Raw genomic sequence first — 57,671 nt, forward strand, 5'->3', positions numbered from 1 at the left:
ATCTACTCTTCAGATTACAGTTCTCTCGATCCGCAGGAATACGAAGATGACGCCGTATTCCGTAGCTATATCGACGACGAATATATGGGCCACAAATGGCAATGCGTTGAGTTTGCTCGCCGTTTTCTCTTTCTGAACTACGGTGTGGTCTTCACTGACGTGGGCATGGCGTGGGAGATTTTCTCGCTGCGCTTCTTGCGTGAAGTGGTTAATGACAACATTCTGCCATTGCAGGCATTTCCTAACGGTTCGCCGCGTGCGCCGGTCGCGGGCGCGCTTCTTATCTGGGATAAAGGCGGTGAATTTAAAGACACCGGCCATGTCGCCATTATTACGCAATTACATGGCAACAAAGTCCGTATTGCCGAACAGAACGTGATTCATTCCCCGTTGCCGCAAGGGCAACAGTGGACGCGCGAGCTGGAGATGGTGGTAGAAAACGGCTGCTATACCCTCAAAGACACCTTCGATGACACCACTATTCTGGGCTGGATGATCCAGACGGAAGATACTGAATACAGCTTACCGCAGCCGGAAATTGCAGGCGAGCTGCTGAAAATCAGCGGAGCGCGCCTGGAAAACAAAGGCCAGTTTGACGGTAAATGGCTGGATGAAAAAGATCCGCTGCAAAACGCCTATGTGCAGGCCAACGGTCAGGTGATTAATCAGGATCCGTATCATTACTACACCATTACGGAGAGCGCCGAACAGGAACTGGTTAAAGCCACCAACGAGCTGCATCTGATGTATCTTCACGCCACCGATAAAGTGCTGAAAGATGACAACCTGCTGGCGTTGTTCGACATTCCGAAAATCCTCTGGCCGCGTTTGCGCCTCTCCTGGCAGCGTCGTCGCCACCATATGATCACCGGTCGTATGGATTTCTGTATGGATGAACGTGGCCTGAAGGTCTATGAATACAACGCCGATTCAGCCTCTTGTCATACTGAAGCGGGCTTGATCCTCGAACGCTGGGCGGAGCAGGGCTATAAAGGCAATGGCTTCAATCCGGCGGAAGGGCTAATTAACGAACTGGCTGGCGCGTGGAAACACAGTCGCGCGCGTCCGTTTGTCCATATCATGCAGGACAAAGATATCGAGGAAAACTATCACGCGCAGTTTATGGAGCAGGCGCTGCAACAGGCGGGCTTTGAAACGCGTATCTTGCGCGGGCTAGATGAACTGGGCTGGGATGCTGCCGGACAACTGATTGATGGGGAAGGGCGACTGGTTAACTGCGTGTGGAAGACCTGGGCGTGGGAAACGGCGTTTGATCAGATTCGTGAAGTCAGTGACCGTGAATTTGCTGCGGTGCCGATTCGCACTGGTCATCCGCAAAATGAAGTGCGCCTGATCGACGTTCTGCTACGCCCGGAAGTGCTGGTCTTTGAACCGCTTTGGACGGTGATCCCTGGCAACAAAGCGATTCTGCCAATTCTTTGGTCGCTGTTCCCGCATCATCGTTATCTGCTGGATACCGATTTCACTGTTAATGATGAACTGGTGAAAACCGGTTACGCCGTGAAACCGATTGCTGGTCGCTGTGGTAGCAATATCGACCTGGTCAGCCATCATGAAGAGGTGCTCGACCAAACCAGCGGTGAATTTGCCGAGCAGAAAAACATCTACCAGCAACTGTGGTGCCTGCCAAAAGTGGACGGTAAATACATTCAGGTTTGTACCTTCACCGTGGGCGGCAACTACGGCGGGACGTGTTTGCGCGGCGATGAATCTCTGGTCATCAAAAAAGAGAGTGATATTGAACCGTTAATTGTGCTGAAAGAGTAATAGACTTTTTCGCAAACCCGTGCTGATTATCAAAAATAATCAGCACGGAGAATCGTTCATGGAATGCTCAAAATATTGAACATTGGAATACATTAAGTCAACAAATTCACTATATGAATGTATTAATGATTGAAATGATTCGCCATTAATTATTTCTTAAAACTTTGAATGGCAACTTATTATCTGATACTAAAGAAATAACACTCTTTTTATCGTTAAAAAATGATATTTCACTTTGCCCACGCCGTTAAAGTCACTGATAATGCGTCCGTTCGTAAATTCAAAATGGCGTAATCTAATATATGCTAAATTTATTTGTTGGCCTTGATATATACACAGGGCTTTTGTTATTACTTGCTCTGGCATTTGTGTTGTTCTACGAAGCAATCAATGGTTTTCATGACACGGCGAATGCGGTGGCAACCGTTATTTATACTCGTGCCATGCAGCCACAGCTTGCCGTGGTGATGGCGGCATTTTTTAACTTTTTTGGCGTGTTATTGGGCGGACTTAGTGTCGCTTATGCCATCGTCCATATGTTGCCAACCGATTTGCTATTGAATATGGGGTCAACCCACGGTCTGGCGATGGTCTTTTCCATGCTGCTGGCGGCGATTATCTGGAACCTGGGAACGTGGTTCTTTGGTTTACCGGCCTCCAGTTCGCACACCTTGATTGGTGCGATTATCGGCATCGGTTTAACCAACGCGCTGTTAACCGGCTCATCGGTGATGGATGCGTTAAACCTGCGTGAAGTGACCAAGATTTTCTCCTCGTTAATTGTCTCCCCCATCGTCGGCCTGGTCATTGCGGGTGGTCTGATTTTCCTGCTGCGCCGTTTCTGGAGCGGGACGAAAAAGCGTGACCGTATTCACCGAATTCCTGAAGATCGCAAAAAGAAAAAAGGCAAACGTAAGCCGCCATTCTGGACACGTATTGCCCTCATTGTTTCCGCTGCGGGCGTGGCGTTTTCGCACGGTGCGAACGACGGGCAGAAAGGGATCGGCCTGGTGATGCTGGTGCTGGTGGGGATAGCGCCCGCTGGTTTTGTCGTCAATATGAATGCGTCTGGTTATGAAATTACCCGTACCCGCGATGCAGTGACTAACTTCGAACACTATCTGCAACAGCATCCTGAACTGCCGCAGAAGTTAATTGCGATGGAACCTCCATTGCCTGCGGCATCGACTGATGGCACGCAAGCGACGGAGTTTCACTGTCATCCGGCAAATACCTTTGATGCGATTGCGCGCGTTAAAACGATGCTGCCGGGCAATATGGAAAGCTACGAGCCGTTAAACGTAAGTCAACGCAGTCAGCTGCGCCGTATTATGCTTTGTATCTCTGATACCTCTGCGAAGCTGGCGAAACTGCCAGGCGTTAGCAAAGAAGACCAGAGCCTGCTGAAAAAACTGCGCAGCGATATGTTAAGCACCATTGAATATGCTCCAGTGTGGATAATCATGGCGGTGGCTTTAGCACTCGGTATTGGCACCATGATTGGCTGGCGCCGTGTAGCGATGACCATCGGTGAGAAAATTGGTAAGCGCGGCATGACGTATGCGCAAGGGATGGCGGCGCAGATGACGGCGGCGGTATCTATCGGTCTTGCCAGTTATATTGGGATGCCCGTTTCCACAACTCACGTACTCTCTTCTGCGGTGGCGGGGACGATGGTGGTAGATGGCGGTGGGTTACAGCGTAAAACGGTAACCAGTATCCTGATGGCGTGGGTGTTTACCTTACCGGCGGCAATTTTTCTGTCTGGTAGTCTGTACTGGATTGCATTGCAGCTTATCTAACCTTCCTGTTAATGCCCGGTCCTGCGATCGGGCATTATCACTTCTGACTAGCGATAACCTCGCGCTGTCATAAAATCCATTATCGCTTTTTCCGCATCAACCAGCACTTGTTCCAGCGGTTGATTGGCATCGATATCAACCAGTTGCGCGCCTCCAAAGGTTAACTTTGGCGTTATGGCAATTTTCTTCGCCAGAGATTCTCGTTTGTGGTCAGGCTTACGCGCGCAGGCCACGTCCAGGGAGACATTGAGTTTGATGACCAGATCAGGCTTATGGCTCGCCATCCAGTGAAATGCTTTACGTTCCTGACTTGCCAGCCATGACACAAAACGACCACCTTCAACGTTAGGCGGGAACACCGTACCATCGTAAGCGCCAGGAATCTGGTCCTGTGGATAACGGTCGGTTAAAACAATTAACCCGCGACGACGACAGGCAAGCATATGACGAAAGCGCAGTAAGCGGCGGGCGACAAACGCTGTAATTACCAGCGCCGGAACTGGCCCAGGCAATTTTTTCGCTGTTTTCACTTTATTGCGTTCAATTGATTTATTAAGCGATTTTCCCATTAAGGGCAGTTTTACCACTGCACGACCGACATTTCCGGCTTGCTTTCCTAAATGAACTCTTTCTGCGGCACCATATTTTTCGACAACGGTAATGAGATGTTCACAAACCGTTGACTTGCCTGAACCATCACTACCAATAACGGCTATTAATGGAGGTGTTATAGACTGCATGAATATATCCTTAAATTTAAATATCCATCCCAAATATTTATCTGGTTAATATGTTTTAATGAAAGCGTAATTCAGGTCAATGTCACAATTAACCATTGTCACAATAAGGTTGAACGGATATTCTGAGCACGGACCACGTAATATTCAATACATTATTTGCTGCCGGGTTTTTCGTGAATCAACGTAATATGTCAATAATTAATTCCATGCCAGTGCGTGTTATTGCCATTGTGGGATGTGATGGTTCAGGTAAATCGACCCTCACGGCAAGCCTGGTGAATGAACTGGCAGCAATAATGCCAACAGAACACATTTATCTCGGGCAGTCTTCCGGACGAATTGGCGAATGGATTTCACAGTTCCCTATAATTGGCGCCCCTTTTGGGCGTTATCTGCGGGGTAAGGCAGCTCATGTACATGAAAAGCCCTCAACACCGCCTGGCAATATTACCGCGCTGGTTATCTATTTGCTTTCCTGCTGGCGCGCGTACAAGTTTCGAAAAATGTTGAGAAAAAGCCAGCATGGCTTTTTGTTGATTACCGACCGCTACCCGCAGGTTGAAGTCCCTGGCTTTCGTTTTGATGGTCCACAACTGGCTAAAACTAAAGGCGGTAATGGCTGGGTAAAAATGTTAAGGCAGCGCGAGCTGAAGCTGTACCAATGGATGGCGTCTTATTTGCCCGTATTGTTGATTCGTCTTGGCATTGATGAACAAACCGCGTTTTCGCGTAAACCTGACCATCAACTGGCAGCGTTACAGGAAAAAATCGCCGTTACGCCGCAACTGACTTTCAACGGCGCCAGGATCCTTGAACTGGATGGTCGGCAACCAGCCGATGAAATCCTGCAAGCGTCACTACGTGCAATTCACGCCGCACTTTCCTGATCACCAAAATGGATAGGGGATGATTTAAAGAATGGATGCACTACAAACGCAAGCTGTTAACAGCACTACCGCGCCGCAGCCCAGCTACATTCCGGGGCTAATTGCGGTGGTCGGGTGCGATGGCACCGGTAAATCTACTCTGACCACCGATCTGGTGAAATCATTGCAACAGCACTGGCAAACCGAGCGGCGCTATCTGGGGCTGCTCTCGGGCGAAGACGGTGACAAAATCAAACGATTACCGTTGGTTGGTGTCTGGCTGGAGCGGCGACTGGCGGCAAAATCCTCGAAAACCCAAAGCATGAAAACTCGCTCTCCGGCGCTCTGGGCGGCGGTGATTATGTACTGCTTCTCGCTGCGAAGAATGGCGAACCTTCGTAAGGTTCAGCGACTGGCGCAAAGCGGCGTACTGGTGGTCAGCGATCGCTTTCCGCAGGCGGAAATTTCCGGTTTTTATTATGACGGGCCGGGGATTGGCGTCGAGCGCGCGACCGGGAAAATCAACCAATTTCTGGCGCAGCGCGAGCGACAGTTATACCAACAAATGGCGCAGTACCGTCCTGAATTAATCATTCGTTTGGGGATTGATATTGATACTGCCATTTCCCGCAAGCCTGACCATGACTATGCCGAGTTGCAGGACAAAATCGGCGTCATGTCAAAGATTGGCTATAACGGCACAAAAATTTTAGAGATTGATTCCAGAGCGCCCTACAGCGAAGTGCTGGAACAGGCACAGAAAGCGGTTTCTCTGGTTGCCATCGTTTCTGACCGCCGAAGCTTGACTTAAGGCAGACGGGATATTTTTCATTTTTCAACGATAAGGTCAGGCTGAATTGGCAGGTTTTAACATCAAACATTGGTTTGCAGATGGAGCCTTTCGCACCATTATTCGTAACAGCGCCTGGTTAGGCTCCAGCAATGTCGTGAGTGCCTTGCTGGGCTTACTGGCGCTTTCGTGCGCCGGTAAAGGAATGACGCCAGCGATGTTTGGTGTACTTGTCGTCATACAGTCCTATGCCAAGTCGATTAGTGATTTTATTAAGTTTCAGACATGGCAGTTGGTGGTGCAGTACGGAACGCCAGCATTAACCAACAATAATCCCCAGCAATTCCGTAATGTCGTCTCATTTTCCTTCTCGCTGGATATCGTCAGTGGTGCGGTGGCGATTGTCGGCGGCATTGCCTTACTGCCATTCCTTTCCCATTCATTAGGTCTGGATGACCAAAGTTTTTGGCTGGCGGCGCTCTATTGCACGCTCATTCCTTCAATGGCTTCCTCCACGCCGACCGGCATTTTGCGTGCGGTTGATCGCTTCGACTTAATTGCTGTACAGCAGGCGACGAAACCTTTTCTGCGCGCAGCGGGCAGCGTAATAGCCTGGTATTTTAACTTTGGCTTTGCCGGATTTGTTATCGCCTGGTACGCATCGAATCTGGTTGGCGGCACTATGTACTGGTGGTTTGCCGCGCGCGAATTACGCCGCAGAAATATCCATAACGCGTTCAAATTGAATCTGTTTGAGTCTGCCCGACACATCAAAGGCGCATGGAGTTTTGTCTGGTCAACCAACATTGCCCATTCCATTTGGTCGGCGCGTAATTCATGTAGCACGGTGCTGGTGGGGATCGTATTAGGGCCAGCTGCTGCCGGGTTATTTAAAATCGCCATGACATTCTTCGATGCCGCCGGGACGCCCGCCAGTTTGTTGGGTAAGAGTTTTTACCCTGAAGTCATGCGCTTAGATCCACGAACTACCAGACCGTGGCTCCTGGGCGTGAAGTCTGGATTGCTGGCAGGTGGGATTGGCATTCTGGTGGCGCTGGCCGTGTTAATCGTTGGCAAGCCACTTATTTCACTGGTGTTTGGTGTTAAGTATCTCGAAGCGTATGACCTGATCCAGGTGATGCTCGGAGCCATTGTTATTTCGATGCTGGGCTTCCCACAGGAGTCATTATTGCTAATGGCAGGGAAACAGCGTGCTTTTCTCGTGGCGCAAACCATCGCCTCAATCGGCTACATCGTATTGCTGTTCATGTTCTGCCATCTGTTTGGCGTGCTGGGGGCAGCATTTGCTTACTTCGGTGGGCAATGTCTTGATGTGGTGCTCTCGTTAATTCCGACATTAAAGGCGTTCTTTCAACGCCATTTATTGGCCTATAACGCAGTGGGAGAAAAATCCCAATGATGAAAAAATATTTTCCACTTGAGGTCAGTGAGCGTTTATTTATCGCGGTCGAAGAAGATGATGTTGTTGACGCTCAAGTTAGCTTACCACCAACGATCGCACTACGTTGTTCATCGGAAATTATTCATGATAATTATGCATTATGCCTGAGATTCTGGTTGGACGGCGTCAATCGCAAGGCGTTACTCCACCTGACCCTGAAGCAGGCTAAAGGTGACCCTCTTACCGACGAAGAACGCAAACAGTATAAATACATGCGAGCGCGCTACAAGCATCTGCGTTTTGCGCAACGGCTGTATTTAAAGAAGCATCAGGCTGGTTTTTTATTTGGCAAAACGACCGTTTTTCTGGGGCGTTTTCAGGATGGTTTTCGTAACGGTAAGAAAAATATTGTGTCGTATTACGGCAACCTGTTACGTATTTATTTAAGCTCTCCTGTCTGGTGGCTGGTGAACTATTCATTACGCCATAGCCAGCTAGAAAGCGTTAATGGTTTTATCGCTTATCGGCAGAAGCAAATGCGCATCCTGAAAGAAATTATTGCCAGGCCGCAGCTAACCGGCAGGGAATTTCATGATGTGCGAAAAATCATCAGTCAGCAGGTTTCTTATTACGACACTCTAAGATCGCTTGATCCCGAAAATACAGAGGCGTTGCAGATTTCCCGCTTCCTGGCAGCCATTAATGGCCTGATGGGGGATAAGCACGACGACATGGTGGCGGATGATTTGGACAATCGCCAATCGTATGATGCGCCAGTGGCACTCGACAGCGATATTCGTCAGCGCTTAGAACTGCTGATTTCGCGTTTTCCGCTATAACCGGAGTAATGATGCCCTCTCGTCTGATTACTGCGCTGATATTTTCACTCTTCTCGTTCTGCGCTACTGCGCACAATTTCGTCATCGGAAAACCGGTCACACCTGTTTATATTCAGGACGGTGGCGAATTACTGCTCAAAAATGACGAAATTTACTATCAAAAGTGGAACAGCACGCAACTGAAAGGAAAAGTCCGCATTATTCAGTATATCGCTGGGCGAAAGTCAGCGAAGAAGAAGAACTCTCTGTTAATCAAAGCAGTAGAAACAGCAAACTTTCCTCAGGATCGTTTTCAGCCCACCACCATTGTGAACACCGATGATGCCATCTTTGGCACCGGCTATTTTGTGACAGGTAAAATTGAAAAAAATAAACGTCGTTATCCGTGGGCGCAATTCGTAATCGACGGCAGCGGTCTGGGGCGCGTTGCCTGGCAACTGCCGGAACAGAGTTCAACCATTCTGGTGCTGAATAAATACGGGCAAATTCAGTGGGCGAAGGACGGCAGCCTGACGCCAGAAGAAGTTGATCAGGTCATTGCGTTGGCGCAGAAGCTGATCGATGAATAAAAAACTCAAAGGATTGAGGGCGTTAGTGAGATGAAGCTGGTTGAACACTACATCATGCGTGGTACACGCCGTCTGGTGCTGATTATCGTTGGTTTTTTGATCTTTATCTTCGCCAGTTACTCTGCACAGCGTTACCTGACCGAAGCAGCCAATGGGACTTTAGCGCTTGATGTAGTACTTAATGTTGTTTTCTACAAAGTGCTGATAGCGCTTGAAATGTTACTTCCAGTGGGCCTGTATGTGTCGGTTGGTGTGACACTTGGGCAGATGTATACCGACTCGGAAATTACCGCTATCTCTGCGGCGGGCGCCAGTCCCACACGTTTGTATAAAGCCGTTCTGTATCTGGCAATTCCATTAAGCATTTTTGTCACGCTGTTGTCGATGTATGGTCGGCCCTGGGCTTATGCGCAGATTTATCAACTGGAACAACAGTCGCAGTCGGAGCTGGATGTTCGCCAGTTGCGGGCAAAGAAATTTAACACTAACGATAACGGACGAATGATCCTTTCGCAGACGGTTGATCAAGACAATAATCGCCTGACTGACGCGCTGATTTACACCTCTACCGCCAACCGAACCCGCATTTTCCGCGCCCGTTCGCTTGATGTTGTTGACCCCTCTCCTGAGAAGCCAACCGTTATGTTGCATACCGGCACGGCTTATATACTCGATCATCAGGGCAGTGACGATAACGAACAGATCTACCGTAATCTGCAATTACATCTCAATCCACTGGATCAAAGTGCCAACGTCAAACGTAAAGCGAAATCGGTCGCGGAATTGGCGCGCTCTGTATTTCCTGCCGATCATGCCGAACTGCAATGGCGACAAAGCCGTGGCCTGATCGCATTGTTGATGGCGCTGCTGGCCATTTCATTAAGTCGGGTAAAACCGCGGCAAGGGCGATTTTCAACGTTACTGCCACTGACGTTGCTGTTTGTTGCCATTTTTTATGGCGGCGACGTCTGCCGTACGCTGGTGGCTAACGGCGCTATTCCCCTCATTCCTGGTTTGTGGTTAGTGCCCGGACTCATGCTAATGGGCCTGTTGATGCTGGTCGCACGCGACTTCTCCTTGCTGCAGAAATTTTCCCGATGAATGTTTTCAGTCGCTATTTAATCCGTCACCTCTTTCTCGGTTTTGCCGCCGCCGCAGGGCTATTGCTGCCGCTTTTTACCACCTTCAACCTGATTAACGAACTGGATGATGTCAGTCCGGGCGGTTATCGCTGGACTCAGGCAGTGCTGGTAGTGCTAATGACCTTACCGCGCACACTGGTCGAACTTTCGCCGTTTATCGCGTTATTGGGTGGGATTGTTGGTCTCGGGCAGTTATCGAAAAACAGTGAGCTTACCGCCATTCGCAGCACGGGGTTTTCTATCTTCCGTATTGCACTGGTGGCGCTGGTCGCCGGGATATTGTGGACTGTTTCGTTAGGCGCGATAGATGAGTGGGTGGCGTCGCCATTGCAGCAACAGGCGTTGCAAATCAAATCGACCGCCACCGCGTTGGGGGAGGACAATGACATTACTGGCAATATGCTGTGGGCCAGGCGCGGTAATGAATTTGTGACGGTGAAATCGCTAAACGAGCAGGGCCAGCCGGTGGGCGTGGAGATATTTCATTACCGCGACAATCTCTCGCTCGAATCCTACATTTATGCACGCAGCGCCACCATTGAAGACGACAAAACGTGGATCTTGCATGGTGTGAATCATAAAAAATGGCTGAATGGCAAAGAAACGCTGGAAACATTAGATAATCTTGCCTGGCAATCGGCCTTCACCAGTATGAATCTTGAAGAGTTATCGATGCCGGGGAATACTTTTTCTGTCCGTCAGCTTAATCATTACATCCATTATTTGCAGGAAACCGGGCAACCCAGCAGCGAATACCGCCTTGCACTGTGGGAAAAAATGGGGCAACCGATCTTAACCCTGGCGATGATTTTGCTGGCTGTACCGTTTACCTTTAGCGCCCCGCGCTCGCCAGGGATGGGTAGCCGTCTCGCTGTAGGCGTCATCGTTGGCTTACTCACCTGGATCAGCTACCAAATCATGGTCAATCTGGGATTGCTATTTGCGTTGAGCGCACCCGTTACCGCGCTCGGTTTACCGATAGCGTTTGTACTGGTGGCGTTGAGCCTGGTGTATTGGTATGACAGTCAACATTAAACCCGCCGTGGCGCAACACCACGGCGGGCTCACGTTACTGCTTCAGAGTAGCGAACGCCTGAATGATGGCATCAATTTGCTCGCGACTGTGGGCAGCATTAACGCTACAGCGCAGCAGCGTCATGCCCGCCGGCGCGGCAGGTGGCAGGATAAGATTCACATACACGCCCAGCGAAATAAGCTCACGCCAGATGCGTAAACCTTCCTCTTTCGAACTGATTATTACCGGCACTACCGGGCTAATATGTGAGCTTAACTCGTAACCCAATTTTTGCAGCCCGTCATACAGATGGTTGGCGTTATCCATCAGCTTTTGCCGCAGCTCTGGTTGTGTGGCAATGGTTCTTAACGACGAGCGCACGGTCGCAATGCAGGACGGAGAAGGGGAGGCGGTAAAAATATACGGACGGCTGCCGTAGCGCAGCACTTCCATCGCTTCTGAACCGACAGCAAAACCGCCAATCGAGGCCAGACTTTTACTGAAGGTGCCAACGATAATATCCACATCATCTTCAACGCCAACGGCTTCAACCAATCCGCGCCCCGTTGCGCCTAACACGCCGAACGAGTGAGCTTCATCGACAATTAAATATCCGCCGAGACGACGTTTGATATCAACAATTTCCGCCAGCGGCGCAACGTCACCGAGCATACTGTAGATACCTTCAACGATGATAATCGCCTCTTTTGCCCGTTCACCGAGGCGAACCATGCGACGTTCCAGATCGTTGGCGTCATTATGGCGGAAACGAATAATCTCCGCGCCGCCGAGAGAACAGGCGTCATAAATACTGGCGTGGCTGTCGGCATCCAACAACACCACGGCGTTATGGTCGGCGAGTGCGCTGATGACGCCCAAATTAGCGGTATAACCGGTTGAAAAAACGATAGCGGTAGGACGATTGAAAAACTCGGCAATCTCTTTCTCTAACGCCAGATGCGGCGCATAACTGCCATTAGCCATACGTGAACCGGTGGTGCCGGTGCCTTGCGTCGCTAACGCTGCCTGGCCATCGGCGATGGCATCATGATTAAAAGTTAAACCGAGATAATTATTGGTCCCGGCCAGAATCACTTTTTTATTGCCGATACGCCCTTCGGTGGCGGAATACACTTCATCAATACAGGTGCCAAACGGCGTTAACCCGTTATCGCTAAATTGCAGTCGCTCGCCCGCAAGACGCGCATATTTATCGTATAGCCCCATTATTTATTCTCCAGCCATGGAAGTAGTGTTTCCATTAATTGCACAGGGGTTTTGACATCCAGCAGAATATTAATAGGAATGGAAATATCAAATCTGTCTTCAAGCATCATTAAGAGATCCATCACTTTAATCGACTCCAGGCCGAGATCGTTGACAAGATCGCTGTCAGGCTTAATTTCCACACCGTTTTCGACCAAATCCTGTAAACAGGAAAGGATGTAATCCATTACTATTTCACGATTTACCATAGAAACGTTAACACACCTTTAAACAAGACAATCAAAATAGCCCGTTGCGTAATGCGTGTTCCAGGCTAATCCCGGGAAACCAATTAATATCTTCAGAAATACGGTTATTACTTGCCGACCAGTCAACATGAGTTAATTCACCCAATTTTGAGCGGGTCAGCATAGGTTCTTTACCTGCCAGGCGACTCAACGCGGTACTGACATCTGCAAGGCAGGTGAGCAACGGCAGAGGAATGCCGACCATCCGTACAGCTCCTTGACGGGCGGCGGCGGCCAGTTGTTGCACGCGCTGCCAGTCATAGCCACCGGCGACACCATCACATAATTCATACGTTTGCGTCTGTACGGAATCGGTGCTTAACCACTGACCTACGGCTTGCGCGAAATCGGTGACGTGCAGGAAAGAGAGTTGTGTATCTGGTGCGCCCAGCCGTGGCAGCAGGCCACGCAGCATCCAGTCAAACAGTGGTTTTAACTCTTTATCGCCGGGGCCATAGACTGCTGTTGGGCGAAAAATGCTCAGCGTAATTTCGTCCGCCATTGCTGCCAGTCGTTGTTCGGCGACGTGTTTGGATTTCGCGTACCAGGAGAGTTCGGGATGGCGCGCCGCCAGCGAAGAGATAAAAAGAAAACGTTGGCAAAAGCCGCTCTCTTTTGCCGCCTGCATCAGGCGCAGGCTGCCGTCAACGTTACAGCGAGTAAAGACATCCTCTTTGTGTCCGCGTACTTGCCCGGCGCAATGGACCACAGCACCGGCACCAGCAACCAACTCGCTAAGTGAATGCGTATCTTCCAGCGAACCGCGCACCCAGGTAACGTTATCGTTATGGTGAGCACGGGAAGTACGCGTCAATGCGCGGACGTGAAAGCCGCGGGCGAGCAGATTATCGATAATATATTTACCGATAAACCCGGTAGCGCCCGTCACCGCGACCGTTTGATTCATTGCGCAAAACCTGCGAGGGATTCCTGCACATGAAGATTGGCGGCATAGGCTTTCTGATAACGTTTTTTCGCTTCTGCGCGGGCAGGTTTACCGGAAGATGTGCGCGGAATACTGTGTGGTGGTAACAAGTCGATAGCCGCCGAAACGCCAAATTCGCTTTGTATCCGCGCCGCCAGAGAGTGGATTAGCTGGGCGCGACGATTTTCGTCGCTGATCCGGCACTGGATCTGCAAAATGATTTTTTCCTGGGCGGTAACAAAAGCAATGGCATCGCCAGAATGAATTTCTGGTTCCTGTTCTGCAATGTATTCAATATCTTGTGGCCAGATATTGCGGCCACGAATAATAATCAGATCTTTAATACGCCCAGTGACATAAAGGTAACCGTCCAGCAGATAACCGAGGTCGCCGGTATCTAACCAACCCGTCGCCGCGATATCGTCCTGCGAAGTCTGGTCGCCAAAATAGCCGCTCATCAGGCTGGGACCAGAAATACAAATATGGCCCACTACGCGTTCGGCTACTGGCAGACCCGCTTCATTACGAATTTCAATGCCATGTTCCGGCAACGTTTTACCGCAGTTGACGAAAGTCGATACGGCGCGTGTCTCAGCACCCGGTGCGACGGCTTTACCCTGATATTCAAGGATGTCGCGATCCACTTCGTTAACCACAACCCCGGAGGCTTCATCGGAGAAGCTGACGGCCAGCGCGTTCTCTGCCAGTCCGTAGCAGGGCATAAAGGTTTTATCGTCAAAGTTAACCTGACGGAAACATTCAGCGAACTGATGGAGCTGTTCTGCTGAGATGGGTTCTGCGCCAATACCCGCAACGCGCCAGCAGGAAAGATCCAGTTCAGCGAGATCTTTTTCATTCACGCGGCGCTGGCACAATTCATAGCCAAACGGCGGCGCAACGGAAACCGTGCCATGATTTTTACTGATCAATTTAAGCCATTGGAGCGGGCGCATGGCGAAATCCTGGGTACGTAAATAATCCACCGAAAGCTGCGTGGCGACAGGTGTCAGGAGAAAACCGACCAGCCCCATATCATGGTAGAAAGGCAGCCAGGAGACGCAGCGGTCGCCAGGGCGTAATTTAATGCCATCGTGGCTTATGGCGCGTAGATTAGCCATCACTTCGCGGTGAGTGATGATAACGCCACGGGGAAAACGGGTGCTGCCGGAGGTGTACTGGAGGTAGGCGATATCGTCTGGAACTGGACGCTGGAGTGCAACATCGGCTTCTGGTAATGCCTTAAACCAGGCGTGGCTTAAAACATGTAATTTGGGGGTGTCATGCGTTGCGGCATTGACCAGCGGCAACCATTCATCGCCAGTGATTATCGCGGCTGGTTGGCAGCGTGCCAGTAAACCTTGCAGTTTGGTGCTCCAGGAATCACGCTGACCGACGCCCATTGGAATCGCCAATGGTACGGCAACTAATCCAGCATACTGGCAGGCAAAAAATGCCTCGACAAACCCGCTACTGGTTTCGGCAATCAGCGCCACGCGATCGCCTTTTTTCAGGTTCAGCGATAGCAGCCGCTTTGCTCCTGTTTCGGCGCGCACGTTTAGTGTCTGATATTCCAATTTTTCTTCAAGTTGGCAACGCCTGTCATAAAAACTCATTCCGGCGCTTCCCAGCGCGGCATAGTCCAAAGCATCAACAAGCGTTGGAAAATCGGCATAGCGCATAGGCAGGGAATGCGTAAAAATTTTATTGGACATATACACCACGAAAAAATTGGATATCAAAAATAAAGTGACAATAATGCGGTGGATTATATATGCATAAAAGATAAATGAGATAGTATTTTCATTGGTGTGATATTGAACATTGATTTAAATAATGCTTTAAATCTTAACTCTGTTTATTGTGAATAATATTTAATTTATGAATATATTAAGATAATGCTCTGGCGGGTCGCATTAAGTCCACAATAGTCATGTTGATCGGCTAACGGTAGCTCTGGTTTATCGTAATTATTCATAAATATTATTTTATTTTTCCTTGCATTCACCGAATGGATTTTTAAGGTGCCGTCCGTTGCTGTTTATTTTCAGCATTAATTATTTGTTATCCACTAAGATATGGAATGCGATCTGCTGATGATTAAAATTGAAAAAGTAATAAATAAAAACGACTTAAAAGCATTTATCGCTTTTCCGTCGTCACTTTATCCCGATGATTCGAACTGGATCCCTCCTTTATTCATTGAACGCAGCGAGCATCTGTCAGCGAAAAATCCGGGGACGGACCATATCATCTGGCAGGCATGGGTGGCGAAAAAAGAAGGGCAGGTAGTAGGGCGCATTACCGCGCAAATCGATACCTTACACCGCAAGCGTTACGGCGAAGATACCGGTCATTTCGGCATGATTGACGCCATTGATGACTCGCAGGTTTTTGCCGCGTTGTTTGGCGCAGCGGAAGCGTGGTTGAAGTCACAAGGTGCAAGCAAGATCAGCGGACCTTTTAGCCTGAATATCAATCAGGAAAGTGGATTACTGATTGAAGGTTTCGATACACCGCCCTGTGCGATGATGCCGCACGGTAAACCGTGGTATGCCGCGCATATTGAACAACTGGGTTATCACAAAGGTATTGATTTACTGGCGTGGTGGATGCAGCGAACCGATCTCACTTTCTCTCCGGCGCTAAAGAAACTGATGGGTCAGGTACGCAACAAGGTGACCATTCGCTGCATCAATCGTCAGCGGTTTGCCGAAGAGATGCAGATCCTGCGTGAGATTTTCAACTCCGGCTGGCAGCACAACTGGGGATTTGTGCCGTTTACCGAACATGAATTCGCGACCATGGGCGATCAACTTAAGTATCTGGTGCCGGACGATATGATCTACATCGCCGAGATTGATTCTGCACCCTGCGCGTTTATTGTCGGCTTACCGAACATCAACGAGGCGATTGCCGATCTGAACGGATCGCTCTTTCCCTTCGGCTGGGCAAAATTGCTGTGGCGCTTGAAAGTCAGCGGTGTGCGGACCGCGCGAGTGCCGCTAATGGGGGTTCGCGACGAGTATCAGTTCAGCCGCATCGGCCCGGTGATTGCTCTGTTATTGATTGAAGCCTTACATGATCCGTTTGCCCGCCGGAAGATCGATGCGCTGGAAATGTCATGGATCCTCGAAACCAATACAGGCATGAATAACATGCTGGAACGCATTGGGGCGGAGCCGTACAAGCGTTATCGCTTGTATGAAAAGCAGATTTAACACCAGATCCCATTAAGCGCACAGACAGCCCCCTCGCCTCGGGGATAGGGGGAAAACGCTGCTCACATCCCCCCTTTGTTCATCTCCTGCGGCACCGCCGAACGAATCAAGTGGTGGCCTTCCAGCTCAATATCGTGGAGATTCTTTTTCACGGTCCACACATGATCGCGGGCGGCGCGCTGGGCGACATGCGGGAGTCGCTGCAACACCGCGTTATAGATCCGCGCATGCTGGCGATCGATCTGCTTTTTTTGCTGTGGTCGATGGTAGAGATTATTCACGCTGGCAAACACCGAATTAAACATCAGATCGGTCAATGATTGCAGCGTAAACACCAGCACCTGATTGTGGGAAGCCTGACAAATGGCGAGATGGAAAGCGTGATCCAGCTGTGCATGTTCGATCAGCGAAAGCTCTTTGTTGTGCTCACTGGCGGCGAGCATTTTTTCATAACAGCGGGTTATCAAAACAAAATCAGCCTGGGTTCCCAGCGTAGCCGCCAACCTTGCCGATTCGCCTTCCAGTAATGCGCGAACATCAAGCAGATCGTACAGCGTTCGCGGCTGCGTACTGAACAGATGGATCAGCGGGCTGGTGTCCTGCACCCGATTAAGCCGTGCGACACGAGAATCGCGACCCTGCGCTGTTTCAATAATCCCGCGCCCGCGCAGCACGGTCAGCCCTTCACGCAGTGCGGAGCGTGAGAAGCCGAGCTTTTCACACAGTCGACGTTCTGAAGGAAGCGGCTGCCCGACCTTCAGCACGCCGTCGATAATTAACCGTTCGATACTTTCAGCAACTACTTCGCAAATAGGGCGACGTTCATCTTTCATTCCCGGACCTCGTGCACAGGTAGGACCAATTTTTCTGTTCTTAACTCGCAAAACACGCACATCACGTAAGTGATTATGTTACATCAATTTAACATTAAGTTAACCAATGCGAAGTCACAGAGCTGGAAAAAAAATGGTCTGACCGGTAGCTAAAGAGATAGACGAAAACGAAAAGCCCGCTTAATAACTGTTCACAGAAGCAGCGCGCAAAAATCAGCTGCCACACAACACAACAAAGCGAACCCTACTCATGAGCATCTTGTACGAAGAGCGTCTTGATGGCGCTTTACCCGATGTCGACCGCACATCGGTACTGATGGCACTGCGTGAGCATGTCCCTGGACTGGAGATCCTGCATACCGATGAGGAGATCACTCCTTACGAGTGTGACGGGTTGAGCGCGTATCGCACGCGTCCATTACTGGTTGTTCTGCCTAAGCAGATGGAACAGGTGACGGCGATTCTGGCTGTTTGCCACCGCCTGCGTGTGCCGGTGGTGACCCGTGGCGCAGGCACCGGGCTTTCTGGCGGCGCGCTGCCGCTGGAAAAAGGTGTGTTGTTGGTGATGGCGCGCTTTAAAGAGATCCTCGACATTAACCCCGTTGGTCGCCGCGCGCGCGTGCAGCCGGGCGTGCGTAACCTGGCGATCTCCCAGGCCGTTGCGCCGCATAATCTCTATTACGCGCCAGATCCTTCCTCACAAATCGCCTGTTCCATTGGCGGCAATGTGGCGGAAAATGCTGGTGGCGTCCACTGCCTGAAATATGGTCTGACCGTACATAACCTGCTGAAAATTGAAGTACAAACGCTGGACGGCGAGGTGCTGACGCTGGGATCGGACGCGCTGGATTCGCCTGGTTTTGACCTGTTGGCGCTGTTCACCGGATCGGAAGGTATGCTCGGCGTGACCACCGAAGTGACGGTAAAACTGCTGCCGAAGCCGCCCGTGGCGCGTGTGTTGTTAGCCAGCTTTGACTCGGTAGAAAAAGCCGGACTTGCGGTTGGTGACATCATCGCTAATGGCATTATCCCCGGCGGGCTGGAGATGATGGATAACCTGTCGATCCGCGCGGCGGAAGATTTTATTCATGCCGGTTATCCCGTCGACGCCGAAGCGATTTTGTTATGCGAGCTGGACGGCGTGGAGTCTGACGTACAGGAAGACTGCGAGCGAGTTAACGACATCTTACTGAAAGCGGGCGCGACTGACGTCCGTCTGGCACAGGATGAAGCAGAGCGCGTACGTTTCTGGGCTGGCCGCAAGAACGCCTTTCCGGCGGTGGGGCGCATCTCTCCCGATTACTACTGCATGGACGGCACCATCCCACGCCGCGCGCTGCCTGGCGTACTGGAAGGCATTGCCCGTTTATCGCAGCAATATGATTTACGTGTTGCCAACGTCTTTCATGCCGGAGACGGCAACATGCACCCGTTAATCCTTTTCGATGCCAACGAACCCGGTGAATTTGCCCGCGCGGAAGAACTGGGCGGGAAGATCCTCGAACTGTGCGTTGAAGTTGGCGGCAGCATCAGTGGGGAACATGGCATCGGGCGCGAAAAAATCAATCAAATGTGCGCCCAGTTCAACAGTGATGAAATCACTACTTTTCATGCGGTAAAGGCGGCGTTTGATCCCGATGGTTTGCTGAACCCAGGAAAAAACATTCCCACGCTACACCGCTGTGCTGAATTTGGTGCCATGCATGTGCATCACGGTCATTTACCTTTCCCTGAACTGGAGCGTTTCTGATGCTACGCGAGTGTGATTACAGCCAGGCGCTGCTGGAGCAGGTGAATCAGGCGATTAGCGATAAAACGCCGCTGGTGATTCAGGGCAGCAATAGCAAAGCCTTTTTAGGCCGTCCTGTCACCGGGCAAACGCTGGATGTGCGTTGTCATCGCGGCATTGTTAATTACGACCCGACCGAACTGGTGATTACCGCGCGTGCCGGAACGCCGCTGGTGGCGATTGAAGCGGCACTGGAGAGCGCCGGGCAAATGCTCCCCTGCGAGCCGCCGCATTATGGTGAAGAAGCCACCTGGGGCGGGATGGTCGCCTGCGGGCTGGCGGGGCCGCGTCGCCCGTGGAGCGGTTCGGTCCGCGATTTTGTCCTCGGCACGCGCATCATTACCGGCACAGGAAAACATCTGCGTTTTGGTGGCGAAGTGATGAAAAACGTTGCCGGATACGATCTCTCACGGTTAATGGCCGGAAGCTACGGTTGTCTTGGCGTGCTCACTGAAATCTCAATGAAAGTGTTACCGCGACCGCGCGCCACCTTGAGCCTGCGTCGGGAAATCAGCCTGCAAGAAGCCATGGACGAAATCGCCCAGTGGCAACTCCAGCCGCTACCCATTAGTGGCTTATGTTACTTCGACAACGCGTTGTGGATCCGCCTTGAAGGCGGTGAAGGATCGGTAAAAGCGGCGCGTGAACTGCTGGGTGGCGAAGAGGTTGCGGGTCAGTTCTGGCAGCAATTGCGTGAACAACAACTGCCGTTCTTCTCGTTACCAGGTACCTTATGGCGCATTTCATTACCCAGCGATGCGCCGATGATGGATTTACCCGGCGAGCAACTGATCGACTGGGGCGGGGCGTTACGCTGGCTGAAATCGACAGCCGATGACAATCAAATCCATCGCATCGCCCGCAACGCTGGCGGTCATGCGACCCGTTTTAGTGCCGGAGATGGCGGCTTTGCCCCGCTACCGGCTCCTTTATTCCGCTATCACCAGCAGCTTAAACAGCAGCTCGATCCTTGCGGCGTGTTTAACCCCGGTCGCATGTACGCGGAACTTTAAGGAGCAGGCTATGCAAACCCGGTTAACCGAAGAGATGCGGCAGAACGCGCGGGCGCAGGAAGCCGACAGCATCCTGCGCGCCTGTGTTCACTGCGGATTTTGTACCGCAACCTGCCCAACTTATCAGCTATTGGGCGATGAACTGGACGGGCCGCGCGGGCGCATCTATCTGATTAAACAGGTGCTGGAAGGCAACGAAGTCACGCTTAAAACACAGGAGCATCTCGATCGCTGTCTCACTTGCCGCAATTGTGAAACCACCTGTCCTTCTGGTGTGCGCTATCACACTCTGCTGGATATCGGGCGTGATATTGTCGAGCAGAAAGTGAAACGCCCACTGCCGGAGCGAATGCTGCGCGAAGGATTGCGCCAGGTAGTGCCGCGTCCGGCGGTCTTTCGCGCATTGACGCAGGTAGGGCTGGTGCTGCGACCGTTTTTGCCGGAACAGATCAGAGCAAAACTGCCTGCTGAAACCGTGAAAGCTAAACCGCGTCCGCCGCAGCGCCATAAGCGTCGGGTTTTAATGCTGGAAGGCTGCGCCCAGCCTACGCTTTCGCCCAACACCAACGCGGCAACCGCGCGGGTGCTGGATCGTCTGGGGATCAGCGTCACGCCAGCTAATGAAGCAGGCTGTTGTGGCGCGGTGGACTATCATCTTAATGCGCAAGAGAAAGGGCTGGCGCGGGCGCGAAATAATATTGATGCCTGGTGGCCCGCGATTGAAGCAGGTGCCGAGGCAATTTTGCAGACTGCCAGCGGCTGCGGTGCGTTTGTCAAAGAGTACGGGCAGATGCTGAAAAACGATGCGCTGTATGCCGATAAAGCGCGTCAGGTCAGTGAGCTGGCGGTCGATTTAGTCGAACTTCTGCGCGAGGAACCGCTGGAAAAACTGGCAATTCGCGGCGATAAAAAGCTGGCCTTCCACTGCCCGTGTACCCTGCAACATGCGCAAAAGCTGAACGGCGAAGTGGAAAAAGTGTTACTTCGTCTTGGATTTACCTTAACGGACGTTCCCGACAGCCATCTGTGCTGCGGGTCGGCGGGAACGTATGCATTAACGCATCCCGATCTGGCGCGCCAGCTGCGGGATAACAAAATGAATGCGCTGGAAAGCGGCAAACCGGAAATGATCGTCACCGCCAACATTGGTTGCCAGACGCATCTGGCGAGCGCCGGTCGTACCTCTGTGCGTCACTGGATTGAAATTGTAGAACAAGCCCTTGAAAAGGAATAACAAAATGAAAACTAAAGTCATTCTTAGCCAGCAAATGGCGAGTGCAATTATTGCCGCAGGTCAGGAAGAGGCGCAGAAAAATAACTGGTCTGTTTCCATTGCTGTTGCCGATGACGGCGGTCATCTGCTGGCGTTAAGTCGCATGGACGATTGCGCGCCGATTGCGGCTTACATCTCCCAGGAGAAAGCGCGTACCGCCGCGTTGGGGCGTCGTGAAACTAAGGGCTATGAAGAGATGGTGAACAACGGGCGTACCGCGTTCGTGACTGCGCCGTTACTGACGTCGCTGGAAGGTGGTGTACCGGTTGTTGTTGATGGACAAATTATTGGTGCCGTGGGCGTTTCTGGTTTAACCGGAGCACAGGATGCGCAGGTCGCGAAAGCGGCAGCAGCGGTGTTGGCGAAATAAGCGAAAACGAGGAGATAAACAATGAGTCAAACCATAACCCAGGGCCGTTTACGCATTGACGCCAATTTTAAACGTTTTGTGGATGAAGAAGTTTTACCGGGAACAGGGCTGGACGCTGCGGCGTTCTGGCGCAATTTTGATGAGATCGTTCACGATCTGGCACCAGAAAATCGTCAATTACTGGCAGAACGCGATCGCATTCAGGCGGCGCAGGACGAATGGCATCGCAGCAATCCGGGTCCGGTAAAAGACAAAGCGGCCTATAAATCTTTCCTGCGGGAACTGGGCTATCTCGTGCCGCAGCCGGACCACGTTACGGTGGAAACCACGGGCATCGACAGTGAAATCACCAGCCAGGCTGGGCCACAGCTGGTGGTTCCGGCAATGAACGCCCGCTACGCGCTGAACGCGGCGAACGCTCGCTGGGGCTCACTGTACGATGCGTTATACGGCAGCGACATCATCCCGCAGGAAGGGGCGATGGTCAGCGGCTACGATCCGCAGCGTGGTGAGCAGGTTATCGCCTGGGTTCGGCGTTTCCTCGATGAATCACTACCGCTGGAAAACGGCAGCTATCAGGATGTCGTGGCGTTTAAGGTGGTCGACAAACAATTACGTATCCAGTTGAAAAATGGTAAAGAAACCACGTTACGTACTCCGGCACAGTTTGTCGGTTACCGTGGCAATGCCGCTGCGCCGACCTGCATTTTGCTGAAAAATAACGGCCTGCATATTGAGCTGCAAATCGATGCCAACGGGCGGATTGGCAAAGACGATCCGGCGCACATCAACGACGTTATCGTTGAAGCCGCCATCAGTACCATTCTCGACTGTGAAGATTCGGTCGCTGCGGTTGATGCGGAAGATAAAATCCTGCTGTACCGCAACTTGCTGGGCCTGATGCAGGGGACTCTGCAAGAGAAAATGGAGAAAAACGGTCGGCAAATCGTGCGTAAACTGAATGACGATCGTCAGTACACCGCCGCCGATGGCTCTGAAATTTCTCTGCACGGACGCTCGTTGCTGTTTATCCGCAACGTGGGGCATTTGATGACCATTCCTGTGATTTGGGACAGCGAAGGCAATGAAATCCCGGAAGGCATTCTTGATGGCGTCATGACTGGCGCGATTGCCCTCTATGATTTAAAAGTGCAGAAAAATTCGCGCACTGGCAGCGTCTATATTGTGAAACCGAAAATGCACGGTCCGCAGGAAGTGGCATTCGCCAACAAACTGTTTACCCGCGTTGAGGCAATGCTCGGTATGGCACCGAATACCCTGAAAATGGGCATTATGGATGAAGAACGCCGGACCTCGCTGAACTTGCGTAGCTGTATCGCTCAGGCGCGCAACCGCGTGGCGTTCATCAATACCGGTTTCCTCGACCGTACCGGCGATGAAATGCATTCGGTGATGGAAGCTGGCCCGATGCTGCGTAAAAACCAGATGAAATCGACGCCGTGGATCAAAGCCTACGAGCGCAATAACGTGCTTTCCGGTCTGTTTTGCGGGCTGCGTGGTAAAGCGCAAATCGGTAAGGGGATGTGGGCAATGCCGGACCTGATGGCAGACATGTACAGCCAGAAGGGCGACCAATTGCGTGCCGGGGCAAACACGGCCTGGGTTCCGTCGCCAACTGCTGCTACGCTCCATGCGCTGCACTACCACCAAACCAACGTACAGAGCGTGCAAGCCAACATTGCCCAGACCGAGTTCAATGCTGAATTTGAACCGCTGCTGGACGATCTGCTGACTATTCCGGTTGCTGAAAATGCTAACTGGTCGGCGCAAGAGATCCAACAAGAGCTGGATAACAACGTGCAGGGGATTCTGGGCTACGTGGTGCGCTGGGTGGAGCAGGGGATTGGCTGTTCAAAAGTGCCGGATATTCACAATGTGGCGCTGATGGAAGACCGTGCAACGCTGCGCATCTCCAGCCAGCATATTGCCAACTGGTTACGCCACGGCATCCTGACCAAAGAGCAGGTGCAGGCGTCGCTGGAGAACATGGCGAAGGTGGTTGATCAGCAAAACGCTGGCGATCCGGCTTATCGTCCGATGGCGGGGAATTTCGCTAACTCGTGTGCTTTTAAAGCTGCCAGCGATTTGATCTTCCTCGGCGTGAAACAGCCAAACGGTTATACCGAACCGTTATTACACGCCTGGCGTTTACGCGAAAAAGAAAGTCATTAATAGCGTCAAAAAAAGCCCCGGCAAGTTTTATTGTCGGGGCTATTATAGTAACTGCGGTAGTACATTTATCCCGGAAATAACCGGAGCGATTATCAGGGTTTAACAAAATTAAATACCCGCAGCGCATTACTAGCGGGCCTAAAACAACAATATGGACATCTTAACGATACTCTGCGCCTGCGTGTGCGGAACAGAAACCCTTACCCGATATACTTGTTATGCCAGAGGTAGCAATTGCGTTAGCAGCGTACTGTTGCTGTAAAGTATAACGCCTATATTTTACAGTTCAGTCCTCTTTTGCTTATTACAACCTTAATCATATCAAGCATATAAAGATAATAAGAGACTGAACAATATGGTTACCTGGACCCAAATGTATATGCCGATGGGAGGACTGGGGCTATCCGCTCTGGTTGCCCTGATCCCAATAATATTCTTCTTCGTTGCACTTGCGGTATTACGTCTGAAAGGACATGTCGCCGGAGCAATAACCCTTATATTATCGATCCTGATTGCGATATTCGCCTTTAAAATGCCGATTGATATGGCATTTGCTGCTGCGGGCTATGGCTTTATTTATGGATTATGGCCTATTGCCTGGATTATTGTCGCGGCGGTATTCCTGTATAAATTAACCGTTGCCAGCGGCCAGTTCGATATTATCCGCAGCTCGGTTATCTCCATCACCGACGATCAGCGTTTGCAGGTGTTACTGATTGGTTTCTCCTTTGGCGCGTTGCTGGAAGGGGCGGCTGGCTTTGGTGCTCCGGTGGCGATTACCGGTGCGCTGCTGGTGGGCCTGGGCTTCAAACCGCTATACGCGGCGGGGCTGTGTCTGATAGCCAACACTGCGCCGGTGGCGTTTGGTGCGTTGGGCGTGCCAATTCTGGTCGCCGGTCAGGTGACCGGAATCGATCCGTTCCACATTGGTGCTATGGCAGGACGCCAGTTGCCGTTCCTGTCGGTACTGGTGCCGTTCTGGCTGGTAGCAATGATGGACGGCTGGAAAGGGGTGAAAGAGACGTGGCCCGCGGCGCTGGTTGCAGGGGGAAGCTTCGCCATCACTCAGTTCTTTACCTCTAACTACATTGGCCCGGAACTGCCGGATATTACTTCGGCGCTGGTGAGTATCGTCTCACTTTCTTTATTCCTTAAAGTCTGGCGACCGAAAAATACCGAAACGGCAATCAGCATGGGGCAATCCGCAGGTGCGATGGTGGTAAATAAACCGTCTTCTGGCGGCCCGGTACCGTCAGAATATAGTCTGGGGCAAATCATTCGCGCGTGGTCACCGTTTTTAATCTTAACGGTGCTGGTCACCATCTGGACCATGAAACCGTTTAAAGCGTTATTTGCTCCGGGCGGCGCGTTTTATTCGCTGGTGATTAATTTCCAGATCCCTCATTTGCATCAACAAGTCTTGAAAGCGGCACCCATTGTCGCCCAGCCGACGCCAATGGACGCGGTGTTTAAATTCGACCCGCTCTCTGCTGGCGGCACCGCTATTTTCATTGCAGCGATTATCTCTATCTTCATCCTCGGCGTGGGGATCAAGAAAGGTATTGGTGTCTTTGCCGAAACGCTAATTAGCCTGAAGTGGCCGATACTGTCGATTGGCATGGTGCTGGCATTTGCCTTCGTGACCAACTATTCCGGTATGTCCACCACGCTGGCGCTGGTACTGGCGGGTACTGGTGTGATGTTCCCGTTCTTTTCGCCATTCCTCGGCTGGCTGGGGGTATTCCTTACCGGCTCGGACACTTCCTCTAACGCCCTGTTTGGTTCACTGCAATCAACCACGGCGCAGCAAATCAACGTCTCTGACACTCTGCTGGTGGCAGCAAATACCAGCGGCGGCGTAACTGGCAAGATGATCTCCCCACAATCTATCGCCGTGGCCTGCGCCGCGACGGGCATGGTGGGCCGAGAATCTGAACTGTTCCGCTACACCGTGAAGCACAGTCTGATTTTTGCCAGCGTTATCGGCATTATCACCCTGCTGCAGGCGTATGTGTTTACCGGGATGTTAGTTTCGTAAGTCAATAATGCCGGATGATCGTTAATATCATCCGGCTTCTTTCTATTCTCGTTTCATTATCCTGGCTAAATAATTGCAAAATTATTTCGTGGTTTATTATCCACGCATAAATAATATTTTATGTTCAGATAACTCGCTAAATAATTAAGGGGTTGAGAATATCTATTTTTTTGTCACGCAAAACAAGTCTGTATTAATTGTGTTCGCTTGATGAGAAAACACCGTGCTATCTGTTGCTTTTGCAATCGCAATCGTTAAAACTATCAACAACTTGGGATAGTTACATTGTGAATAATTGTTACTTTTTTGTTTGTTGAATCTTTTTATAAATACCCCGTCTGACATCGAATAGGGGATATTCTTATAAATTTCACCTGTTTCGTTATCAATAATGCAGTTTTTTAAGAATGGAGGAAGTTATTAGAGAAGATAAAGCATAAAACTATTTCCCCAGTTACGAATTTTTTAACTATATTTTGTCACTTGCGTTATTAATGAATAAGAAATTTAAATATAAAAAATCGCTTTTAGCGGCTATTTTAAGCGCAACCTTATTAACCGGTTGTGATGGCGGCGGTTCAGGTTCTTCCTCCGATACTCCGCCTGTAGATTCTGGAACCGGGTCTTTGCCGGAAGTGAAACCCGATCCAACGCCAAACCCGGAGCCGACGCCGGAGCCGGAACCTACTCCGGATCCGACACCTGATCCAGAGCCAACGCCAGAACCGGAGCCAGAACCTGTTCCTACGAAAACCGGTTATCTGACCCTGGGCGGAAGCCAGCGGGTAATCGGTGCTAAATGTAATGGTGAATCCAGCGACGGCTTTACTTTTACACCTGGCGAGAACGTTACTTGCGTGGCAGGTAACACGACAATTGCCACCTTCAACACTCAGTCAGAAGCTGCGCGTAGCCTGCGTGCGGTTGAAAAAGTGTCGTTTAGCCTTGAGGACGCGCAAGAACTGGCGGAGTCCGACGACAAGAAAAGCAATGCGCTCTCGCTGGTAACCTCCATGAACAGTTGTCCGGCGGATACAGAACAGGTTTGCCTGACGTTCTCCTCGGTGATCGAGAGTAAACGCTTCGACTCGCTGTATAAGCAAATCGATCTGGCACCGGAAGAGTTCAAAAAGCTGGTCAATGAAGAGGTGGAAAACAATGCTGCGACTGATAAAGCGCCATCCACTCATACTTCACCGGTCGTGCCAGTCACCACACCGGGAACAAAACCGGATCTGAACGCTTCCTTCGTGTCGGCTAACGCGGAACAGTTTTATCAGTATCAACCTACGGAAATCATTCTCTCCGAAGGCCGACTGGTAGATAGCATGGGCAATGGTGTGGTTGGCGTAAATTACTACACCAGCTCAGGCCGTGGCGTAACTGGAGAAAACGGCAAATTCAACTTCAGCTGGGGCGAAACCATCTCCTTTGGTATCGACACCTTTGAACTGGGCTCAGTGCGCGGTAACAAGTCGACTATTGCGCTGACGGAACTGGGCGACGAAGTTCGCGGCGCGAATATTGATCAGCTTATTCATCGTTACTCCCAGGCCGGAAAAAATGATGAGCGTGAAGTGCCGGACGTAGTGCGTAAGGTCTTTGCCGAGTATCCCAACGTGATCAACGAGATTATTAATCTCTCGTTATCCAATGGCGAGGCGTTGAGCGAAGGCGATCAAACCTTTGAGCGGACAAACGAATTTCTTGAGCAGTTTGAATCCGGGCAGGCTAAAGAGATTGATACGGCGATTTGTGACTCCCTTGGGGGCTGCAACTCTCAGCGTTGGTTCTCGTTGACAGCACGCAATGTTAACGAAGGTCAGATTCAGGGCGTTATCAACAAGCTGTGGGGTGTGGATAAAGATTACAAATCTGTGACGAAATTCCACGTCTTCCATGACTCTACCAACTTCTATGGCAGCACCGGTAATGCGCGCGGTCAGGCAGTGGTGAATATCTCCAACGCGGCCTTCCCGATTCTGATGGCGCGTAATGATAAAAACTACTGGCTGGCCTTCGGCGAAAAACGCGCCTGGGATAAAAACGAGCTGGCGTACATTACTGAAGCGCCTTCTCTTGTGGTGCCAGAAAACGTCACGCGCGATACCGCGACCTTCAACCTGCCGTTTATTTCGCTGGGGCAAGTCGGTGAGGGCAAACTGATGGTTATCGGTAACCCGCACTACAACAGCATTTTACGTTGCCCGAACGGTTACAGCTGGAACGGGAGCGTTAATAAAGACGGACAGTGTACGCTCGACAGCGATCCGGACGACATGAAGAACTTCATGGAGAACGTACTGCGCTATCTGTCAAATGAACGCTGGCTGCCGGATGCGAAGAGCAGTATGACCGTGGGCACTAACCTGGATACGGTTTATTTCAAAAAAGCGGGTCAGGTATTAGGAAATAGTGCTCCGTTTGCTTTCCATAAGGATTTCGCAGGTATCACGGTTAAACCGTTGACCAGTTATGGCAATCTGAATCCAGATGAAGTTCCTCTGCTGATCCTCAATGGCTTTGAGTATGTGACTCAGTGGTCTGGCGATCCCTATGCAGTGCCTCTGCGTGCAGATACCAGCAAACCGAAGCTGACCCAGCAGGATGTGACGGATCTGATCGCCTATCTGAACAAAGGCGGATCGGTGCTGATCATGGAAAATGTGATGAGCAATCTTAAGGAAGAGAGCGCATCAGGCTTTGTACGTCTGCTTGATGCCGCAGGTCTGTCGATGGCGCTTAACAAATCGGTGGTGAATACCGATCCGCAGGGTTATCCAGACCGCGTGCGCCAGCGTCGAGCGACTGGCATTTGGGTTTATGAACGTTATCCGGTTGTGGAAGGTGAACTGCCGTACACCATTGATTCCCAAACAGGAAAAGTTACCTGGAAATATCAGATTGATAACAAACCTGATAAGAAACCGAAACTGGAAGTTGCCAGCTGGCAGGAAGATGTCGATGGCAAACAGGTCAAACGCTATGCCTTTATCGATGAGGCGGAGTTTAAAACAAAAGAGTCTCTGGAGGCGGCAAAGGCAAAAATCTTTGAGGCGTTTCCTGGATTAAAGGAATGTAAGGACCCGGCATATCACTATGAGGTCAACTGTCTGGAATACCGCCCGGGCACGGGAGTTCCTGTAACGCCAGAGAATAATACTGGCATGTTTGTTCCGCGCTATACGCAACTGAATCTCAGCGCCGACACTGCGAAAGCGATGGTGCAGGCTGCGGATTTAGGCACCAACATTCAGCGTCTGTATCAGCATGAGCTCTACTTCCGGACCAATGGTCGCAAAGGTGAGCGTCTGAGCAGCGTCGATCTGGAACGTCTGTACCAGAACATGTCGGTCTGGCTGTGGAACGACATTAAATATAGCTATGACAGCAGCAAGGAAGACGAGCTGGGCTTTAAAACGTTCACCGAGTTCCTGAACTGCTACGCCAACAATGCCTATACTGGCGGCACGCAGTGTTCTGATGAGCTGAAAAAATCGCTGGTCGATAACAACATGATCTACGGCGAGAAGAGCGTTAATAAAGCGGGCATGATGAACCCGAGCTATCCGCTCAACTATATGGAAAAACCGCTGACACGCCTGATGCTGGGTCGTTCCTGGTGGGATCTGAACATTAAGGTTGATGTCGAGAAATATCCGGGAGCGGTATCGGCAGAAGGGCAGGAGGTTACTGAAAGCATCAGCCTGTACTCGAGTCCGACCAAATGGTTTGCGGGTAACATGCAGTCTACAGGCCTGTGGGCTCCGGCTCAGCAGGAAGTCAGCATTAAGTCCAATGCGAACGTTCCTGTGACTGTCACCGTGGCGCTGGCCGACGACCTGACCGGACGTGAGAAGCATGAAGTTGCTCTGAACCGTCCGCCGAGAGTGACTAAAACCTATGAGCTGGATGCTCATGGCACGGTGAAATTCAAGGTGCCTTACGGTGGTCTGATTTATATCAAGGGCAACAGCCCAACGAATGAGTCAGCCAACTTCACCTTTACTGGCGTGGTAAAAGCACCGTTCTATAAAGATGGTGCATGGAAACATGAATTGAATTCCCCAGCGCCGCTGGGCGAGCTGGAGTCTGCGTCGTTCGTGTATACCACGCCGAAGAAGAACCTTGAGGCCAGCAATTTCACGGATGGCGTAGAACAATTCGCTAAGGAACTGGATACCTTTGCCAGCTCGATGAATGACTTCTACGGTCGTGATGGCGAAAGCGGTAACCACCGGATGTTTACCTATGAAGCATTGACGGGACATAAACATCGTTTCGCCAACGATGTGCAGATCTCCATCGGTGATGCGCATTCTGGTTATCCGGTAATGAACAGCAGCTTCTCGACGAACAGCACCACGCTGCCGACGACGCCGCTGAACGACTGGCTGATCTGGCATGAAGTAGGACATAACGCCGCAGAAACGCCGCTGACTGTACCGGGCGCAACTGAAGTAGCGAACAACGTGCTGGCGCTGTACATGCAGGATCGCTATCTCGGCAAGATGAACCGTGTCGCTGACGATATTACCGTCGCGCCGGAATATCTGGACGAGAGCAACGGTCAGGCATGGGCGCGCGGCGGTGCGGGTGACCGTCTGCTGATGTACGCGCAGCTGAAGGAATGGGCAGAGAAAAACTTTGATATCAAGAAATGGTATCCAGATAGCAAGCTGCCAGAGTTCTACAGCGAGCGTGAGGGGATGAAAGGCTGGAACCTGTTCCAGTTGATGCATCGTAAAGCGCGCGGCGATGATGTTGGCAATGACAAATTTGGCAACAGAAATTACTGTGCTGAATCCAACGGTAACGCTGCCGACACGCTGATGCTGTGTGCATCCTGGGTCGCTCAGACGGACCTTTCGGAGTTCTTTAAGAAATGGAATCCGGGCGCGAATGCTTACCAGTTGCCGGGAGCGACAGAGATGAGCTTCGAGGGCGGTGTGAGCCAGTCGGCTTACAACACGCTCGCGTCACTCGATCTGCCGAAACCGCAGCAAGGGCCGGAAACCATTAACAAGGTTACCGAGCATAAGATGTCAGCCGAGTAAGCCTGTATGCCGGATAAGGCGTTCGCGCCGCATCCGGCATGATATAAGGCGCATCGGGTCAACACATATGCCCGATGCGCCAGCTTATCGGTCCTGGAGGGAAAGCCGCGATTATTTACGTTGGCAGACACCCGTAGGCCGGATAAGGCGTTTTACGCCGCATCCGGCAAGTTACAACAAATAACCTTTAACCATGCATTTTGATGTTTTTCAGCAATATCCAGCGGTGATGCCCATCCTGGCAACCGTCGGAGGATTAATCATCGGCAGTTTTTTGAATGTGGTGATTTGGCGTTACCCCATCATGCTGCGTCAACAAATGGCGGAGTTTCACGGTGAAATGCCGAGTACGCAGTCAAAAATAAGCCTTGCGCTGCCGCGCTCGCACTGTCCGCATTGCCAGCAGACCATCCGGATACGTGACAACATTCCGCTACTCTCCTGGCTGATGCTCAAAGGGCGCTGCCGCGACTGTCAGGCGAAAATCAGCAAGCGTTATCCGTTAGTCGAGTTATTGACGGCACTCGCTTTTTTGCTGGCGAGTCTGGTGTGGCCGGAAAGTGGATGGGGGCTGGCGGTGATGATATTATCCGCCTGGCTGATTGCCGCGAGCATCATCGACCTCGATCACCAATGGCTGCCCGATGTTTTTACTCAGGGCGTATTGTGGACCGGGCTTATTGCGGCATGGGCGCAACAGAGTCCGTTAACGCTACAAGACGCAGTCACCGGCGTACTGGTGGGATTTATCACTTTTTACTCCCTGCGCTGGATAGCCGGAATAGTTCTGCGTAAAGAAGCATTAGGCATGGGCGATGTATTACTCTTCGCCGCTTTAGGTGGCTGGGTGGGGCCGTTGTCGCTGCCCAATGTTGCTTTAATCGCCTCATGCTGCGGCCTGATATATGCCGTTATTACAAAAAGAGGATCAACCACACTGCCTTTTGGACCGTGTTTAAGTCTGGGCGGTATAGCAACACTTTATCTACAGGCATTGTTTTAATGATAACCACGTCATTATCGAAGTGACATTTTAACTCTTATTAATAACCTTAGAGATTATTTACCATGTCGATAAAACAAATGCCAGGGAGGGTATTAATATCGCTATTGTTGAGCGTTACAGGATTATTAAGTGGCTGCGCCAGCCATAATGAAAACGCCAGTTTACTGGCGAAAAAACAGGCGCAAAATATCAGTCAAAACCTGCCAATTAAATCTGCGGGATATACCTTAGTGCTGGCGCAAAGTAGCGGCACGACGGTAAAAATGACCATTATCAGCGAAGCGGGTACACAAACCACGCAGACGCCTGACGCCTTTTTAACCAGCTATCAACGACAAATGTGCGCTGACCCGACGGTGAAATTAATGATCACTGAGGGAATTAATTACAGCATAACGATTAATGATACACGTACAGGTAACCAGTATCAGCGGAAACTGGATCGTACCACCTGTGGAATAGTCAAAGCATAACGTCGGGTATATAAATTGGCGCGGGTTGTTTTTCGTGACGCACGAATTTATCTCATTCAATGGCTGACAAAAATTCGTCACACGCTTAGCCAGAGACAATCTTTTCATACAGACAAAGAGCATCTGCGCAAAATTGCACGCGGGATGTTCTGGCTGATGCTGCTTATTATTTCTGCAAAAATGGCGCATTCACTCTGGCGCTATATCTCCTTTTCTGCGGAATATACGGCGGTTTCTCCATCGGCGAATAAATCGACCCGTGCGGGTGCAAAACTATTCGATAAAAAAGATGTGCAATTAATCAGCCAGCAAAACTGGTTTGGCAAATATCAGCCCGTCGCCGCGCCGGTAAAACAACCCGAACCTGCGCCTGTGGCAGAAACGCGTCTTAATGTGGTGCTGCGCGGGATCGCCTTTGGCGCCAGACCCGGTGCGGTTATTGAAGAAGGCGGCAAACAACAGGTTTATTTGCAGGGCGAACGGCTTGGCTCTCACAACGCGGTGATTGAGGAAATCAACCGCGACCATGTGATGCTGCGTTATCAGGGAAAAATAGAGCGTCTGAGCCTGGCAGAAGAGGAACGTTCCACCGTAGCCGTGACCAACAAAAAAGCCATCAGTGACGAAGCAAAGCAAGCTGTTGCTGAGCCTGCTGCCAGTGCGCCAGTTGAGATCCCGACTGCCGTGCGTCAGGCACTGGCGAAAGATCCGCAGAAAATTTTTAACTATATCCAGCTTACGCCTGTGCGTAAGGAGGGAATTGTCGGTTATGCAGTGAAGCCGGGGGCAGATCGTTCTCTGTTCGATGCCAGCGGTTTCAGGGAAGGCGATATCGCCATTGCGCTAAATCAGCAGGATTTCACTGATCCACGAGCAATGATTGCTCTAATGCGGCAGTTACCTTCAATGGATTCTATTCAACTTACGGTTTTACGCAAGGGTGCGCGCTACGACATTTCCATCGCGCTGCGCTAACCGCATTTAATCCAGGAGAATCATTCATCGTGTTTTGGCGTGATATTACGTTGTCGGTCTGGCGTAAGAAGACAACTGGCCTCAAAACAAAAAAGCGTTTACTGCCGCTGGTGCTGGCAGCGGCATTATGCAGTTCACCGGTCTGGGCGGAAGAAGCCACTTTCACCGCTAATTTTAAAGATACCGACCTGAAATCGTTCATCGAAACCGTCGGCGCTAACCTTAATAAGACCATCATTATGGGGCCGGGCGTGCAGGGGAAAGTGAGTATTCGCACGATGACCCCGCTCAATGAACGCCAGTATTACCAGCTATTCCTTAACCTGCTGGAAGCGCAGGGGTATGCCGTCGTGCCGATGGAAAACGACGTGCTGAAGGTGGTGAAATCCAGCGCCGCAAAAGTTGAGCCGCTGCCGCTGGTTGGTGAAGGCAGCGACAATTATGCGGGCGATGAAATGGTCACCAAAGTAGTGCCGGTACGTAATGTGTCGGTACGCGAGCTGGCGCCGATTCTGCGCCAGATGATCGACAGCGCGGGCTCAGGCAACGTTGTTAATTACGATCCCTCCAACGTAATTATGCTCACCGGACGCGCCTCAGTCGTGGAGCGCCTGACGGAAGTGATCCAGCGTGTGGATCACGCGGGAAACCGCACCGAAGAGGTGATCCCGCTGGATAACGCCTCGGCTTCGGAAATTGCCCGCGTGCTGGAAAGCCTGACCAAAAATAGCGGCGAGAACCAGCCTGCGACGCTGAAATCACAAATTGTCGCTGATGAACGCACTAACAGCGTAATTGTCAGCGGTGACCCCGCCACGCGAGACAAAATGCGCCGCCTGATCCGTCGCCTGGACTCAGAAATGGAGCGCAGCGGCAACAGCCAGGTGTTCTATCTCAAATACAGCAAAGCGGAAGATCTGGTCGATGTGCTGAAGCAGGTCAGCGGCACGCTCACGGCGGCTAAAGAAGAGGCGGAAGGCACGGTCGGTAGCGGGCGTGAGGTTGTCTCCATCGCCGCCAGCAAACACAGTAATGCCCTGATTGTTACTGCGCCGCAGGACATCATGCAGTCGCTGCAAAGCGTGATTGAACAACTGGATATTCGCCGTGCTCAGGTGCATGTCGAGGCGTTGATCGTGGAAGTTGCCGAAGGCAGCAATATCAACTTCGGCGTGCAGTGGGCGTCGAAAGATGCCGGATTAATGCAGTTTGCCAATGGTACGCAGATCCCTATCGGTACGCTGGGGGCAGCCATTTCTCAGGCGAAACCGCAGAAAGGTTCCACGGTGATCAGCGAAAACGGCGCCACCACCATTAACCCGGAAACCAACGGCGATCTCTCCACGCTCGCCCAGCTTCTTTCTGGCTTTAGCGGTACGGCGGTTGGCGTGGTGAAAGGCGACTGGATGGCGCTGGTACAGGCGGTTAAAAACGACTCCAGCTCGAACGTGCTCTCCACGCCGAGCATCACCACGCTGGACAACCAGGAAGCCTTCTTCATGGTGGGCCAGGATGTTCCGGTATTAACCGGATCTACCGTTGGTTCCAATAACAGCAATCCTTTCAACACAGTAGAGAGGAAAAAAGTCGGCATCATGCTGAAAGTCACGCCGCAGATTAACGAAGGAAACGCGGTACAGATGGTGATTGAGCAGGAAGTCTCGAAGGTGGAAGGACAGACCAGCCTCGACGTCGTGTTTGGCGAGCGCAAACTGAAAACCACCGTGCTGGCTAATGATGGCGAGCTGATCGTGCTTGGCGGTCTGATGGACGACCAGGCGGGAGAAAGCGTGGCGAAGGTGCCGCTGCTGGGAGATATCCCGTTGATTGGTAACCTGTTTAAATCGACGGCGGATAAAAAAGAAAAACGTAACCTGATGGTGTTTATCCGCCCGACCATTCTGCGTGACGGTATGGCGGCAGACGGCGTGTCGCAGCGCAAATATAACTATATGCGCGCCGAACAGATCTATCGCGATGAGCAAGGCTTAAGCCTGATGCCGCATACCGCGCAGCCGGTACTGCCAGCGCAAAACCAGGCCTTACCGCCGGAAGTACGCGCGTTCCTCAATGCCGGGAGAACGCGTTAATGGTGCCTGTAGCACAGGAAACCACCGCTAACACCGTGCGTCTGCCCTACAGTTTCAGCCGTCGGTTTAGCCTGGTGGCATGGTGCGAAGCGTCGCTGGAGATCCTCCATGTTCATCCGTTGTCGCTTTCTGTTTTACAGGAGCTACAGCGGGGGCTGAATGCGCCCTTTACACTGCGGCAAATCGACGAGGCCGAATTTGAACAGCGACTGAATGCGGTCTGGCAGCGGGACTCTTCCGAAGCTCGCCAGTTGATGGAAGATCTCGGTTCCGCCGAGGACTTTTTTACCCTCGCTGAAGAACTGCCGGAAACGGAAGATCTGCTGGAAAGTGACGACGATGCGCCGATCATCAAACTGATCAACGCCATGCTGGCAGAGGCAATCAAAGAAGGCGCTTCGGATATCCACATCGAGACGTTTGAAAAGAGTCTGGTGATCCGTTTTCGTGTTGACGGCACATTACATGAAATGTTGCGCCCCGGTCGCAAGCTGGCCTCGCTGCTGGTCTCGCGTATCAAGGTGATGGCGCGACTGGATATCGCCGAAAAGCGCGTACCGCAGGATGGACGCATTGCGCTGCTGCTGGGCGGTCGGGCGATTGATGTGCGTGTCTCCACCATGCCTTCCGCCTGGGGCGAGCGCGTGGTGCTGCGACTGCTGGACAAAAACCAGGCCCGCCTGACGCTGGAGCGTCTGGGTTTAAGTCAGCAACTGACCGCGCAGTTGCGCCAGCTACTGCATAAACCGCACGGTATCTTTCTGGTTACGGGGCCGACGGGTTCCGGCAAAAGCACCACGCTGTACGCCGGATTGCAGGAGCTGAACAACCATTCGCGCAACATTCTCACGGTTGAAGATCCCATCGAATACATGATTGAAGGGATCGGTCAGACACAGGTCAACACCCGCGTCGGGATGACCTTCGCCCGTGGGCTGCGCGCGATTTTGCGTCAGGACCCGGATGTGGTGATGGTCGGTGAAATCCGCGATACAGAAACCGCAGAAATCGCCGTCCAGGCGTCATTGACCGGACACCTGGTACTTTCAACCCTGCATACCAACACGGCGGTGGGGGCGATCACACGTTTGCAGGATATGGGCGTGGAGCCTTTCCTGCTCTCTTCCAGTCTGACGGGCGTGATGGCGCAGCGACTGGTTCGCACGCTGTGTCCCGATTGCCGCCAGGCTGCGCCTGCCACTGACGAAGAAAAACGCCTGCTGGGGATTACCGACGCGCGTACTGTCACTCTGTACCATCCGCAGGGCTGCCCCGCCTGTAATCACAAAGGTTTTCGCGGACGTACCGCCATCCATGAGCTGATCGTGGTGGATGCCACATTGCGTGATTTGATCCACCGTCAGGCCGGGGAGCTGGAGCTGGAACGTTATGTCCGGCAACACTCTACGGGTATCCGCAGCAACGGCATTGAGAAAGTGCTCGCCGGAGAAACCTCTCTCGATGAAGTGCTGCGGGTCACGATGGAGGCGTAATGGCACTGTTTTACTATCAGGCGCTGGAGCGTAATGGTCGCAAAACCAAAGGCATGATTGAGGCGGATTCCGCACGTCATGCCCGTCAGCTATTGCGCGGTAAAGATCTCATTCCTGTGCACATTGAAGCGCGGATGAATGCATCGGCTGGGGGGATGTTGCAGCGTCGGCGGCACGCACATCGTCGCGTGGCGGCGGCAGATCTGGCGCTGTTCACACGCCAGCTGGCAACGCTGGTACAGGCAGCAATGCCGCTGGAAACCTGCTTGCAGGCGGTCAGTGAGCAAAGTGAAAAACTGCATGTGAAAAGCCTCGGAATGGCGCTGCGCAGCCGGATTCAGGAAGGTTATACCCTGTCGGACAGCCTGCGCGAACATCCCCGCGTCTTTGATTCTCTGTTTTGCTCGATGGTTGCTGCCGGAGAAAAAACCGGGCATCTCGATGTGGTGCTCAATCGCCTGGCAGATTACACCGAACAACGCCAGCGCCTGAAATCACGCCTGTTGCAAGCCATGCTCTATCCGCTGGTTCTGCTGGTGGTGGCAACGGGCGTGGTCACTATTTTGCTAACGGCAGTGGTGCCGAAAATCATCGAACAGTTCGATCATCTCGGACACGCGCTACCCGCCTCCACCCGAATGCTCATCGCTATGAGCGACGCGTTACAGGCCAGTGGTGTTTACTGGCTGGCAGGTTTACTGGGGCTTCTGGTTCTGGGGCAACGGCTACTCAAAAATCCTGCTATGCGCCTGCGCTGGGATAAAACCTTGCTGCGCCTGCCCGTGACGGGGCGTGTTGCGCGCGGGCTGAATACGGCGCGTTTTTCCCGCACGTTAAGCATCCTCACCGCCAGCAGTGTTCCGCTACTGGAAGGCATTCAGACCGCTGCCGCCGTGTCGGCAAATCGCTATGTCGAGCAACAACTGCTGCTGGCGGCAGATCGCGTCCGCGAAGGAAGCAGTTTGCGCGCCGCGCTGGCGGAGCTTCGCCTGTTCCCGCCGATGATGCTGTACATGATCGCCTCCGGCGAACAGAGCGGCGAGCTGGAAACCATGCTTGAACAGGCCGCAGTCAATCAGGAACGGGAGTTTGATACCCAGGTGGGGCTGGCGTTGGGGCTGTTTGAGCCTGCTCTGGTGGTGATGATGGCGGGCGTGGTGCTGTTTATCGTCATCGCCATCCTCGAGCCGATGCTGCAACTGAACAATATGGTTGGAATGTAATTTACGGAGTTATCACATGAATTCGTTATCCCGCACACAAAAACCACGGGCAGGTTTTACCCTGCTGGAAGTGATGGTGGTGATTGTTATTCTTGGCGTTCTGGCAAGTCTGGTGGTGCCTAACCTGTTGGGCAACAAAGAGAAAGCGGACAGGCAAAAAGCCATCAGCGATATCGTGGCGCTGGAGAATGCGCTGGATATGTACCGACTGGATAACGGGCGTTATCCGACTACCGAGCAGGGGCTTGAGGCGCTGATCCAGCAACCAGCCAATATGGCGGATTCTCGCAACTACCGTACCGGTGGATACATCAAACGGCTGCCAAAAGATCCGTGGGGCAATGATTATCAGTATCTCAGCCCGGGTGAAAAAGGACTGTTTGATGTTTATACCCTGGGGGCGGATGGTCAGGAAAACGGGGAAGGTGCTGGCGCAGATATCGGTAACTGGAATTTGCAGGAGTTTCAGTAATCAGTGCCTGAACGCGGATTCACTCTTCTGGAAATCATGCTGGTGATTTTCCTTATCGGCCTTGCCAGTGCGGGCGTGGTACAGACGTTTGCGACCGATTCTGAATCGCCCGCGAAAAAAGCGGCGCAGGATTTTCTGACTCGCTTTGCGCAGTTTAAGGACAGGGCAGTGATCGAAGGGCAAACACTCGGTGTGTTAATCGACCCGCCTGGCTACCAGTTTATGCAGCGTCGTCAGGGGCAGTGGTTGCCCGTTTCTGCGACCCGGTTATCGGCACAGGTTACGGTGCCGAAACAGGTGCAGATGCTGTTACAACCCGGAAGTGATATCTGGCAGAAGGAGTATGCGCTGGAGCTGCAACGTCGCCGCCTGACGCTGCACGATATTGAACTGGAGCTGCAAAAAGAGGCGAAAAAGAAGACGCCGCAGATCCGTTTTTCGCCTTTTGAACCCGCCACGCCGTTTACGCTGCGCTTCTACTCGGCGGCGCAAAACGCATGTTGGGCGGTAAAACTGGCGCACGATGGCGCGTTATCCCTCAATCAATGTGATGAGAGGATGCCATGAAGCGCGGGTTTACCTTGCTGGAAGTGATGCTCGCGCTGGCGATTTTTGCGCTGGCTGCCACGGCGGTGTTACAGATTGCCAGCGGTGCGCTGAGTAATCAGCAAATTCTTGAGGAAAAAACGGTAGCGGGCTGGGTAGCTGAAAACCAGACCGCATTGCTCTACCTGATGACCCGCGAGCAGCGGGCGGTCAGGCACCAGGGCGAGAGCGATATGGCTGGAAGCCGCTGGTACTGGCGAACCACACCGCTGAACACAGGTAACGCGCTGCTCCAGGCAGTGGATATTGAAGTCAGCCGTCACGAAGACTTTTCGTCGGTGATTCAGTCACGACGCGCCTGGTTTAGCGCCGTGGGAGGCCAACAGTGAGAAGGACTCGCGCTGGTTTCACGTTACTGGAAATGCTGGTGGCAATTGCCATTTTTGCCTCGCTGGCACTGATGGCGCAGCAGGTGACAAACGGCGTCACGCGCGTGAATAGCGCCGTCGCCGGACACGATCAAAAACTAAACCTCATGCAGCAAACGATGAGTTTTCTGACCCACGATCTGACCCAAATGATGCCGCGTCCGGTAAGGGGCGATCAGGGCCAGCGAGAACCAGCGTTACTGGCGGGCGCTGGCGTGCTGGCGTCTGAGAGTGAAGGGATGCGCTTTGTGCGCGGCGGCGTGGTCAATCCGTTGATGCGTCTGCCGCGCAGTAATCTGCTCACCGTCGGTTACCGCATTCATGACGGTTATCTCGAACGGTTATCCTGGCCGCTGACCGACGCAGCAGGCAGTGTGAAGCCGACAATGCAAAAATTGATTCCGGCGGATTCGCTCCGTTTGCAGTTCTACGACGGCACGCGCTGGCAGGAGAGCTGGTCGTCAGTACAGGCGATCCCCGTGGCAGTGCGCATGACTCTGCATTCGCCGCAATGGGGCGAGATTGAACGCATCTGGTTGTTACGCGGGCCGCAATTATCATGATCACCTCACCACCAAAACGCGGAATGGCACTGGTCGTGGTGCTGGTATTGCTGGCGGTCATGATGCTGGTAACCATCACGCTTTCCGGGCGGATGCAGCAACAACTTGGGCGAACGCGCAGCCAGCAGGAGTACCAGCAGGCGCTGTGGTACAGCGCCAGTGCAGAAAGCCTGGCCCTGAGCGCGCTCAGTCTGAGCCTGAAAAATGAAAAGCGCGTGCATCTGGCACAGCCGTGGGCTTCTGGCCCTCGTTTTTTCCCACTGCCGCAGGGGCAAATCGCCGTCACTCTGCGTGACGCACAGGCCTGCTTTAACCTGAATGCCCTCGCTCAGCCGACAACGGCGTCGCGTCCGCTCGCGGTGCAACAACTGATTGCCCTGATCTCGCGCCTCGATGTGCCTGCTTATCGGGCCGAACTGATAGCCGAAAGCCTGTGGGAGTTTATTGACGAGGACCGCAGCGTGCAGACGCGTCTGGGGCGTGAAGACAGCGAGTATCTCGCCCGCTCGGTGCCTTTCTACGCCGCTAATCAACCGCTGGCTGATATCAGCGAAATGCGCGTGGTGCAGGGAATGGACGCCGGACTCTATCAAAAACTGAAACCGCTGGTTTGTGCGCTGCCGATGACCCGCCAGCAAATCAACATCAACACCCTGGACGTCACGCAAAGTGTGATTCTTGAGGCGCTGTTTGACCCGTGGTTAAGCCCTGTTCAGGCGCGGGCGTTATTACAACAACGTCCGGCGAAGGGCTGGGAAGATGTCGATCAGTTTCTTGCGCAGCCGCTACTTGCTGACGTCGATGAGCGTACTAAAAAACAGCTAAAAACCGTCCTGAGCGTGGACAGCAATTACTTCTGGCTGCGTTCAGATATCACCGTGAATGAGATTGAACTGACGATGAATTCGTTAATTGTCCGCATGGGCCCAAAACACTTTTCTGTTCTCTGGCATCAGACAGGAGAAAGTGAGTGAGTTCCATCCTTGAGATTTTTTTCCCGCTTTGCGCCGCTGCTCCCATCCGCTGGCAGCGCCGTACACCCGACGTGGAGCACTGCATCTGGCCTGACGTTGCTGACGAACGTCTCCAGCAATGGCTGCAAACTGATGCGATTCGACTCTACATTCCCGGCGAATGGATCAGCGTCTGGCAGGTTGAACTGCCTGATGTACCCCGCAAGCAGATACCGACTATTCTGCCCGCCTTACTGGAAGAAGAGCTGAACCAGGATATCGATGAATTACATTTCGCCCCGTTGAACATCGACCAACAACTGGCAACCGTGGCAGTGATTCACCAACAGCATATGCGCAACATTGCGCAGTGGTTGCAGGCAAACGGCATCACCCGCGCTACCGTCGCGCCAGACTGGATGTCCATTCCTTGTGGATTTATGGCTGGCGATGCGCAACGGGTTATCTGCCGCATTGATGAATGCCGGGGATGGAGCGCCGGGCGTGCGCTGGCTCCGGTCATGTTCCGCGCACAGTGCAATGAGCAGGCATCGCCGCTTTCGCTAACCGTGGTCGGTATTGCACCGGAAGAACTATCTGCATGGGCTGGCGCAGATGCTGAACGCCTGACCGTTACGGCTCTGCCAGCCATTACCACTTATGGCGAACCGGAAGGGAACCTGCTAACAGGGCCGTGGCAGCCTCGCGTCAGCTACCGAAAACAGTGGGCGCGCTGGCGGGTGATGATTCTGCCGGTATTGCTGATTCTGGTTGCGCTGGCAGTGGAACGGGGCGTGACGTTATGGAGCGTCAGCGAACAGGTGGCGCAAAGTCGCGCCCAGGCTGAGAAACAGTTCTTAACGCTATTCCCGGAGCAGAAGCGGATTGTGAATTTACGCTCTCAGGTGACGATGGCGCTGAAAAAATATCGCCCGCAGGTCGACGATACCCGGCTGCTCGCAGAATTGTCAGCGATCGCCAGTACTCTGAAATCAGCGTCACTTTCCGACATCGAGATGCGTGGTTTCACCTTTGATCAAAAACGGCAGACGCTTCACCTCCAGCTGCGGGCTGCGAACTTTGCCAGTTTCGACAAACTGCGTAGTGCACTGGCGGCAGATTATGTTGTGCAACAGGACGCGTTACAGAAAGAGGGTGATGCGGTTTCCGGCGGCGTAACGTTGCGGAGGAAATAACATGTTACGCGATAAATTTATTCACTATTTTCAGCAATGGCGTGAACGCCAGTTAAGCCGTGGCGAACACTGGCTGGCACAACACCTGGCAGGGCGTTCGCCGCGTGAAAAAGGCATGTTACTGGCAGCGGCAGTGTTCCTGTTTAGCGCCGGATATTACGTCCTCATCTGGCAGCCTTTGAGCGAACGGATAGAGCAACAGGAGACGATGTTGCAACAGCTGGTGGCGATGAACTCCCGGATGAAGAGCGCCGCGCCGGATATTATTGCGGCGCGAAAATCCGCCACGACAACGCCTGCACAGGTATCGCGGGTCATCAGTGACAGTGCTTCTGCGCACTCAGTGGTCATCAAGCGGATAGCCGAGCGCGGGGAGAATATCCAGGTCTGGATAGAACCAGTGGTGTTTAATGACCTGCTGAACTGGTTAAACGCGCTGGATGAAAAGTATGCGCTGCGGGTGACACAAATTGATGTCAGCGCAGGTGAGAAGGCTGGAATGGTGAACGTGCAGCGACTGGAGTTTGGGCGGGGGTAGGTATTGCCATTTCCTTAACCCCACCTGATAACCCTTAGCCCAATGGTGAGTGCGGAACTGTCAAACCCGCTCACCGGGCTGAGTTCCGATGTAGCAAGAATTATCTCCCTCCAGATCACCACGGAATGTTCGACAATACTGTAGAAATTCGTTTTTCACCATGTAGTCCTTGTGAATCGACACCTTTCTCAGACTGTAAAGTTGCTTAAGTGTTTTGACACATTATGATTATTAATAGTTGTAATAAATCATTGTGTAACAATTGATAGGCCAAAACATATAGGATAATTCTTGTGTGATCTGTATTTTGTGTAGCCTGGAAATTAGTAAAATTCCTGGAGATAATCAGAGAGGGAATTTCAAATAGTATAATAATTTCCCAAGAAACTATTCGTCGATTTTAGGAAAAGTCTGCTCAGGTATATCTACCGAGGGATAATGCTGGCTGTAACGCTGGTTAAAATAAATACACAAAATAATCAAGATGTATATTTTAATCGACGAAAATAATTACTTCCGGGATTATTGATGCGACTTAAATAACACCATTTAAATGTGATATAAATCACAAATATGGCTGTGAAGAGGGTGCTGTAGATATAAATAAGAAGTACATGAGTGAATTTTAAATAGGGAAATAGTTCCCCACTAAACAATTTATTGGTAATCAATCGCATGCGTTCTGGTTTGAGACAGATTGCAGGTGTTGCTACGCATAAAATTCATAGGTGGTATTATAATCAAGTAGTTAACAGTAATAGTAAAAAATAATTTCTTGCGAAATTAGCAGCCCATTTTGAATAAGTGTGTTCCGGAGTAATCCAGAACGCATGCTGCGTTACGTCTTTTTTAAGCCATATTGGTTAAGCAAAAAGAGGTAGAAATAATTTCCTGAGAAATTAACTCAACATTCTGAAACGGCCAGTTTTCTGAAATTACCAGAAGACCGAATACATTCATGCCTGAAGAATGGATTAGAAGAAACGAGACGGAAATAGATCTATTTATCCCCGCGGAAATAATTTCTGATGAAATTGTTTGCGGCTATTAAAAAGGTCAAACCGTCTGAGTGAATTTTATCCAGTTACAAACAAGTATTACCTCCAGTGTATTGGTAGCTGTTAAGCCAGGGGCGGTAGCATACCTGAAGAGAATAGGATCACATCACCAAATGGCAAGAAGTGGATTTGAAGTCCAGAAAGTCACCGTAGAGGCATTATTTCTACGAGAAATACGAACACGCTTTGGTAAGTTCCGTCTGGGATATCTGTGGGCGATTCTCGAACCCTCTGCGCATTTGCTGATACTGTTGGGCATTTTTGGTTACATTATGCACCGCACGATGCCAGATATAGCATGATTCTCCGCGCTAAACTTACATTCAATATGGAGATGTTTAGTGAAGATTAAACGAAAATTTGCCAGTGGACTTAAATAGCAAGCCCTCTCTGATAACCGATTTAGATTTATATAATCATCTGGTCAGCAATGTACCTTTGGATAAATATAAAATCCTATAGATAATAGTCATATACATTATTAATTAGGGTTTAAGACACTTTCTGAGATTAAACGGATACGGAAAATAAATTACTATTTAAATATGGAAGTATAAAAAATAGCGGTACTTTTGTTACGCATGTGTTACCAGGAGCTTAAATAGCAGTAGGACACTGTAAGTCGGCATCAACACTCTCATCCATAATTTTAAAAGTTCTCGTAGCGTTGAGTAATCTCTCCACTGCCAGCCATACGGACTACTTACGGAAAATATCCCCGAAGGGAAATAGTAATATATTGTGCTAATAAGCAGGTAATGGGAACAACAGCAATCACGAAATCAGAAAAAATATAGGATTTTCCTTTTTTGTTGAGTTGTATAAAAACATCTTGGTTATGAATAAGGAAATATTTTTTGTAACTGTAAAAATAATTGGAGTTGTATCAGTAAATGTCTAAAGTAAAAAAATTGATTAGAAATCCGAAGTTATTTTTTGTTGATATGGTTAATAAAAGAACTTCGCGTCAAATAAAAAATGACAAAAGATCAAAAGAGAAATCCCAAAATAAAAAAACACATACGCCACCAAAAAGCATAGCATCAAAACATACCTTATCGGAACAGATGCAAAAGTTGTTTAACGTTAATATTTTCATGGAAAATGAAGATTCTATTTTTCTCTATTTTCCACGGCCTCAAGAATATGGAGATGAGTTAATTAAATGGATTAATGATCATGCGAATTCAAAATTTAAAATAGTTCCATTTAATATTGCGCAAAACAGCCGTAGTTGGGATAACATAAAGGGCATTGATGACTTTGCCAGAAATAATCCGGATGTATATAGAAAAATAATAGCCAGAAGCTTAATGGGAATATATAATAAAATAAAAGGATTTATTTTTACACAAGATTGGCATCCTGCAATGAGGTTAATAGTTGATGTTTGTAGAGAATATGGGATACCAACGATACTAATCCCAATTGAACCTGTGTTTCATGACAAGAGAACTTATTATATTGACAGCGTATCACATGCCTCTACTCCTAAAACAGATATTGTTTTAAGTTGTAGTGATTTGCAGTCACGAATCTTTTCTGAAAGAGGATATCCTCAAGATAGAATATATGAAGTTGGCATGCCAAAATTAGATATTTACAAGGAGAGTAACTCATTAATTTCTAGGGGGGTTTTTTGTAAGATCTTAGGTCTAAATGAAAATAAAAAAATAGTTCTTTTTATTGTGCATCCATATAGTTCCAAGTCAGATGGTTGTATCACGCAAGAGGCTCAAATAAAATCTATCCAAGATATTTTAAAATATACAAAAGAAAAAGATGTACAGCTTATTGTTAGAACATCACCTCATGTGAATTTAGAAAAAAAAATCAGGAACGAAATTGAAAGAAGTGAAAATGCAATAATCGATGATGTTGGTGTTTATTCAATCCCATTGGAAGAGACTATATATCATAGTGATGTGATTGCATCAAATGGAAATTACACAAACTTTTTTGAAGCTCTGTTATTGAATAAAAAAGTTTTCTTCGTAAAATATGCTGAATTTATGAGGGGGTGGGAAGATACCGATATTTCAGTTGTGAGTAATTATTGTGAACTTGAAGCATTAATGGATGTTTTTCTTGCGGAAAATGGGGGTTTATTACAAGGGAATAAAGAACTATCAGCTAGAATGTTTAGTGTTCGTAAGTTTGACAGTCTGGCAACAAACCGTATTGTAGATACACTTTCTGAATTCGTTACATCTACGTCAACTAATAATTTATCGAGAATGCCTTCAGCAAAAGAGCGTTTTCTTAATAAAGAAAGTATAGATGTGGTTGCAATTCCTAGTGATGAAAAAACGCTTTGTAATACCCAACTTTATTTGGGTGATTTATTGAATTCAAATACACTTTTAAGCACTTTTGATAAAGATATAACTTTATCGAAATTAGCGGCAGTTGATGTTTTCTGCCAGTGGGGAATAAAACCAAATTCCACAAAGAGAATTCAAAGAGAAAAAGCCAAAAAACTTGGTCGACCTGTTTTTATTTTAGAAGATGGGTTTATTCGTTCAGTTAAAATAGGTCTTTCATCTGCTCCTGGATTATCTGTTATTATAGATGATTCAACGGCTTATTATGATGCCACCAAGCAATCACGGCTTGAAAGGTTATTACAGGAAGGTCCAGAATTAAATAATGAGCAAAAAAAACGTGCTCGTAATGCAATTAATAAGATTGTCAGTAATAGAGTTTCCAAATATAATGACTCTATAAATGTACATTTACCAGTTGGTCGTAATGGAGTTGATAAGGTATTGTTGATTGATCAACGTAACGGTGATATGTCTGTTCCCTCAGCACTTGCAGATGATAGCTCTTTTGAGTTGATGTTAGCCAACGCGATCAGTAATAACCCCGATGCAGATATAATTATCAAGCAGCATCCTGATGCAATTAAGGGTGGGAAGTCTAGTTATTTTAATAATGATCTCATCGAAAAATATCGTAAGATTTCACCTAATATTTACGCCGTGAATATGGATATCAATCCTTATGCAATGTTTGAATATGTCAAAGAAGTTTATGTTGTATCTTCAGGGGTAGGTTTTGAAGCATTGATGGCGGGTAAAAAAGTATATTGTTTTGGTATGCCATTTTATGCAGGGTGGGGCTTAACTCAAGACCAATTATACTTAGAGCGTCGAAGTCGTAAAAGAACCTTGGAAGATATTTTTTATTTCGCATATATTGAATGCAGTCGATATTATAACCCTGATGAGAAGCGAGTTGTTGAAGTAGAGGATATAGTGGACTTTATAGTGAAGCATCGTAAAGTTTAAAAAATCATGCTCGTAGTCCTGAGGAATTTCCACTGATTTTATTTAGTTTATGCATGAAACTATGATAAGTGTAGTGTGAGTAAGTTACTTTATTTCTTCGCAAATAATAATAAGATGGTCGTAAGCGGTATTAAATATTAAATTTTTTCTTTTAGATTTTAATTTGTAAAAGTATCACATTGCATTTTATTTTTAGGGAGATTCCTCAGGTACTGGCTAATAATCTACAGAATATGTTTCGACAAAGTTGCTACAATGTGATTTGAGGCTTAGTGAGCAAGTCAGGTCTGCATAATCTATCCTGAGACTGCGGTACACTTATTGTTCTTTCTGAAACGTTATGCCAACGTAAATGTTTTTCAACTGTAGAACCTGTTAGGCTATGATTTTATAGACTATTCTAGGGAACATGGGGCGTTACATCTTAGTAGCCAATCTTCACAATCATATACAAAATAGAAGATAGAGGGCTGCTTTGTTACTACAACGAAGGGGCACGGTACTCTGGCTCTGGTAATTAATAACTTTGTGGCAGATAAAAATAATCTTGATCAGCTTGATGAGAAAGGTCACTCTTTGCAGAGTTAGGGAAAGCTGACTGGTGTTCTCAAAATCAGCGTGGTTGTATGACAAGATGATTTAACATATCTGGGTATTTATTATTATCAATAAGTTGGGGTTACAATATAATGCGTACTGTCATAACTTTTGGAACATTTGATCTATTACATATAGGTCATGTCAAATTTTTAGAAAGAGCTAAAAAATATGGTGATCGCCTAATTGTTGGTGTTTCCTCTGACGCATTAAGTTTTTATAAAAAACAACGGTATCCCATCTACCCAGAAAAAGAACGCCGTGAAATAATTTATTCTCTACGATATGTAGATGATGTGTTTCTTGAGGAATCATTAGAATTAAAAGGTGAATATATTAAAAAATACAAAGCAGATGTCCTCATCATGGGTAACGATTGGGAGGGGGAATTTGATCTGTTTAAAGAATTGTGTAGTGTGATTTACTTGCCAAGGACACAGGGCGTATCTACAACAAAAGTTATTACAGAGATTACAAAATATGGTTGATTTTCCTAAGGTTGCTTTTATTGGTTGGAATCCTTTCCAGTTTTTGCATGTTAAGGATTTAGCAAGTTCTATACCTGGGGCAATATTTATAATTGAAAAAAGAAATGATTATGCTAAAAACTTATTAGAAGTATTGATTGCTAATACAGATATAAAAGTAATGTTTTTAGATAAATCAAAAATATCAGATTTAGATGGTGTGTTTGATGTAATTGTTTGCCAAACTTTATTTTTTAAAATAGAAGTGTTTGTAAAAACAAAGATTTTAATGATTCAATATGGTTATGCAAAAGAGCCCCACAATTATGGAGCATGGCGAGCTTTGGGAGATCTTTGTTTAACATACGGTGATTACGCAAGTAAGAAAATTAGTTATTTTTGTCCATCAGTGAGCATTGGAAATCCACGATATGATAAATGGCATAATATTATTAATAATACATTACCATCTCAAAATAAAGATGTATCCTTAAAAAAAATATTGTATGCTCCTACATGGGGAGATTTATCAAGTATCGATAATTACTTAAATGATATCATTGCGTTATCAGAAAATTATGTAGTAATGTTAAAACTACATCACAATACAGATTGTCTTGAAAGCTATATAAAGAGAAAAATAGATAACAGAATTTATTGCTATGGTGCTAATGATGATATACTTGATTTAATAAATGAATCTGATATCGTTATATCTGATTATAGTGGAGCAATATTTGATGCAGTTTACTTTAAGAAACCAATCATTTTATTGAACAAGGAAGTACATTATGATAATAATGGGAAAATAGACTCATTTAGTATTGAGTATGCTCGTCGGTCCGAGTTAGGGTATGAAGTCAATAATCCAGAAGAATTGTTTTATGCAGTGCAATATGTACTTAACAATAAAGAACTTTTTTCCAGTATGCATGCCTCGTTAAGAAATGAACTTTTCTTAGATAATGGAAGGTCGATTGAATTAGCTATAAAGGCGATCTACGATTTGCATTCTGGGGTTTATAAGATAAACCAACAGCAAACATATATTAGGGCAATGGTAAAAGATTTGCTTATTACTAAAAGGAAGTTTAAGAAACTTATTATAAAATAACCGCGCGATGATTACAATAAAATATAAGTTTACAACATGAAAAAACATCATTTTCACACTTTGCCATACATCATAAGAAAATATTTTGGTAAAACTTAATGCCCTGCTAATTATATTATCCTCAATAAATTTGAAAGCACTGTGACAACCTTGGTCTTAGATTCTATTATGCCAATTAAGATTGTATTGATTATGGTACATTGTGAAAATGATGACTGAGTTCAGATGTAGGGATATAGATAATGATTAGATGTAAAAATAGAATGGCACATATCAAATACAACAAATCAACTTTTAAAATAATTTTAATTAAGAATTGATCATCCCATTCTATAGCACTTTAGTTTGAGAAAGTTAGGGGAATAGTGAACCTAAATATATTAAGAAGGTATCATCAAATGGTAAGAAGTGGATTTGAAGTACAGAAGCTTACTATAGAGGCATTATTTCTTCGCGAAATTAGAACGCGCTTTGGTAAATATCGACTGGGATATCTCTGGGCCATTCTTGAGCCCTCGGCACATTTGCTGATGTTGTTGGGGATTTTGGGATACGTTATGCACCGTACAATGCCGGATATATCGTTCCCAGTTTTTTTACTTAATGGTCTGATTCCCTTTTTTATTTTTAGTAGCATTAGCAAACGTTCAATTAGTGCCATCGAGGCTAACCAAGGATTATTTAACTATCGCTCAGTTAAACCTATTGATACGATAATAGCACGTGCATTGCTTGAAACATTAATATATGTTATTGTTTATATTCTGCTTATGCTCATCGTTTGGATTGTAGGCGAATATTTTAAAATAACAAATCTTTTAAAGATAATAGGAACCTGGAGTCTATTGATTATTCTTTCATGTAGTATTGGTTTAATATTTATGGTTGTAGGACGCACATTTCCTGAAATGCAGAAAGTATTGCCGTTACTGAATAAACCACTGTATTTCGGTTCATGTATTATGTTCCCATTACACTCGATTCCAAAGCAATATTGGCCGTATCTTCTCTGGAACCCATTAGTACATGTGGTGGAGTTAAGCCGGGAATCAGTTATGCCCGGTTATATTAGTGAAGGTGTGAATTTGAACTACTTGGCAATGTTCACTTTAGTCACTCTGTTCATCAGTTTGGCATTATACAGAAATCGTGAAGAGGCAATGCTTACATCATGATTAAAATTGAGAATTTGACGAAGTCTTATCGCACTCCAGCGGGACGATATTATGTCTTTAAAGATTTGAATATAGATATTCCTACAGGCAAAAGTGTTGCCTTTATTGGTCGAAATGGTGCCGGAAAATCAACACTACTGAGAATGGTCGGCGGAATTGACAGACCTGATAGTGGAAGAATTATCACTAATAAAACAATTTCATGGCCTGTTGGTTTAGCTGGAGGATTTCAGGGGAGTTTAACCGGTCGTGAAAATGTAAAGTTTGTTGTCCGATTATACTCCAAGAAGGAGGATATGAAAGATAAAATTAAGTTTATCGAAGAATTCGCCGAACTTGGTAAATTCTTTGATATGCCGATCAAAACGTACTCATCAGGCATGAGGGCGCGTTTAGCCTTTGGGTTAAGCATGGCCTTTAAATTTGATTATTATATTGTTGATGAAGTGACTGCGGTCGGGGATTTTAGATTTAAAGAAAAGTGCGCATATTATTTTAAAGAACGGCATAAAGAATCTAATTTTTTAATGGTCTCGCATAGTCTGAATTCATTAAAAGAATTTTGTGATGTGGCTATTGTGCTTAAAAATAATAATGTGGTTGATTTCTATGATAATGTGCAGGCTGGTATAGATGAGTATAAAAAAGATGTATGTTAATACCTCCAGTTAGATAAGTGCTCATTCAATGAAAACGAGAGAGGTAGGTGTTTTTTCTGAGCGGATTTTTTGCTTCACTAATATACTTCGTAAGTGCGTTATCAGTATAATTTTTTTTGTGTTGAAATTACTCGGTGTTGCGATATTTTTAAAGTCCAGATGAGAGCGTTGATATCCATTTTTAGTGGTCTGCTCCCACTAGCGTTAAAATTGATATCGGTAATCAGATATTTAATTTCGGCTTTGCTGGCATCCTGACTGATTATTAGTGTATCTGCGAGATACGGTGGACGCAATAGTTGCTGAATTAGTTGTGTTCGCTCATATTCTGTCATGTCTGTAAACTATAGATCACAAATACTAAGATATTAAAGGGCCTGGTTTTATGCTGAGGTCTGCCATAATCTTTAACTTCCCTAAAGAACAGAATTTTTCATCAGTAAATTATATAAATTTTTCAGAAAAATGTATGGCTGTGAATCATTCTTTTAATATTCTGAATTTTCTCGTATCATGAAGTTCCATGAAATGATTTTTTGATAATAGATGTTATGAGTATTGGTGACTTTGTTGGTATAGTGTGTAGTCATGCAGATGTAAATATCGGCTTCTTTGTTAATATCAATCCTCTTTTCAGAGGCTTTTATTACCATCAGTGAGGTTAAAATGGAACATGTTTTTTATGTTAATGATAATATCGGTTATGTTACTGTTCCTGTACCTGAAAATATATATGGAAATGCAAAGTATCAACCTGATTTTATGGATGTGAAAATTAAAGGCAAAAATAGATTCTATTACGGTAGTGAAGTGATTGTAGATGAATTAAAAGTAAAGATAAATGGAAATGGAAATACGCTTTTAATTGGTTCGTATACAAAACTCGCGGGGGCGATACATATTATAGGTGATAATCTTACAGTTTTTATCGGTGCCGGAACAACATTTCAAAGTGTGAAGGTTTTCTGTCGCGGAAACAATCAAGGTGTTTATTTTGGAAGGGATTGTATGCTTTCAGGTGGCATAGAGGTCAGAACATCTGATTCTCATAGTATTATATCCCTGACGGAAAAAAAGAAGTTAAATTGTATAAAGGGGATTTTTATTGGTGATCATGTATGGATAGGTAAAAAAGCACTGATTCAAAAAGGTACCGTAATTCCAGAAGATAATATAATTGGGTTTGGTGCAATGGTAAACAAACCATTGAATGGTTCCAATAAGGTTTTTGCTGGTGTTCCTGTTAAAGAGATTAAATCTGGTGTAACTTGGTCACGAAGTGAATGCGAAGAAATTGCTATATCATCTCTTAACGACTGGCGTAACCTTCCATATGTTTGAGATAACACCTTTCCTCAGTAGATATGAATCTAATAGGAATTTGGTTGCTTTAACATAGGGGAATTGTTACATAATAAAAAACTGTAATTTTAATGTCTTAGAAAAATAAGTCTTACCGAAGAAGTCTTGAATTATTTTTAGACTAAATCCCCTTATGATATCATTCACGTAAGTAGGGGGGGGATTTATTTTCCAGTTAGTTTTTTTTCGATGTTTTGATAGTCCTTGGTTCGTATGACTGAGGACGTTTTTAGGAACATTGTTTTCATATTTTGGAGTGAGAGTTTCAGCTATTTCGTGCAATTATTGCATAATTATGTATTAAGCTTACATGTGACACGTGTGGACGCTAAAATCAACTCCACCAACGATTTTAAATAGTGGTCGGTATCTCTATTAACTGCGTGTAACGATACACTAATTTAGTCTGTACCCATCTTGGTTAGATGCCAACTCCCTGAAAGTATGAATCATTTATACCTGTTATCTAAAATTTAAGAATAAGACAGTTTCATCAATTTGGTCGTCTAAGTAGATGAGAGCTGCTTATCTCACAACATTAATAGGCATATCTATGTAAATGAGAAATTTCAGTATAAAGTTTAAATATGAAGACGATTGCGAGGTTCTTTATGAGCACGATTTAACAATAGGTTCAGAAAACACGATGAATACTGGCCTTTGCATAGTGATGAGATGGATGTACTAGATGTATTGCGAACAGCACGCTGATTATCAAAGCTCAGGATATGGTATAGAAATATCTGGAAGGGGGAATGTTCTACATTGATGTTAATAATATTGAAGGATATGCTGTTATCTAGGTTTTCATTATTGTCAATAAATTATTGCTCTCTAGAGAAATATGTTTTTCTGTTTGATTTTGAAATGGGGGTTCTATCGCTTTTGTGGTATAAATGTAAAGTTATTATCCTTACTCTCGTATTCAGAAATAAAATTCCCATAATAAACCCAATTCACCTGCGTCTTCACCAATAAATACCCCCGAAACTTCTTAAACAGTTTCATATCCGGTTTAAAGTCGGCCTGCCAGAACTGGTGCAAATGCCCTTGATACGTCAATCCTTTGATGTCGTACAGGGCATTGCCCATCACTTTGAGTGGTTTGTTATGAATCAGCGCAGAGATCCCCGCCGTACTGTTAATTGTCACTACCGCTTTTGCATGGCGTAATAATTCCGGCATCGGGAGATCGTGCACATAAATGACTCGCTCACCTAAGCCATATTCCTTACTCAACCGCTTAATTAATGGTCGATAGAGTCTGTGACCACGATCCATCGGATGATGTTTGATCACTAAATAACTTTCTTTCGGCGCTTTACGCGAAAATGAGTACATGACTTCATTAATATAGTCACGTACATCGTTATAACTGCTGTGGTTACGAATCTGGCTATCGTTATATACCTGCAAAACGGCAAGATAATAACGTTGATCCAGCTCGTTCATTAACCTCGGCAATACCTTACGCTGTGTTACCTTGTAAAGTTGCTTGCGCCAGTATGCACGAATCCAGCAACGAGCCTCATACCAGGGGGAAAACGATTTGTGGTGGCGGTAGCGAGGGAACTCATGACGGTAATGCCAACCCATCAGGTAATACCACATCGCATGGCCAATACGTTTCATCGTTGAAGGTTTTAAATTCTCAACGTGCGGCGCAGGCATATCTGGCAACTTACGATAAAAATCCGGGTCGCGCGGTAGCGATGAATATGCGTTTACTCCGCCTTCTTCCACGGTTATAAATTGCGGGCGTAAATATCCTTCTTCAAATGCCAGAAAGCGAACCCCTTTCGACGTTGCCCACCGTTTTGCTTCTTTGTGCAATGGGCGGCAGTCACCAAAGCAGAGGATGGTATCAAAGTCATATTGTCGGTGGAGATCTCGCAGCCAACCGGGAAACTCTTTCGGCGTTTGGTAGTAAGCCAGGTATTGTCGATGGCGGCAGTAAAAACGATCCCCACCGTTGAAGACAACATTCACAGCGTTACGGCCTAATGACTCTAACCATTCGGCGACGTCATTGAAAAAAGGTCCCATCGGTCCCTGCAAAAGCAGATATTTTTTACCCGATAATAAAATGGTTAGTGCGTTGTCTTGCATAAATAATTTGCGTAATAGTCAACTGTGAAATTGTTTAACCAAATCTGACCTTGCAGAACATAATTAATTTGCGGTAATAGCGTATTACCCGCCCCGCTTTTTTTCGGGTAATAAACATCGGCTTGCGCGGCGTCTGGATTAAATATTCCGCAGCTTCTTCAACCGTAATAGGTTGTAGCCGTGTTGGGTGGATATAGGTTGGATAAACAATCAACGCCTGATAGATCAGGTCTGCTAGCGTTAATCTGCGCTCGCGGCGCGGGCAGTGATGTTCATCAACGGTTAAACCCCAACCGGCGTAGAAGGGCAGGCCGTAACAATGAACTTGCTTGCCATGTAATAACGCTTCAAATCCCGACAGCGACGTCATGGTGTGCACTTCATCTGCGCGCTGAATGCATTGAATAATATCTGCATCCAGTGCCTGATAATTGGCAATTTCAGAGATCAATTTAGCCGGAATATTGCCCTTGCGATTTCCCACCAGTACATCCGGGTGCGGTTTATAAATAATGTAGGCGCGCGGATTACGCTCGCGTACTGTGCGCAATAACTCAAGGTTGCTCTTAATCGAGACAGTGCCTGTTTTAATAGATGCATCGTCCTCTACCTGACCCGGTACCAGGATGATTTTTTTACCTTTGGACTCGGCAGGCAGAGAGAAATCGGCCCCCAGGTTGTACTTGCTCAGTTTGCTTTCAACCAGTCGCTGGCGTAATTTTTCAGCTCGCATCTGCTGCGCCAGCGTTAACTGGCTATGATTCAGCAACACTTCCAGGTCGCTGGGGCGCGTGGCGTCATAGTAGATCCCGCGTTTATCCAGCACCAACGATAGCGGCGGCAACAGGTCAGAGCCAAGCCCGGATGAACGCAGAAAACCATCTTCCATTCGCCATAACGGCAGTGATTTTTGTTGCGCTTCGGCTTGCCATTGCTGTTCTCCCTTTACACCCCATACCACGCAAGCGGTGGCCGCGGTACAGCGACGTGAATAACTCAGCCGGTTTGTCGCCGTTCGTAAGAAAGGTTTCAGGATCGCCGACTTCCACAGCGTTAAGCCTGGCGCCCATAAATAGCCATTACGCTGTTGCTGATGGTGGCGCTGTAATTGTAGCCATTGCAGCACGGTAAACAGATCGCTCGCGGCCCCCGTTTGCGGGTCGATATAGCGACAGTAACGCAGGTATGCTGCGGCAAAAAGTTCTTCCAGCGTGGCAGAACCGCGTCGGGCAGATAACAAAGCGGACTGCGGATGGCGGTCGTCGGTTAAGCCCCAGCCTGCATACCAGGGCTGACCGAAACATGTTACTGGTTTTCCTGCCAGCAAGGCTTCAAAGCCGTATTGGGAGGTCACGACGTAAACCCGGAAAACGTGTCGCAACAGCGACTGCGGGCTGACATTCTCGGCAATCAAACGTACTCGTTGCGTGGCACGCAGATCAGCGAAATAACCTGTTTTCTTTCCTTCCAGGACATCCGGATGCACCTTCACCCAAATTTCGGCTTGAGGATTTTCCGCCATCGCGGCTTCCAGCATGGCAGCAAACTCATGCGGGCCAGCATTGCCGTACGTCACTGACATATCATTAAATGTCTGATCGACAACCAGAACGATGTCTGAATGTTCTGATTCATCAGCCACAAACGCAGGCGCCAGGTTATATTTCGATAAATCCCCGGTCACGATGGTGTGCATCGCTTCTCTGGCCTGGCTTATCAGAGCTGTATTTCCGGCTTTATTCTGTACCAGTTTCTCCAGCGCCGAAGGCATGCTGGCATCGTAGTAAATGCCGCAATCATCCACCACCAGAGAAAGCGGCGGCGCACCATTGACGCCAAGATCCAGCGAGCGCACAAATCCATCTTCCAGACGGATGACCGGTTTTCCCGCTGCTTTGGCGATTGCCACCGGTTTCGCCGCGCTGGGGCGATGCCCCCACACGGCGATAGCATCGACGTTTTGCGGAACAGGACGCAGCAGAGAAAGTTTCTGGCACGGTTGCGCCAGAAATTTCTCCAGATGCGGAATACGCCAGATGCCAGGCGAGTAAATGCCAATCATGCGTTTTCGGCCAGTTCCTGCGCCATCAGAGCGCGCACCTTTTCAAGGCATGCCGGGGTGTCGACGCCCGGACCGGTTGCGGCAACCTCAAATGTGCGAATGTTGATCCCCGCGTTCATTAACCGTAGCTGCTCCAGTGATTCCGCCTGTTCCGGCATGGACTCTGGCAATTGACTGTAGTTTTGCAGTACATCGCGACGATAAGCGTAAATACCGACGTGTTTCAGGTAGCGCGCTTTTTCAGCATTACGCGGATACGGAATCGGCGAACGGCTGAAATAAAGTGCATCCTGGCGGGTATTTACCACCACTTTTACCGTGCTTGGCTCGGTCGCTTCTTCGGCAGAAATCGCGTGGCATAGCGTTGCCACTGGCAACGCGGGGTCATCACGCATTCCTTGTAGCAGCGTTTCTACATCCTGCGGGCGAATCATGGGTTCGTCGCCCTGCAGGTTAATGTAGATATCTGCCTCGACTTTATGCATCACTTCGACCAGCCGATCGGTGCCGGATTCATGATCGGTACGCGTCATAATGGCTTTCCCGCCAAACGCCTGTACTGCCTGTTCAACGCGCGGGTCGTCTGTTGCCACCCAAACTTCTGCGACGCCCGCCACCTGTAACGCACGCTCGTAAACATGCT

Annotated in this window: 45 protein-coding genes and 1 pseudogene (2 of these 46 running past the window's edge); 37 read left to right on the forward strand and 9 right to left on the reverse strand. The window is 48.7% G+C overall.

From position 1 onward, the window contains the following. Nucleotides 1-1,788 carry the 3' portion of a bifunctional glutathionylspermidine amidase/synthase gene (gene gss, locus FFT88_RS17105; protein WP_135403965.1) on the forward strand. It extends 72 nt beyond the left edge of the window, so the window shows 1,788 of its 1,860 coding nt (coding positions 73-1,860); its start codon lies off the left edge, out of view; the stop codon is at nt 1,786-1,788. Nucleotides 1,789-2,090: 302 nt separating this feature from the next. Further along, on the forward strand, nt 2,091-3,590 hold the full coding sequence (gene pitB / locus FFT88_RS17110) for an inorganic phosphate transporter PitB (RefSeq protein WP_130218134.1): 1,500 nt from the start codon (nt 2,091-2,093) through the stop codon (nt 3,588-3,590). Between the two features lie 47 nt (nt 3,591-3,637). Here the strand turns inward: pitB and FFT88_RS17115 are convergent, their stop codons facing one another. Next, nucleotides 3,638-4,330, reverse strand: coding sequence for a dTMP kinase (locus FFT88_RS17115; RefSeq protein WP_130208019.1), 693 nt, complete (start codon nt 4,328-4,330; stop codon nt 3,638-3,640). 173 nt (nt 4,331-4,503) lie between these two features. On the opposite strand from FFT88_RS17115, the gene FFT88_RS17120 reads away from it, so the two are divergent. From FFT88_RS17120 to lptG, 7 genes are read left to right on the forward strand one after another with little or no spacing between them, the layout of a single operon-like run. Next, a complete protein-coding gene (locus tag FFT88_RS17120; protein WP_135403966.1) occupies nt 4,504-5,217 on the forward strand; it encodes a dTMP kinase in 714 nt (237 codons plus the stop codon). 31 nt (nt 5,218-5,248) lie between these two features. Further along, nucleotides 5,249-6,007: a hypothetical protein gene (locus FFT88_RS17125; protein WP_064529665.1), complete on the forward strand. Its 759-nt coding sequence runs from the start codon at nt 5,249-5,251 to the stop codon at nt 6,005-6,007. Between the two features lie 46 nt (nt 6,008-6,053). Next, nucleotides 6,054-7,406 carry a lipopolysaccharide biosynthesis protein gene (locus tag FFT88_RS17130; protein ID WP_130223985.1) on the forward strand — a complete coding sequence of 451 codons (1,353 nt, stop codon included), beginning with the start codon at nt 6,054-6,056 and terminating at the stop codon, nt 7,404-7,406. Then, nucleotides 7,403-8,227, forward strand: coding sequence for a hypothetical protein (locus FFT88_RS17135; protein WP_130218126.1), 825 nt, complete (start codon nt 7,403-7,405; stop codon nt 8,225-8,227). The genes FFT88_RS17130 and FFT88_RS17135 overlap by 4 nt, the downstream gene beginning before the upstream one ends. Before the next feature lie 11 nt (nt 8,228-8,238). After that, nucleotides 8,239-8,796, forward strand: coding sequence for a YtfJ family protein (locus FFT88_RS17140; RefSeq protein ID WP_135404006.1), 558 nt, complete (start codon nt 8,239-8,241; stop codon nt 8,794-8,796). 30 nt (nt 8,797-8,826) lie between these two features. Next, on the forward strand, nt 8,827-9,897 hold the full coding sequence (gene lptF, locus FFT88_RS17145; protein WP_135403967.1) for an LPS export ABC transporter permease LptF: 1,071 nt from the start codon (nt 8,827-8,829) through the stop codon (nt 9,895-9,897). Then, nucleotides 9,894-10,973: an LPS export ABC transporter permease LptG gene (gene lptG, locus FFT88_RS17150; protein WP_135403968.1), complete on the forward strand. Its 1,080-nt coding sequence runs from the start codon at nt 9,894-9,896 to the stop codon at nt 10,971-10,973. The genes lptF and lptG overlap by 4 nt, the downstream gene beginning before the upstream one ends. A 34-nt stretch (nt 10,974-11,007) precedes the next feature. On the opposite strand, the gene FFT88_RS17155 is transcribed toward lptG, so the two are convergent. From FFT88_RS17155 to FFT88_RS17170, 4 genes are read right to left on the reverse strand one after another with little or no spacing between them, the layout of a single operon-like run. After that, complete coding sequence (locus tag FFT88_RS17155) at nt 11,008-12,180, reverse strand: aminotransferase class I/II-fold pyridoxal phosphate-dependent enzyme (RefSeq protein ID WP_135385483.1); 1,173 nt, start codon at nt 12,178-12,180, stop codon at nt 11,008-11,010. Further along, nucleotides 12,180-12,428, reverse strand: coding sequence for an acyl carrier protein (locus FFT88_RS17160; RefSeq protein ID WP_001697422.1), 249 nt, complete (start codon nt 12,426-12,428; stop codon nt 12,180-12,182). The genes FFT88_RS17155 and FFT88_RS17160 overlap by 1 nt, the downstream gene beginning before the upstream one ends. 31 nt (nt 12,429-12,459) lie before the next feature. Next, entirely contained in the window at nt 12,460-13,374 is a 915-nt protein-coding gene (locus tag FFT88_RS17165; RefSeq protein WP_135403969.1) for an NAD-dependent epimerase/dehydratase family protein, read from the reverse strand. Beyond that, nucleotides 13,371-15,104 carry a fatty acyl-AMP ligase gene (locus FFT88_RS17170; RefSeq protein WP_217355971.1) on the reverse strand — a complete coding sequence of 578 codons (1,734 nt, stop codon included), beginning with the start codon at nt 15,102-15,104 and terminating at the stop codon, nt 13,371-13,373. The genes FFT88_RS17165 and FFT88_RS17170 overlap by 4 nt, the downstream gene beginning before the upstream one ends. Nucleotides 15,105-15,467: 363 nt before the next feature. Between FFT88_RS17170 and yghO the strand changes: the two genes are divergently transcribed. Beyond that, nucleotides 15,468-16,610, forward strand: a complete 1,143-nt coding sequence (gene yghO, locus FFT88_RS17175) for a protein YghO (protein WP_171026933.1) — start codon at nt 15,468-15,470, stop codon at nt 16,608-16,610. A gap of 62 nt (nt 16,611-16,672) precedes the next feature. On the opposite strand, the gene glcC is transcribed toward yghO, so the two are convergent. After that, nucleotides 16,673-17,443 carry a transcriptional regulator GlcC gene (gene glcC / locus FFT88_RS17180; protein ID WP_135403971.1) on the reverse strand — a complete coding sequence of 257 codons (771 nt, stop codon included), beginning with the start codon at nt 17,441-17,443 and terminating at the stop codon, nt 16,673-16,675. A gap of 250 nt (nt 17,444-17,693) precedes the next feature. Between glcC and glcD the strand changes: the two genes are divergently transcribed. The 27 genes and pseudogenes from glcD (at nt 17,694) to FFT88_RS17320 (ending at nt 52,836) form a co-directional block, all read left to right on the forward strand. Then, nucleotides 17,694-19,193, forward strand: a complete 1,500-nt coding sequence (gene glcD, locus FFT88_RS17185) for a glycolate oxidase subunit GlcD (RefSeq protein WP_135403972.1) — start codon at nt 17,694-17,696, stop codon at nt 19,191-19,193. Then, the gene (glcE, locus tag FFT88_RS17190) at nt 19,193-20,245 is read left to right on the forward strand and encodes a glycolate oxidase subunit GlcE (protein WP_135403973.1); all 1,053 of its coding nucleotides are present in this window, start codon (nt 19,193-19,195) and stop codon (nt 20,243-20,245) included. Before glcD ends, glcE begins: the two co-directional genes overlap by 1 nt. 10 nt (nt 20,246-20,255) lie before the next feature. Continuing rightward, complete coding sequence (gene glcF / locus FFT88_RS17195) at nt 20,256-21,479, forward strand: glycolate oxidase subunit GlcF (RefSeq protein WP_135403974.1); 1,224 nt, start codon at nt 20,256-20,258, stop codon at nt 21,477-21,479. 4 nt (nt 21,480-21,483) lie between these two features. After that, nucleotides 21,484-21,888 carry a GlcG family protein gene (locus FFT88_RS17200; RefSeq protein ID WP_000853256.1) on the forward strand — a complete coding sequence of 135 codons (405 nt, stop codon included), beginning with the start codon at nt 21,484-21,486 and terminating at the stop codon, nt 21,886-21,888. A gap of 21 nt (nt 21,889-21,909) precedes the next feature. Next, the gene (gene glcB / locus FFT88_RS17205) at nt 21,910-24,081 is read left to right on the forward strand and encodes a malate synthase G (protein WP_135403975.1); all 2,172 of its coding nucleotides are present in this window, start codon (nt 21,910-21,912) and stop codon (nt 24,079-24,081) included. A gap of 355 nt (nt 24,082-24,436) precedes the next feature. After that, nucleotides 24,437-26,119, forward strand: a complete 1,683-nt coding sequence (glcA, locus tag FFT88_RS17210; protein WP_000259285.1) for a glycolate permease GlcA — start codon at nt 24,437-24,439, stop codon at nt 26,117-26,119. Nucleotides 26,120-26,613: 494 nt separating this feature from the next. Continuing rightward, entirely contained in the window at nt 26,614-31,176 is a 4,563-nt protein-coding gene (gene sslE / locus FFT88_RS17215; protein ID WP_135403976.1) for a lipoprotein metalloprotease SslE, read from the forward strand. A gap of 193 nt (nt 31,177-31,369) precedes the next feature. After that, nucleotides 31,370-32,179, forward strand: a complete 810-nt coding sequence (pppA, locus tag FFT88_RS17225) for a prepilin peptidase PppA (RefSeq protein WP_135403977.1) — start codon at nt 31,370-31,372, stop codon at nt 32,177-32,179. 65 nt (nt 32,180-32,244) lie between these two features. Beyond that, nucleotides 32,245-32,655 carry a type II secretion system pilot lipoprotein GspS-beta gene (gene gspS2, locus FFT88_RS17230; RefSeq protein WP_001324279.1) on the forward strand — a complete coding sequence of 137 codons (411 nt, stop codon included), beginning with the start codon at nt 32,245-32,247 and terminating at the stop codon, nt 32,653-32,655. A gap of 15 nt (nt 32,656-32,670) precedes the next feature. Next, nucleotides 32,671-33,630, forward strand: a complete 960-nt coding sequence (gene gspC, locus FFT88_RS17235) for a type II secretion system protein GspC (protein WP_135403978.1) — start codon at nt 32,671-32,673, stop codon at nt 33,628-33,630. A 29-nt stretch (nt 33,631-33,659) separates the two neighbouring features. After that, nucleotides 33,660-35,720 carry a type II secretion system secretin GspD gene (gspD, locus tag FFT88_RS17240; protein WP_135403979.1) on the forward strand — a complete coding sequence of 687 codons (2,061 nt, stop codon included), beginning with the start codon at nt 33,660-33,662 and terminating at the stop codon, nt 35,718-35,720. Continuing rightward, a complete protein-coding gene (gene gspE, locus FFT88_RS17245; RefSeq protein ID WP_094318010.1) occupies nt 35,720-37,213 on the forward strand; it encodes a type II secretion system ATPase GspE in 1,494 nt (497 codons plus the stop codon). The genes gspD and gspE overlap by 1 nt, the downstream gene beginning before the upstream one ends. Next, complete coding sequence (gene gspF, locus FFT88_RS17250; protein ID WP_135403980.1) at nt 37,213-38,436, forward strand: type II secretion system inner membrane protein GspF; 1,224 nt, start codon at nt 37,213-37,215, stop codon at nt 38,434-38,436. The genes gspE and gspF overlap by 1 nt, the downstream gene beginning before the upstream one ends. Nucleotides 38,437-38,452: 16 nt before the next feature. Beyond that, complete coding sequence (gene gspG, locus FFT88_RS17255; RefSeq protein WP_001087296.1) at nt 38,453-38,908, forward strand: type II secretion system major pseudopilin GspG; 456 nt, start codon at nt 38,453-38,455, stop codon at nt 38,906-38,908. A 3-nt stretch (nt 38,909-38,911) separates the two neighbouring features. Then, nucleotides 38,912-39,475: a type II secretion system minor pseudopilin GspH gene (gspH, locus tag FFT88_RS17260; RefSeq protein WP_001115146.1), complete on the forward strand. Its 564-nt coding sequence runs from the start codon at nt 38,912-38,914 to the stop codon at nt 39,473-39,475. Beyond that, the gene (gene gspI, locus FFT88_RS17265) at nt 39,472-39,843 is read left to right on the forward strand and encodes a type II secretion system minor pseudopilin GspI (protein WP_000820119.1); all 372 of its coding nucleotides are present in this window, start codon (nt 39,472-39,474) and stop codon (nt 39,841-39,843) included. Before gspH ends, gspI begins: the two co-directional genes overlap by 4 nt. Next, nucleotides 39,840-40,445, forward strand: coding sequence for a type II secretion system minor pseudopilin GspJ (gspJ, locus tag FFT88_RS17270; RefSeq protein WP_135403981.1), 606 nt, complete (start codon nt 39,840-39,842; stop codon nt 40,443-40,445). The genes gspI and gspJ overlap by 4 nt, the downstream gene beginning before the upstream one ends. Then, a complete protein-coding gene (gene gspK, locus FFT88_RS17275; protein WP_135403982.1) occupies nt 40,442-41,419 on the forward strand; it encodes a type II secretion system minor pseudopilin GspK in 978 nt (325 codons plus the stop codon). The genes gspJ and gspK overlap by 4 nt, the downstream gene beginning before the upstream one ends. After that, nucleotides 41,416-42,594 (forward strand): type II secretion system protein GspL, encoded by a 1,179-nt coding sequence (gene gspL, locus FFT88_RS17280; protein WP_135403983.1) that lies wholly within the window; start codon nt 41,416-41,418, stop codon nt 42,592-42,594. Before gspK ends, gspL begins: the two co-directional genes overlap by 4 nt. A 1-nt stretch (nt 42,595) precedes the next feature. Further along, complete coding sequence (gene yghD / locus FFT88_RS17285) at nt 42,596-43,132, forward strand: GspM family type II secretion system protein YghD (protein ID WP_135403984.1); 537 nt, start codon at nt 42,596-42,598, stop codon at nt 43,130-43,132. A 1,171-nt stretch (nt 43,133-44,303) separates the two neighbouring features. Continuing rightward, nucleotides 44,304-44,489: pseudogene (locus FFT88_RS17290) on the forward strand (ABC transporter permease); the annotation flags it as partial. A gap of 594 nt (nt 44,490-45,083) precedes the next feature. Further along, nucleotides 45,084-47,483: a hypothetical protein gene (locus tag FFT88_RS17295; RefSeq protein WP_135403985.1), complete on the forward strand. Its 2,400-nt coding sequence runs from the start codon at nt 45,084-45,086 to the stop codon at nt 47,481-47,483. Between the two features lie 689 nt (nt 47,484-48,172). After that, complete coding sequence (locus FFT88_RS17300) at nt 48,173-48,568, forward strand: pantoate--beta-alanine ligase (RefSeq protein WP_135403986.1); 396 nt, start codon at nt 48,173-48,175, stop codon at nt 48,566-48,568. Then, nucleotides 48,561-49,661, forward strand: a complete 1,101-nt coding sequence (locus FFT88_RS17305; protein ID WP_135403987.1) for a CDP-glycerol glycerophosphotransferase family protein — start codon at nt 48,561-48,563, stop codon at nt 49,659-49,661. Before FFT88_RS17300 ends, FFT88_RS17305 begins: the two co-directional genes overlap by 8 nt. Nucleotides 49,662-50,059: 398 nt before the next feature. Continuing rightward, nucleotides 50,060-50,836 (forward strand): ABC transporter permease, encoded by a 777-nt coding sequence (locus FFT88_RS17310; protein ID WP_135403988.1) that lies wholly within the window; start codon nt 50,060-50,062, stop codon nt 50,834-50,836. Next, entirely contained in the window at nt 50,833-51,495 is a 663-nt protein-coding gene (locus FFT88_RS17315; protein ID WP_073473361.1) for an ABC transporter ATP-binding protein, read from the forward strand. The genes FFT88_RS17310 and FFT88_RS17315 overlap by 4 nt, the downstream gene beginning before the upstream one ends. Before the next feature lie 666 nt (nt 51,496-52,161). Beyond that, nucleotides 52,162-52,836, forward strand: a complete 675-nt coding sequence (locus FFT88_RS17320; RefSeq protein ID WP_135403989.1) for a hypothetical protein — start codon at nt 52,162-52,164, stop codon at nt 52,834-52,836. An 897-nt stretch (nt 52,837-53,733) separates the two neighbouring features. On the opposite strand, the gene FFT88_RS17325 is transcribed toward FFT88_RS17320, so the two are convergent. The 3 genes in view from FFT88_RS17325 to kdsB are tightly spaced (at most 34 nt apart) and all read right to left on the reverse strand, a layout consistent with a single transcriptional unit that may run on beyond the window. Next, nucleotides 53,734-54,966, reverse strand: a complete 1,233-nt coding sequence (locus FFT88_RS17325; RefSeq protein WP_135403990.1) for a capsular biosynthesis protein — start codon at nt 54,964-54,966, stop codon at nt 53,734-53,736. A gap of 34 nt (nt 54,967-55,000) precedes the next feature. Continuing rightward, nucleotides 55,001-57,028 (reverse strand): capsular polysaccharide biosynthesis protein, encoded by a 2,028-nt coding sequence (locus FFT88_RS17330; RefSeq protein WP_135403991.1) that lies wholly within the window; start codon nt 57,026-57,028, stop codon nt 55,001-55,003. Beyond that, nucleotides 57,025-57,671 carry the 3' portion of a 3-deoxy-manno-octulosonate cytidylyltransferase gene (gene kdsB, locus FFT88_RS17335; RefSeq protein WP_032226220.1) on the reverse strand. 94 nt of this gene lie beyond the right edge of the window, so only the last 647 of its 741 coding nucleotides appear in the window; its start codon lies beyond the right edge, outside the window; its stop codon occupies nt 57,025-57,027. Before kdsB ends, FFT88_RS17330 begins: the two co-directional genes overlap by 4 nt.

Origin of the sequence: Escherichia sp. E4930, assembly GCF_005845405.1 — a bacterium.
Taxonomy (GTDB): domain Bacteria; phylum Pseudomonadota; class Gammaproteobacteria; order Enterobacterales; family Enterobacteriaceae; genus Escherichia.

Bases quoted from the DNA above. Each gene is read 5' to 3' on its own strand.
- FFT88_RS17330 (WP_135403991.1), bottom strand. From the start codon at position 57,028: ATGATTGGCATTTACTCGCCTGGCATCTGGCGTATTCCGCATCTGGAG.
- FFT88_RS17125 (WP_064529665.1), top strand. From the start codon at position 5,249: ATGGATGCACTACAAACGCAAGCTGTTAACAGCACTACCGCGCCGCAG.
- glcB (WP_135403975.1), top strand. From the start codon at position 21,910: ATGAGTCAAACCATAACCCAGGGCCGTTTACGCATTGACGCCAATTTT.
- FFT88_RS17305 (WP_135403987.1), top strand. From the start codon at position 48,561: ATGGTTGATTTTCCTAAGGTTGCTTTTATTGGTTGGAATCCTTTCCAG.
- FFT88_RS17310 (WP_135403988.1), top strand. From the start codon at position 50,060: ATGGTAAGAAGTGGATTTGAAGTACAGAAGCTTACTATAGAGGCATTA.
- FFT88_RS17295 (WP_135403985.1), top strand. From the start codon at position 45,084: ATGTCTAAAGTAAAAAAATTGATTAGAAATCCGAAGTTATTTTTTGTT.
- FFT88_RS17320 (WP_135403989.1), top strand. From the start codon at position 52,162: ATGGAACATGTTTTTTATGTTAATGATAATATCGGTTATGTTACTGTT.
- FFT88_RS17325 (WP_135403990.1), bottom strand. From the start codon at position 54,966: ATGCAAGACAACGCACTAACCATTTTATTATCGGGTAAAAAATATCTG.
- pitB (WP_130218134.1), top strand. From the start codon at position 2,091: ATGCTAAATTTATTTGTTGGCCTTGATATATACACAGGGCTTTTGTTA.
- gspF (WP_135403980.1), top strand. From the start codon at position 37,213: ATGGCACTGTTTTACTATCAGGCGCTGGAGCGTAATGGTCGCAAAACC.
- FFT88_RS17170 (WP_217355971.1), bottom strand. From the start codon at position 15,104: ATGTCCAATAAAATTTTTACGCATTCCCTGCCTATGCGCTATGCCGAT.
- gspE (WP_094318010.1), top strand. From the start codon at position 35,720: ATGGTGCCTGTAGCACAGGAAACCACCGCTAACACCGTGCGTCTGCCC.
- FFT88_RS17315 (WP_073473361.1), top strand. From the start codon at position 50,833: ATGATTAAAATTGAGAATTTGACGAAGTCTTATCGCACTCCAGCGGGA.
- glcA (WP_000259285.1), top strand. From the start codon at position 24,437: ATGGTTACCTGGACCCAAATGTATATGCCGATGGGAGGACTGGGGCTA.
- lptG (WP_135403968.1), top strand. From the start codon at position 9,894: ATGAATGTTTTCAGTCGCTATTTAATCCGTCACCTCTTTCTCGGTTTT.
- FFT88_RS17300 (WP_135403986.1), top strand. From the start codon at position 48,173: ATGCGTACTGTCATAACTTTTGGAACATTTGATCTATTACATATAGGT.
- FFT88_RS17115 (WP_130208019.1), bottom strand. From the start codon at position 4,330: ATGCAGTCTATAACACCTCCATTAATAGCCGTTATTGGTAGTGATGGT.
- sslE (WP_135403976.1), top strand. From the start codon at position 26,614: ATGAATAAGAAATTTAAATATAAAAAATCGCTTTTAGCGGCTATTTTA.
- glcD (WP_135403972.1), top strand. From the start codon at position 17,694: ATGAGCATCTTGTACGAAGAGCGTCTTGATGGCGCTTTACCCGATGTC.
- lptF (WP_135403967.1), top strand. From the start codon at position 8,827: ATGAAGCTGGTTGAACACTACATCATGCGTGGTACACGCCGTCTGGTG.
- glcF (WP_135403974.1), top strand. From the start codon at position 20,256: ATGCAAACCCGGTTAACCGAAGAGATGCGGCAGAACGCGCGGGCGCAG.
- yghD (WP_135403984.1), top strand. From the start codon at position 42,596: ATGTTACGCGATAAATTTATTCACTATTTTCAGCAATGGCGTGAACGC.
- pppA (WP_135403977.1), top strand. From the start codon at position 31,370: ATGCATTTTGATGTTTTTCAGCAATATCCAGCGGTGATGCCCATCCTG.
- FFT88_RS17155 (WP_135385483.1), bottom strand. From the start codon at position 12,180: ATGGGGCTATACGATAAATATGCGCGTCTTGCGGGCGAGCGACTGCAA.
- gspS2 (WP_001324279.1), top strand. From the start codon at position 32,245: ATGTCGATAAAACAAATGCCAGGGAGGGTATTAATATCGCTATTGTTG.
- glcC (WP_135403971.1), bottom strand. From the start codon at position 17,443: ATGAAAGATGAACGTCGCCCTATTTGCGAAGTAGTTGCTGAAAGTATC.
- gspG (WP_001087296.1), top strand. From the start codon at position 38,453: ATGAATTCGTTATCCCGCACACAAAAACCACGGGCAGGTTTTACCCTG.
- FFT88_RS17165 (WP_135403969.1), bottom strand. From the start codon at position 13,374: ATGAATCAAACGGTCGCGGTGACGGGCGCTACCGGGTTTATCGGTAAA.
- gspI (WP_000820119.1), top strand. From the start codon at position 39,472: ATGAAGCGCGGGTTTACCTTGCTGGAAGTGATGCTCGCGCTGGCGATT.
- FFT88_RS17200 (WP_000853256.1), top strand. From the start codon at position 21,484: ATGAAAACTAAAGTCATTCTTAGCCAGCAAATGGCGAGTGCAATTATT.
- FFT88_RS17160 (WP_001697422.1), bottom strand. From the start codon at position 12,428: ATGGTAAATCGTGAAATAGTAATGGATTACATCCTTTCCTGTTTACAG.
- FFT88_RS17140 (WP_135404006.1), top strand. From the start codon at position 8,239: ATGCCCTCTCGTCTGATTACTGCGCTGATATTTTCACTCTTCTCGTTC.
- gspK (WP_135403982.1), top strand. From the start codon at position 40,442: ATGATCACCTCACCACCAAAACGCGGAATGGCACTGGTCGTGGTGCTG.
- yghO (WP_171026933.1), top strand. From the start codon at position 15,468: ATGGAATGCGATCTGCTGATGATTAAAATTGAAAAAGTAATAAATAAA.
- FFT88_RS17135 (WP_130218126.1), top strand. From the start codon at position 7,403: ATGATGAAAAAATATTTTCCACTTGAGGTCAGTGAGCGTTTATTTATC.
- glcE (WP_135403973.1), top strand. From the start codon at position 19,193: ATGCTACGCGAGTGTGATTACAGCCAGGCGCTGCTGGAGCAGGTGAAT.